Consider the following 55,189-nt stretch of genomic DNA (forward strand, 5'->3'; position numbering starts at 1 on the left):
CCTTATCTGGACCCCAGATCATTCCGGTGTTAACGCTCCGTCAAACACAGGTAATCAGACACCTCCAAAGCTACCGGGAACCATCCTTGTTAACCCGTTACCGGATGGAACTCAGAGCACCAGCACAACAACCCCGGCACCGGATGAGAAAAATTTCGCGGATTATATTCTGATGCTGCCCGTATCAGACATCCCGCCAATTTATATCTATATTCGCAACAATCCGGGACAAGTCACTGGCAAGGGCAAGAAAGTGACAGGCACATGGTTAACCGATGCGGGTCAGGGGAATGGCTCTCCGATTCCATTTCAGATCGCCGATAAACTGCGTGGGCGTACCTTCTCCAGCTTCGACGGCTTCAGGGAAGCATTCTGGCTAGAAGTAAGCAAAGATCCTGAATTGAGCCAACAATTTAAACGAGGTAACTTAGGTAATATTCGAGCAGGAAAAGCACCCGCCCCGAGAGAATCCGAACAAGTTGGCGGCAAGATCAAATATGATATTCATCATATTAGACCGATCAGCGAAGGCGGCGAAGTGTACGACGTTGACAACATGGGCGTTGTAACACCGAAACGCCACATTGAGATCCATCGAGGTGAGTAATTGAAAAGCATAAGTGACTACACAGAAAACGAGTTCCTGGAGTTCGTCCGTAAACTCTTCAACGTTGCGGACACTTCAGAAAGTGAAGATATAAAAAACATACTGGAATTTAAGCGCCTGACCGAGCACCCTGACGGGTCTGACCTTATCTACTACCCCCGAGATGACCGTGAAGATAGTCCTGAAGGGGTGGTTAAAGAGGTTAAAGAATGGCGTAAAGCCAACGGTAAACCCGGCTTTCGTGAAGAATGAATTTGTGGGAGACAGCATTAAATGTTGATTAAAAGCGCCGGGTTTATATCCCGGAGTTTTTGCGTCTGGGTCAGTAATACCGGGGTTTAGAACAAAGTTAGCAATGAATTATTTTTGACTTTTGGGAAGCCCAGGGAGACGAAGCCGATTTTCGGCTGGTGCGTAACATTGCTCATAGGTTGAAAATTCATCAATTATGGAGTCATCAGGGCGGGATTTTACAGCGTATCGCGGGGGATTTATACACTCTTTGCAAGGCGGATGCGCCAGGCCGAGGTTGTAACATTGTAAATAATGTTAATCAGTTAAGAATAATTGATCTCAGGCATTAAACTGTACAAAAAATGACCTTATTCTGAATGTGCAACATGGCTGACAGAGGAGGAAATAGCATGTCCGTTGACAGACTGAAACGCGATCTGCTTAACAAGCTGATCAACGCCCGAATCGACCTGGCCGCCTATCTGCAGCTCAGGAAGGCAAAGGGCTATATGTCAGTCAGCGAAAGCGAACATCTGCGTGATAATCTGTTTGAACTGTGTAATTTCATGCGTGAAAAAGCACCGACCCTGAAGGCGGAATACGATGAATGCGAGCTGATGGCGCTGCGTCGCGCCGCTGAGGTGCTCTCCATTGCAGGGGTGTGTCTGATGAACGGACGCCACGACTGCCCGACTTTTATCGCGGTTAACGCGGAGAAGCTTGAAAACTGCCTGACAACGCTCTCTCTTTGTATCATGTGTCTTAACAAGCACGAGACGCTTGCACAGCACTGAGTTCGGGGGGAGGCAACTCCCCCCATCTGATTAAGCTTTTGTAAAAGTGGTAACGCGCCCGGAGGTAATGGCTAATCTTTATGCCATATGCCGAAAAAGGAGCGCTTTATGCCTCGATCCTCGTTGATTTTCCTGCCTGCATTTTTTATTCCGTTTTCGCTTCTTGCTGCGCCAGAGGCGGTAAAGGTTGAGGTGCTGCAAAACCGACTCGATCACCCCTGGTCGATGGCGTTCCTGCCGGGCAATGACGGTTTACTGGTCACTCTTAAGGGCGGGCAGCTCAAGCGCTGGCAGGCCGGGAAAGGACTTTCCGATCCCATTGTCGGCGTGCCGAAGGTGTGGGCGAACGGCCAGGGAGGACTGCTGGACGTTGTGCTGGCGCCTGATTTTGAAAAGTCGCGCCGCGTCTGGCTGAGCTACGCCGAAGCCGGGCGTGACGGCAAGGCCGGGACGGCGGTGGGCTATGGTCGCCTGAGCGACGATCTTTCCCGCATCGAGGGATTCCAGGTGGTGTTCCGCCAGATGCCGAAACTCTCTACCGGTAACCATTTTGGTGGGCGACTGGTGTTCGACGGCAAAGGGTATCTCTTTATTGGACTCGGCGAGAACAACCAGCGCCCGACGGCGCAGGATCTGGACAAGCTGCAGGGTAAGGTGGTGCGCCTCACCGAAGACGGTAAAGTGCCGCCGGATAACCCCTTTGTGAACACCTCCGGCGCGCGGCCGGAAATTTGGTCCTACGGCATTCGTAACCCGCAGGGGATGGCGATGAACCCGTGGAGCGACACGCTGTGGCTGAACGAGCACGGCCCGCGCGGCGGGGATGAAATCAACATCCCGGAGAAGGGCAAAAATTACGGCTGGCCGCTGGCAACGCACGGCATTAACTACAGCGGGCTGAAAATCCCGGAAGCCAAAGGCGAGCACGTTGAGGGAGCCGAAAAGCCGCTGTTTGTCTGGAAAGTGTCGCCCGCGGTCAGCGGCATGGCGTTCTATAATAGCGACGTGTTCCCGCAGTGGAAAAACAAGCTGTTTATTGGGGCGCTGAAGGAAAAGGACGTTATCGTGCTGAGCGTGGACGGCAATAAAGTGACGGAGGACGGGCGGATCCTGGGCGACCGGGAGCAGCGTATTCGCGACGTGCGGGTGGGGCCGGATGGCTATCTGTATGTCCTGACTGACGAAACGGACGGGCAGCTGTTAAAAGTCAGCCCGTCCGGTGCGTAATCAGGTGACCGGGATCATCACCACGTTACGGTACGCCGGGCGCTCGCTAAGCTGCTTAAGCCAGCGGTCAAGGTTCGGGCGCGGCGTCCATTTCAGACCGAGGTTGGTCAGGTTCCAGACGAACGGCGCTACGGCAATGTCCCCCACGCCGAACGTATCGCCGGAGAACCAGGCGTGCTTCGCCAGCTCATCGTCCATCATCGCAAACAGGTTTTCGCAGGCATCCTGCGCGGCATGAATGGCGGGGTAGTCGCGCTCGGCTTCAGGAGTTCTCACCAGCCCCATCAGGATCACGCGGTGAACGGGAGAGAGCGTCTGATTTGCCCAGTCCATCCACTTCTCACCCTGCGCGCGCAGCGCCGGGTTTTCGACCCACAGGCGGCCAAGACCGTACTGGGCGGCGAGGTAACGCACAATGGTGTTGGACTCCCAAAGCGTTGCGTCTGTTTCGTCATCACGCAGCAGCGGCACCAGGCCGTTCGGGTTCATCGCCAGATAGTCGGCCTCTTTGTTCACGCCGAACGACATGCCAGCCATGATTTGGTTAAACGGTAAATCCAGTTCCTCCAGCGTCCAGAGCACTTTCTTAACGTTGGTCGAATTATTCCTGCCCCACAGCGTAATCATATTTACTCCTGATGAGTGTGAATCCGGTTCGGCTTTTTGCCATGGTGAGATAAACCTAACAATTACGCAACAGAAGACAAAAAAATCGCCTGAATCAAAGCGTAAATGAATGTTATTGCATAAACTTTAATAACTTTACCCTCGTTGGGTTTCTTTAACCGTTTTAGTGCGCTATTACTCATCGCTTCTTGCGACACGGTGATGTGACGTAATTTTTGAATGGACACTCGGGTGGCATTTATGACGCGAAAAATGACTTCTCTGCGCAGCCTGGCGGCAGGCTCTGCGCTTCTTTTCCTGTTTGCACCAACACTCTACGCGGCTGAACAGGCTGCGCCCGAAGCGCCGCCTGTGGACGCGCGCGCCTGGATACTGATGGACTATTCCAGCGGTAAGGTGCTGGCGGAAGGCAATGCGGATGAGAAACTCGATCCGGCCAGCCTGACCAAAATCATGACCAGCTATGTGGTCGGGCAGGCGTTAAAAGCGGGCAAGATCAAGCTGGACGATATGGTCACCATCGGGAAGGATGCCTGGGCGACCGGCAACCCGGCGCTGCGGGGCTCGTCGGTGATGTTCCTGAAGCCAGGCGATCAGGTCTCCGTCTCCGATCTGAACAAAGGGGTAATCATTCAGTCGGGAAATGATGCCTGTATCGCGCTGGCCGACTACGTTGCCGGCAGTCAGGATTCTTTCATTGGTTTGATGAATGGCTATGCGCAAAAGCTCGGCTTAACCAACACCACCTTCAAAACGGTCCACGGCCTGGATGCGCCGGGACAGTTCAGTACCGCGCGCGACATGGCGCTGCTGGGAAAAGCGCTGATCCACGACGTGCCGGATGAATACGCCATCCACAAAGAGAAAGAGTTTACCTTCAACAAAATTCGCCAGCCGAACCGCAACCGCCTGCTGTGGAGCAGCAACGTTAACGTGGACGGAATGAAGACCGGCACCACGGCTGGCGCGGGCTACAACCTGGTGGCCTCCGCGACGCAGGGCGACATGCGCCTGATCTCGGTGGTGCTGGGCACCAAAACCGACCGCATCCGCTTTAACGAGTCAGAAAAACTGCTGACCTGGGGCTTCCGCTTCTATGAAACCGTGACGCCGATTAAACCGGATGCCACGTTCGTCAGCCAGCGCGTCTGGTTTGGTGACAAGAGCGAGGTGAATCTGGGGGCGGGTGAGGCCGGTTCCGTGACCATTCCACGCGGTCAGCTGAAAAACCTGAAAGCAAGCTATACCCTGACCGAACCGCAGCTCACCGCGCCGCTGAAAAAAGGCCAGGTGGTCGGGACGATTGATTTCCAGCTAAACGGCAAGTCGATTGAACAGCGTCCGCTGATTGTGATGGAAGCGGTGGAAGAGGGCGGCTTCTTCAGCCGGATGTGGGATTTCGTGTTGATGAAATTCCATAGCTGGTTTGGCAGCTGGTTTAGTTAAGTTTTATGCCGGGTGGCGCTGCGCTTACCCGGCATAACCTCAATACATCAACTTCACCTGCTGTGCCTTTGCATGGGCCACAATCTCGTCATCGGGGCGGCAATCGCTGACGATAGCGTCAAACTGCGCCAGCTCACCCATTCTTGCCGAACGCACCTTGCCAAACTTGCTGTGATCGACCACCAGCACATGATACTGCGCGGCATTTAACGCCCAGTGCTTGACCGGCAGCTCCTCCAGATTAAAGCAGGTTGCACCCTGGCGCACGTTCACGCCTGCGGCAGAATAAAACGCGATGTCCGGGCATAAATTGCTAAGCGTGTCCTGCAGGTTAAGCGGCTTAAAGATGGCGTTGCTGGCGTGAAACTCGCCGCCGCAGAGGATCACCCGGCACTCGGATTTCTCCTGAAGCGCCAGAAAGGTGTTCAGGGAGTAGCACACGGCGGTAAAGGGAATGCTGCTGTCGATGGCTTCGATAATCCACGGCGTAGTGGTGCCGCAGTCAAAAAACAGCGTCTGGTGCGGCTGAACCAGCGTGGCCGCAAGGCGCGCGGCTTTGCGCTTCTCTTCAACAAGACGCGTCTTCTGGTCGCTGATCAGATAATGGCTGGCGCTGCGCGGCTCAAGGACGATGTACCCGCCCAGCAGTACCACGGGGGCGCTGTCGCTGTTCAGATCGCGACGAATGGTCATCTCTGAGACGCCGAGGAGGTTGGCGGCTTCCTTCAAATGCAGCTTATCGCTGCGCTTCAGCGCCTGCAGCAGCTGAGCAATGCGGTCATCGCGTCGTGTTTCCATAGTTCCTCGGGATAAAAAAGTGAGCCCCCGCAGGGCGGGGGCTCAGTGTAACCTGTCCGGTTGGGATTAGTCACGTATCCAGCCTTTGCGGATCGGGATAGCAAAAATGGCGCGATAGAGCGAAGAGAGCCCGCGGTAGAGCGCCTCACCGAAGAGATTCCACAGGATAGCCGCGCTCACGCAGCCTATCAGCCCCACCAGGAAACCGCCCACCATATCCAGCGGCCAGTGGACGCCAAGATAGACGCGCGACCAGGCGATAGCCACAGCGACTACCATCAGCACCGCCCCCGACCACAGGCGATGCCAGAACAGGAAAGCCAGCGCGAAGGTGAAGATAACCGTACCGTGATCGCTCGGGAAAGAGTCATCCGGCGCGTGGTGCAGGAAGGTGTAGCCAATGCGATCGACAAAAGGACGATCGTGCGGGAATGCGTGGCCGAGAAGATAGCTGACCAGCACGCTTACCCCGAGCGCCATCGCGACTTTGATCACCAGCTGGCGCTGTGCCTTAACCTGGCTGCGCGGCCCCCACAGCCAGAGAATGGCAGCCAGCGCAGGCACGATGCTGATAAGGTCTTTCGCCAGAAAGGTGGCAAAATCAATCATCCACTCTGGCGAGGCCGGGGTGGCGTTGATCAGATAAAACAGCTGATAATTCAGATTCTCTAGCATAGCGTAATCACTCTTTTGCAAACCGGGTGGAAACCAGCCCGTAGACCGCCACCTGGGAAAACCAGACCCACCACCCGGCCCACAGGTTGTGAGAGAAAAAATGTGCCCCGCGCATCACCTGGCCGAAGCCCATCGCCAGACCCATAACCGCGCCAAGGACCACAAAGCTCCAGGCGAGACGCGGACGCTCGCGCCAGAAGGCAAAAAACAGCCCCATCACCATAAAGCCGCTGGAAGAATGGCCACCCGGGAAGCAGCGGCCCGGGCCGCTGTCTGCCGGAACGGCGCTGAACAGGGGGTAAGACACGGCCTTACCGCCATATTCCACCAGATCCCACGGGCAGCTGTGGTGGCTGATGCTTTTCAGCACGCCAACCACCAGCGCGCCAAGCCCCATCAGCAGCGCGGCTGTGACAAGCCTTGCGTTACGTTTGTAAGCGCCGTAAAGCAGCGCCACGGCGCCTAAGCCAATCGCAATGTATTTCGCCAGACGATGGTTCAGCAGATCCAGCAGGTGGTCTTTCTGCAGCGGGAAAGTCTGTGTCGCCGCGTCATACCAGAAGCCGGTGATCCATCTGTCGAGCGCTTCATCGCGCGATAGCCACGTAAACACCACGGCAAGCGCTACTAGCACCAAAAGCTGATAACCATAAAAGCGGGACGGTAAGCGGTAAAGTTGTTTTGTCTTATTAGTCTGTAAGTTAGACAATTCTGAACGGCTGGAAGTGAGTGCCATAATTAGGGATCATTGACGAGTAATCGCGCTATCATAAATCTGTCAACTTAAGGAAACCTTAAACGAAGACGATATGTGCTTTATTTCTGTTTCTCCTCGATAAATCACTATCTCGGATTACGGCATTTCATTAAACTCGTCGCGATTTTGTCATTATAAAGAGATTGCATGTTAAACCGTTCTTCTTCTGGTTCACGTCTGGGTCGTCAGGCGTTGCTTTTCCCTCTGTGTCTGGTGCTCTACGAATTCTCTACCTATATCGGCAACGATATGATCCAGCCCGGTATGCTGGCCGTTGTGGAGCAGTACAACGCGGGAATCGAGTGGGTGCCGACCTCCATGACCGCCTATCTGGCTGGCGGCATGTTTTTGCAGTGGCTGTTAGGCCCGCTGTCGGATCGTATTGGCCGCCGTCCGGTGATGCTGACGGGCGTGGTGTGGTTTATCGTTACCTGCCTCGCCACGCTGCTGGCGCAAAACATTGAACAATTTACCCTGCTGCGTTTCCTGCAGGGGGTGAGCCTGTGCTTTATCGGTGCCGTGGGGTATGCCGCCATCCAGGAGTCGTTTGAGGAGGCGGTGTGTATCAAAATTACCGCGCTGATGGCGAACGTGGCGCTGATCGCCCCCTTACTCGGGCCGCTGGTGGGAGCCGCGTGGGTGCATGTGGCCCCCTGGGAAGGGATGTTTGTGCTTTTTGCCGTTCTCGCCGCCATCGCCTTCTTTGGCCTGCACCGTGCGATGCCGGAAACGGCTACCCGTCTGGGCGAAAAACTCTCGCTGAAAGAGCTGGGCCGGGATTACAAAGCCGTGTTGCAAAATGGCCGCTTTGTGGCGGGGGCGCTGGCGACCGGATTCGTTAGCCTGCCTCTGCTGGCGTGGATCGCGCAGTCACCGGTGATTATCATCAGCGGTGAAAAGCTCAGCAGCTACGAGTACGGCCTGCTGCAGGTGCCGATCTTTGGCGCGTTAATTATCGGTAACCTGGTGCTGGCCCGTCTGACGTCTCGCCGCACCGTGCGTTCACTGATTATCATGGGCGGCTGGCCGATTGCGGCAGGGCTGATTCTGGCTGCGGTAGCGACCGTCGCGTCATCCCACGCCTACCTGTGGATGACGGCGGGGCTGAGCATTTATGCCTTCGGAATTGGCGTGGCGAACGCTGGCCTGGTGCGCCTGACCCTGTTTGCGAGCGAGATGAGTAAAGGCACGGTGTCCGCGGCGATGGGCATGCTGCAGATGCTGATTTTTACCGTCGGTATCGAGGTGAGCAAGCACGCTTACGCGCTGGGCGGCAACGGGTTGTTCAGCCTGTTTAACCTCGCCAACGGCGCGCTGTGGGTTGGCCTGATGGTGGTGTTCCTGAAGGACAAACGCGTCGGAAACGCCCTGCAACCATAATCTTTTTTCCCTCTCCCCATTGGGGAGAGTGCCTGGGTGAGGGGCGAGGCCGCCATACCGCATGCGGTCAATTAAACGGTGCCTCCCCGTTCAACACCTTCTCAATCACGTTTAAAACGCCTTCCTCGTTATTATGCGGTGCTTCAAAGCGCGCCTCCGCTTTAATATGCGGTTTGGCATTTGCCATCGCAAAGCTGAACCCGGACTGACGCAGCATCTCCACGTCGTTGCCGCTGTCACCAAAGACCACCACGTCGCTGTCCTCGATGCCCCAGCGCGTTTGCAGGATCCGCAGGCCATTGGCTTTATGCACGCCGGGGATAATCAGGTCAATGCTGCCGTGACCGGTGGTGACGGGCACCATAATGTCACTGAGCTTTTCATGCAGCAGCGCCTGAATGCGCGGAATTTCGTCATCGGAAACGTTGAGCCCGAACTTGAAGAAGATGTCGTTCAGGCTGTTGAAATCCTGCACCCTTTCGAGACGGTGATAATATTTTGACGCGATATCAATGAAGGCATCGTCATAGGCCTTAAGCGTGTAGGCGCTGCCTTTCCCGCAGGCGATAATCTCAATGCCGGGGACGTCGTTTAGGACGGTGGCCACGGTGCTGAAATGCGCTTTTGTCAGCTCGCCGTTGAACACATCTTCCCCGGCATCGACCACCCAGCCGCCGTTTTCGGCAACAAAGGCAATTTCATGCGCGATCTCCGGGAAGAAGGAGATCAGCTGGTAATACTGGTTGCCGCTGGCGACCACAAAGCGAATGCCTTGCTCCTTCATGCGCGCATACTGCGCCAGAAAGCGCGGGCGGTTATAGGTCTTGGCATCACTCAGGAATGTGCCATCCATGTCGACGGCGATCAGTTTAACGCTCATATCCCTTCTCCATTGACGTTTGTTCCGTTTCCGGCTTTGCCACCGCGCGCGCCACCAGCGCCGCGATAATCACCAACCCTAACACCACCAGCATGGCGCTGCGCAGCCCGTAGTGCTCACCGAGGAAACCGAGCAGCGGTGGCCCGACCAGGAAGGCGAGGTAGCCCGTGGTCGCCACCACGCTGACGCGGGTCGGGGCATCCGGGCCGGTGTCGCTGGCGGCCGAAATAGTCAGCGGGAAGCCGAGCGACGCGCCCAGACCCCAGAGGATCACCGAGACCCCGGCAATCCAGTCCACGTCCACAAAGACGATCATCGCGATACCCAGGCCGCCGAGCAGGGCGCTGGCGCGCACTACCGCCACGCGGCTGTAGCGGTCGATAAACCAGCCGCCGGTGAAGCGCCCTACGGTCATCCCCAGCGTAAACCCGGCGTAAATCAGCGAGCCGGAGGTCGGACTAAAGCCGTGGCCGTCCACCATCAGCAGCGGCAGCCAGTCGTTGGCGGAGCCTTCCGCGAACGCCATCGCCAGCACCACCACGCCAATCAGCATCAGCTGGAAATCGCGGTAGAAGGGCAGCCCTTTTTCCATCGAATGCTGTTCTTCAGCGGAATTCTTGCCGGTACCGTTCGGGATCGCCCGAATGCCGGTCAGGATCGGAATGATGCATACCAGCGCCGCCAGCAGGATATGCAGATTCGCGCTCATGCCAAAGGCCGTCAGCGCCATCCCGACGCCCGCGCCGGCGAGCGTACCGAGGCTATAAAAGCCGTGCATCATGGGCAGCACGGTTTTGTTCATCTCGCGCTCGACCGCCGCCCCTTCAACGTTAATCGCAACCTCTGCCGAGCCGAAGCTGCCGCCAAATACCGTCAGCCCCAGGGCAAACAGCACCGGCGAAGCAAACCACAGCGCCACGCTTAGCACGATCATCCCAATTACCGCGAAGCACATGGTGGTGCGGATCACCGCCCGCGTGCCAAAGCGCTTCACCAGCCACGCGGAGCAGAGGATGCCGCTCATGGAGCCTATCGACAGGCCGAACAGCACGATGCCCATCTCCGCGGTAGAGACGGACAAAATATCGCGAATGGCGGGCGTACGTGTGGCCCAGGAGGCCATCAGCAGACCGGGAATAAAGAAGAACATAAACAATGCCCACATGCGTAGTCGCAGGGCGTTGCGGGAAGAGGTCAGCGTCATTGGGGTAGCACCAGAAGTACAACAGTAGCGACAACACTAGCAAGTTTGTGTACATTTGTACACAAACAGGTGAGGGATTTATGAGCAGACCACCGAACGATCCGCATCGACGTGAAAAAATTCTCCAGGCGACGCTGGATACCATTGCCGAACACGGGATTCACGCCGTTACGCACCGTAAAATCGCCAGCTGCGCGGGCGTGCCGCTGGGGTCGATGACCTACTATTTCGACGGCATGGAGCCGCTGCTGGAGGAGGCCTTCACGTGGTTTACGCGGCAGATGTCACAGCAGTACCGGGATTTCTTCGCGGGCGTCACCGGGCCGGAGATGGCGTGTGAATCCATCACCACCCTGATCCACAGCTCGCAGGTGACCACGCCGCACAACATGGCGCTGATGTATCAGCTTTACGCCTTTATGCACCGAAGCGCGGCGCTCAAAACGGTGATGCAGGACTGGATGAAAATGAGCCAGACCACGCTGGAGCAGTGGTTCGACCCGGTCACCACCCGCGCGCTGGATGCCTTCATCGAAGGGATGACGCTGCACTATGTGACTGACCGAGAGCCATTAAGCCGGGAGGAAATTCGGGCGATGGTGGGGAGAATTGCGGGCGAGGGGAACCCTTAAGCATCACTCGCCCTGCCTGTTTTACCTGCGTTCGATTTTTTTCCCGCTGGCGTCCACGACGGCTTCGCCATCCTCTTTCGTAAACGCGCCTTTCTGCGCGTCCGGCAGGATGTCGAGGACGACTTCAGACGGGCGGCACAGGCGGGTGCCCAGCGGCGTGACCACAATCGGACGGTTAATCAGGATCGGGTGTTGCAGCATAAACTCGATAAGCTGGTCGTCGCTGAAGATATCTTCAGCAAGGCCGAGTTGTTCATAGGGCTCCACGTTTTTGCGCAGCAGATCCCGCACCGAAATCCCCATATCGGCAATAAGGGTGGTCAGCTTATCGCGCGACGGCGGGGTTTCCAGATAGAGGATAATCTCCGGCTCCGTGCCGCTGTTGCGGATCATCTCCAGCGTATTGCGCGAGGTGCCGCAGGCGGGGTTGTGGTAAATGGTGATGTGGCTCATATCAGTGGCTCATTACAGTGTGAAGGAGAGACGTAGCGCCAGCGCGGCGAGCGTCACAAACAGGACCGGCAGCGTCATGATGATGCCCGTCCGGAAATAGTAGCCCCAGGTAATCGTCATGTTTTTCTGCGCCAGCACGTGGAGCCAGAGCAGGGTGGCGAGGCTGCCGATAGGCGTGATTTTCGGCCCCAGATCGCAGCCAATCACGTTGGCGTAAATCATCGCGTCCTTGAGCAATCCCGTCGCCATGCTGCCCTCAATGGAGAGCGCGCCAATCAGCACCGTGGGCATATTGTTCATTATGGATGACAGGAACGCGGTGATGAACCCGGTTCCCAACGTGGTGGCCCACAGCCCGTGTCCGGACAGACTATTCAGCACGCCAGTGAGATAATCCGTCAGCCCGGCATTGCGCAGGCCATACACCACCAGATACATCCCGAGCGAGAAAATAACAATTTGCCAGGGTGCGCCGCGCAGCACTTTTCCGGTGTTTATTGCATGTCCCCGTTTTGCGACAGCGAATAAAATCAGCGCGCCGACGGTGGCGATGGCGCTGACCGGAATGCCGAGAGGTTCAAGCACAAAGAAGCCAACGAGCAGAAGCAGCAGCACGATCCAGCCCGTTCTGAACGTCGGGAGATCGTGAATGGCCCGCGCGGGCTCCTGAAGTTTCGCCAGGTCATATTCCGGTGGAATTTCCTTGCGGAAGAAAAGATGCAGCATCACCAGCGTTGCGACAATCGCGGCGATATCAACGGGGATCATCACCGAGGCGTATTCACTGAACCCCAGCTTAAAGAAGTCTGCCGACACGATGTTGACCAGGTTGGAGACAATCAGCGGCAGGCTGGCGGTATCGGCGATAAAACCTGCCGCCATCACAAACGCCAGCGTGGCCTGCTTGCTGAACCCCAGCGCCAGCAGCATGGCGATGACGATAGGCGTCAGGATCAGCGCCGCGCCGTCATTGGCAAACAGCGCCGCCACGGCCGCACCCAGCAGCACGATATAAGTAAACAGCAATCGCCCACGACCGTTTCCCCAGCGGGCAACGTGCAGCGCCGCCCACTCGAAAAAGCCGGACTCATCCAGCAGCAGGCTGATGATGATGACGGCGATAAACGTTGCCGTGGCGTTCCAGACGATATTCCAGACCACAGGTATATCGTTAATGTGAATTACCCCGCTGGCCAGCGCCAGCACGGCGCCAATGGTCGCGCTCCAGCCGATACTGAGCCCTTTGGGCTGCCAGATGACCAGTACCAGCGTAAACAGAAAAATTGCCCCTGCCAGAAACATTGCTTACTCCGTTATATCTGATTTCATGAATATGTATTGATTAGCATGAGCCCGGGAGTCGGTTTTTCAGCTTCATGCGCGTCTCTTCCCGCAGGCAGTTCCAGCTGGTGTCGATAACGGCTGCCGCCCACGCGGGCATGTTGGGAGAGAGACGGTAATGGATCCATTTGCCCTCGCGACGATCGATAACCAGCCCGGACTCGCGCAGCAAAGCCATATGGCGGGAGACTTTCGGCTGCGGTTCGTTGGTGGCGGAGCAGAGATCGCAGACACACAATTCTCCCGTTTCGCGAAGCAGCATGACGATGGCGAGTCGCGTTTCGTCGGAGAGGATTTTGAAGAGCTGGAGCGGGTGGATCATGGGTGTTCCTGAGGGTAGATTAAATCATATTCGTTTAATCATATATGTTTTGGTGGGAAGAGAGAAGGTCAAATTACAGAAAGGGGAATTTCAGGCAACAAAAAACCCATCAACCTTGAACCAAAACGGCGGGGTTGATGGGCTCCACAAATTGGGGACATCAAAGAAAAGCAGTGGCACTAGTTATGACTGCCCCCTGCTAAAAAAGTTCTGCGCGTTACAAAAATTTTTTCATTACGCGCAAACTTAGGAGTTATCCGAGTCCCGGCCAGATGATGATAATCAGCGTACCCGCCAGCGTCAGCAGTACGTTCGCGATAGCATAGGTGCCTGCATACCCCAGCGCCGGGATGTTGCTGCGCGCGGTATCGCTGATGATTTCCATCGCCGGGGCACAGGTACGCGCCCCCATCATTGCCCCGAACAGCAGGGCGCGGTTCATACGCAGCACGTAGGCGCCGAACAGGAAGCAGATCACCACCGGCACCAGGCTGACGATAAGGCCGGACACCAGCATCTGCCAGCCGACGGCGCCCAGACTGTGGCCGATGCCGCTTCCGGCGCTCAGGCCAACGCCCGCCATAAACACCATCAGACCGAACTCTTTCACCATGTTCAGCGCGCCCTGCGGAATGTAGCCGAAGGTCGGGTGGTTCGCTCGCAGGAAGCCCAGCATGATCCCGGCGAACAGCAGACCGGCGGCGTTACCGATGCCGAAGCTAAAGTTGCTGAACTGGAAGGTGATCATCCCGATCATCAGGCCAACAATGAAGAAGGCGCAGAAGGCCAGCAGGTCGGTGACCTGGCTGTGAATGGAGATAAAGCCGATGCGGTCGGCAACGGTTTTTACGCGTCGCGCGTCGCCGCTGACCTGCAGCACGTCGCCTTTGTTGAGCACGACGTTATCGTCGATGGGCATCTCAATCTGGCTGCGGATCACGCGGTTGAGGAAGCAGCCGTGGTCGGTCAGCTTCAGCTGCGCCAGACGGCGGCCCACGGCGTTGTGGTTTTTCACCACGATCTCTTCGGTGACGATACGCATGTCGAGCAGGTCGCGGTCGAACACCTCTTTGCCGTTACGGAAGCTCGGGTCGAGACGGGCGTGCGCGTCCGGGTAACCCACCAGTGCGATGTCGTCGCCCATCTGCAGCACCGCGTCGCCGTCCGGGTTCGCCAGAATACCGTTGCGGCGGATACGTTCGATGTAGCAGCCCGTCTGGCGGTAAATCCCCAGTTCGCGAAGATTTTTGCCGTCTGCCCATGCCACCAGCTCCGGTCCGACGCGGTAGGCGCGGATAACCGGGAGATAGACTTTACGTTTGGAGTCGGTATCCAGACCGCGCTCGCGGGCGATTTGCTGGGCGCTGGTCTGCAGATCCTGGTGCTGCAGTTTTGGCAGGTAGCGCGCGCCAACGATCAGGCTCACCAGACCAATCAGATAGGTCAGGGCGTAGCCCAGGCTCAGATGGTCGAGGGCGGTAGAGAGCTGCGCGCCCGCCATGCCGGAATGGCGCAGGGTATCACCGGCGCCCACGAGCACGGGGGTTGACGTCATAGAGCCGGCCAGCATACCGGCCGTAAGCCCGATATCCCAGCCAAACAGTTTGCCCAGTCCTAACGCGATCAGCAGCGCGCTGCCGACCATCACCAGCGCCAGCATCAGATAATTTTTGCCGTCGCGGAAGAAAATTGAAAAAAAGTTAGGTCCCGCTTCTACGCCAACGCAAAAAATAAACAGCATAAAACCTAAGTTCAGCGCGTCCGTGTTAATGCTGAAGTGCTGCTGGCCTAATAATAAGGAGACGACTAAAACGCCAATGGAATTACCGAGTTGAACCGAACCCAAGCGCAATTTACCCAGGCAAAGACCCAGCGCCAGTACCACAAATAATAACAGGATGTAATTCCCATTTAACAAGTCTGCGACGTTTATATTCACGGAGGCTAACTTCTTGTTTACCAGTAAGTTGTTGAATGAAAGGACTTTTTGGGCTACTGTTTTCTGGATCAGGGAAAAGCGCTAACGCTCCCTGTTTCCTGCTTTATTCCCTAAAACATTAGCTGGCGTGTAGTTTAATCGCATTAGCTACTGACAGCTACTGATTATCGCATCACCCTGTGCGTACTTTGGCATGGATTGCCGCACTGCTTTATCTGACTGGGCGTCTACCCGACGAATGTGTATTTGATAGAGATAAGTCAGGAGGATAGTTTGAATATGAAACGAAACTGGGCGGGGGTGATCAGCTGTTTTTTGCTGTTCACGGTCGTGTGCATGTCGCTCGCATTTAATGTAAAGGGCGCGTTCAGGGCGTCCGGGCATCCTGAGCTGGGGTTGCTCTTCTTCACGTTGCCGGGGGCTGCCGCCAGTTTTCTCTCCCGTCAAGGGGAGGTGGTGAAGCCGCTGCTGGGCGCCATGCTCGCTGCACCGCTGTGTCTGCTGATGATGCGCCTGATGTATATTTCAACGCGGAGTTTCTGGCAGGAGCTGGCGTGGTTGCTGAGCGGCGTATTCTGGTGCGCGCTTGGCGCGCTGTGCTACCTGTTTGTACGCAGCCTGGTTCAGCACCGACGGCACCGCAAATAAAAACGCCCTCAGGGTGAGGGCGTCTCTTCATTACTGCTCGGCAAACAGGCCCAGATGCTCTTTAGCGTAGGCCTCAAAGTCGGTGCAACCGCCGATGTGTTTCTGATCGAGGAAGATCTGCGGCACGGTTTCAACCGGCTTACCGACGGTTTTTTCCAGGTCGGCTTTGGTGATGCCTTCCGCGTGGATGTCCACATAGCGGAAGTTGAAGTCATCGCGCTCTTCGGTCAGTTTCTCAGCCAGCTCTTTCGCGCGCACACAGTAAGGGCACCCTGGACGACCAAAAATTACTGCAAACATTTCTCTCTCCTCAAAAAACAAGCCTGACGGCGAATGACACGTATAGTGCCCCATAACCCGCCGTCATTAAAGAAGGTTTCGCCTGTCGTTATAATATCTATGAGCTATGTTTCGCCAATTACACCGCGCACATCATTGCCTATACTGGCTGCCATACGTATTAAGCAAGACTAAAGAGAGACAAGATGACGCCAACCATAGACCTGCTCCAGTCCCACCGCTCCATTCGCCACTTTACCGATGAGCCGATTACCGAGGCGCAGCGTAATGCGATTATCGACAGCGCAAGAGCCACCTCCAGCTCCAGCTTTTTGCAGTGCAGTTCGATTATCCGCATTACCGATAAAGCCATGCGTGAACAGCTGGTGACGCTCACCGGCGGGCAGAAGCATGTGGCTCAGGCAGCCGAGTTCTGGGTGTTCTGCGCCGACTTTAACCGCCACCTGCAGATCTGCCCTGAGGCGGAACTTGGGCTGGCCGAACAGCTGCTGCTGGGCGTGGTGGATACCGCGCTGATGGCGCAAAACGCCTTTACGGCCGCGGAGTCGCTGGGGTTAGGCGGTGTCTATATCGGCGGCCTGCGTAACAACATTCAAAGCGTGACCGACCTGCTGAAGCTGCCAAAACACGTGCTGCCGCTGTTTGGCCTGTGCCTCGGCTGGCCGGCGGACAACCCGGATCTCAAGCCGCGCATTCCTGCCGCGATGCTGGTGCATGAAAACCATTACCAGCCGGTCGATCAGGATGTCCTGAATCACTACGACGAAGAGCTGGCGAACTACTACATGACGCGCGGCAGCAATAACCGTCGCGACACCTGGACGGACCATATTCGCCGCACCATCATCAAAGAAAACCGCCCGTTTATTCTTGAGTATCTGCACAAGCAGGGCTGGGCAACGCGATAGTCCATTCCTCCTGTGCCTGCCTGCGTATATGATATGCAGGCTTTTTCCATGTCTTCAGAGAGGTGCAGGGTGAAAATTGCCATATTGTCCCGGGACGGAACGCTCTATTCATGTAAGCGCCTGCGAGAAGCGGCGGCGAAACGCGGGCATCAGGTTGAGATCCTCGACCCGATGTCCTGCTATATGAACATCGACCCCGCCGCCTCGTCGATTCACTACAAAGGCCGCAAGCTGCCGCACTTCGATGCGGTGATCCCCCGCATCGGCTCCCAGATTACCTACTACGGCACCGCCGCGCTGCGCCAGTTCGAGATGCTGGGCAGCTATCCGCTCAACGAATCCGTCGCCATTTCCCGCGCCCGCGATAAGCTGCGCTCCCTGCAGCTCCTCGCCCGACAGGGGATCGATCTCCCCGTCACGGGCATTGCCCATTCACCGGACGACACCAGCGATCTGATCGATATGGTGGGCGGCGCGCCGCTGGTGATCAAGCTGGTGGAAGGCACGCAGGGTATTGGCGTGGTGTTAGCGGAAACGCGTCAGGCGGCGGAGAGCGTGATCGACGCCTTTCGCGGGCTGAATGCGCACATTCTGGTGCAGGAGTACATTGAAGAGGCGAAAGGGCGCGACATTCGCTGTTTCGTGGTGGGGAACGAGGTCGTGGCGGCCATCGAGCGCCAGGCCAAAGAGGGCGACTTCCGCTCTAACCTTCACCGCGGCGGCGTTGCGCGGGTAGCCGATATTAGCGAACGCGAACGGGAAATAGCCGTGAAAGCGGCGCAAACCCTGGGGCTGGACGTAGCGGGCGTGGACCTTCTGCGCGCGACGCGCGGGCCGCTGGTGATGGAGGTGAACGCCTCCCCGGGGCTGGAAGGTGTGGAAAAAACCACAGGGGTCGATATTGCAGGTAAAATGATCTCATGGATCGAGCGTCATGCCACGCCGGGTTACTGTCTGAAAACGGGCGGTTAAATGGATTACCGGGCGCTTTTTGAGTACCCTATGCGAAGTTTTTACTAAAGAGGCTGCACAGCGATGGATTTACAGGTCGTACCTACACTGGATACGTTACGTCAATGGCTTGATGATGCCGGGATCACCTTCTTCGAATGTGATTCCTGCCAGGCGCTGCATCTGCCTCATATGCAGAATTTCGACGGCATTTTCGATGCCAAAATCGATCTGATTAACGACGTGATCCTTTTTTCCGCGCTGGCCGAAGTGAAGCCTTCTGCGCTGCTGGCGCTGGCCTCCGATCTCTCGGCTATCAACGCCAGTTCTTTGACGGTGAAAGCATTTCTCGATATACAGGACGATAATCTGCCAAAACTGGTCGTTTGCCAGTCTTTATTCTCCGGGGCAGGGCTGTCGTTCAAGCAGTTCGCCTGGTTTATGCGCCTGAGCGAAGAGCAAATTTCCATGGTTATGATGGAAGCCAATGCACATCATCTGCTGTATAGCGCGGAAGACGATGCTGAGAATAATGATGCATCTCCCAATTTTCTTCACTAAGCCTGTCTGACTTTTGCGCAGTCGCTGCCATAGCGGCTGCAGAAGGCCATTTTTTCTGCTGCCTTTAACCTTTCTTTAAAGAATTTTTCACCTCCCTCAAGGCCATTTCGGCTTATCACGTAGACTTAACCTGCATAAAAAATTGATAAAAGGCGTTTTTTCGTCTGGGCTATAGCCGGAGACACGGGCTACAGTTATTCTTGCGATGCTTAAAAAAGCGAGCGGATCCTGCCGGGTAAAGAGGTTTCTTTTTATTTTGAGCAGAGCGACAAACTATGCATGATTTTTGCATATATCCAGATTGCACAGTTTAGTTCGTTTGTTAACGAGCTTTCAGAAGGAATAACACTATGATCGCCTTGAATAAAAAATGGTTATCGGGTCTGGTTGCGGGTGCTCTGATGGCCGTCTCTGCCGGCACGCTCGCTGCGGAACAAAAAACGCTGCACGTATACAACTGGTCTGACTATATTGCGCCGGACACGGTCGCGAATTTTGAAAAAGAGACCGGCATTAAAGTGGTCTATGACGTTTTCGATTCCAACGAAGTGTTGGAAGGAAAGCTGATGGCGGGCAGCACCGGGTTTGACCTCGTGGTACCTTCCGCAAGCTTCCTGGAGCGCCAGCTGACGGCAGGCGTCTTCCAGCCGCTGGATAAGAGCAAATTACCGAACTGGAAAAATCTCGATCCGGAAGTGCTGAAGCTGGTGGCTAAGCACGATCCAGACAACAAATACGCGATGCCGTATCTCTGGGCGACCACCGGCATCGGTTTTAACGTCGATAAAGTGAAGGCGGCGCTGGGCCCGGACGTGAAGCTGGACAGCTGGGACGTGGTGCTGAAGCCGGAAAACCTTGAGAAGCTGAAAAGCTGCGGCGTCTCCTTCCTCGATGCGCCGGAAGAGATTTTCGCCACCGTACTGAACTACCTGGGCAAAGACCCGAACAGCAATAAAGCCGATGATTACACCGGCCCGGCGACCGATCTGCTGCTGAAGCTGCGTCCAAACATTCGCTACTTCCACTCGTCACAGTACATCAACGACCTGGCGAACGGCGACATCTGCGTGGCGATCGGCTGGGCAGGGGACGTGTGGCAGGCGGCGAACCGCGCGAAAGAGGCGAAAAACGGCGTGAATGTGTCCTACTTTATTCCGAAAGAGGGGGCGCTGGCCTTCTTTGACGTCTTCGCCATGCCGGCTGATGCGAAAAACAAAGAGGAAGCCTACCAGTTCCTGAATTACCTGATGCGTCCTGAGGTGATCGCCCACATCAGCGACCACGTTTACTACGCCAACGGTAACAAGGCCTCCGTGCCGCTGGTGAGCGAAGAAATCCGCAATAACCCGGCTATCTATCCGCCAGCGGATGTGTTCGCCAAGCTCTTCACCCTGAAAGTTCAGGATCCAAAAATTGACCGCGTGCGTACCCGCGCGTGGACCAAGGTGAAAAGCGGTAAATAACCCTTTGTCACAGGCCGGGCGAGCGAAGCGCCCCCGGCAACAGGCGCACCGTTCTGGTGCGCCTGCACCATGATTTGATCTCTACCGGAGAACACCCCGTGAATGACGCGATCCCCCGCCCGCAGGCGAAAGTCCGTAAAGCGCTGACCCCGCTTCTTGAAATTCGTAACCTCACCAAATCTTTCGATGGCCAGCATGCCGTGGACGACGTCAGCCTGACTATCTATAAAGGCGAAATATTCGCGCTACTGGGCGCATCGGGCTGCGGTAAATCGACCCTGCTGCGTATGCTGGCCGGTTTTGAACAGCCTACCGCCGGGCAAATCATGCTCGATGGTGTGGATCTCTCCAGCGTGCCGCCGTATCAGCGCCCGATTAACATGATGTTCCAGTCCTACGCGCTGTTTCCGCACATGACGGTGGAGCAAAACATCGCCTTTGGCCTGAAGCAGGACAAGCTGCCGAAAGCCGAAATCACCGCGCGCGTGGCCGAAATGCTGAGCCTGGTGCATATGCAGGAGTTCGCGAAGCGTAAGCCGCACCAGCTTTCCGGCGGTCAGCGTCAGCGCGTGGCGCTGGCGAGAAGCCTGGCGAAACGCCCGAAACTGCTGCTGCTCGACGAGCCGATGGGCGCTCTGGACAAAAAGCTGCGCGACCGTATGCAGCTCGAAGTAGTCGATATCCTCGAACGCGTGGGGGTGACCTGCGTGATGGTCACCCATGACCAGGAAGAGGCCATGACCATGGCCGGGCGTATCGCGATCATGAACCGCGGGAAGTTCGTGCAGATTGGCGAGCCGGAAGAGATTTACGAGCATCCGACCACCCGCTACAGCGCGGAGTTCATCGGCTCGGTCAACGTTTTTGAAGGGCTGCTGAAGGATCGTCAGGAGGATGGTCTGGTCATCGAATCACCGGGGCTGCAGCATCCGCTTAAGGTCGATCCTGACAGCTCGGTGGTGGATAACGTGCCGGTCTACGTGGCGCTGCGCCCGGAGAAGATCATGCTCTGTGACGATCCGCCTGCCGATGGCTATAACTTTGCCGTCGGGGAAGTGGTGCACATTGCCTATCTGGGCGATCTCTCCATTTACCACGTGCGTCTGAAAAGCGGACAGATGCTCAGCGCGCAGCTACAGAACGAACATCGCTACCGCAAGGGGCAGCCGACCTGGGGCGACGAAGTGCGCCTGTGCTGGGACGCGGACAGCTGCGTCGTGCTGACGGTATAAGGAGCGATCATGAGCACACTTGAACCTCCAGCCCGCGTCAAAAAACCGGGCGGCTTTGCCCACTGGCTGACGCGCCTTAAGATGAACCACGGCCGCAAGCTGGTAATCGCCATGCCTTACGTGTGGCTGATCCTGCTGTTCCTGCTGCCGTTCCTGATCGTCTTTAAGATCAGCCTGGCGGAGATGGCGCGGGCGATCCCGCCGTATACCGATCTGTGGGAGTGGGCCGACGGGCAGCTGACGCTGACGCTGAATCTGGGCAACTTCCTCCAGCTCACCGAGGATCCGCTCTATTTCGAAGCCTATCTGCAGTCTCTGCAGGTGGCGGCGATCTCGACGCTCTGCTGTCTGGTGATGGGCTACCCGCTGGCGTGGGCCGTGGCGCACAGCAAGCCCTCAACGCGCAACATCCTGCTGCTGCTGGTGATCCTGCCGTCGTGGACCTCGTTTCTGATACGCGTTTACGCGTGGATGGGGATCCTGAAAAACAACGGGGTGCTGAATAATTTTCTGATGTGGCTTGGGGTTATCGATCAGCCGCTGACCATCCTGCACACCAACCTTGCGGTCTATATCGGCATTGTGTATGCCTATCTGCCGTTTATGGTGCTGCCGATTTACACCGCCCTGACGCGCATTGACTACTCGCTGGTGGAAGCCTCGCTCGATCTCGGCGCGCGTCCGCTGAAGACCTTCTTCAGCGTGATTGTCCCGCTGACCAAAGGTGGAATCATTGCCGGGTCGATGCTGGTGTTTATTCCGGCGGTCGGGGAGTTTGTGATCCCGGAACTGCTCGGCGGGCCGGACAGCATCATGATTGGCCGCGTGCTGTGGCAGGAGTTCTTCAATAACCGCGACTGGCCGGTGGCGTCGGCGGTGGCGATTATCATGCTCCTGCTGCTGATCGTCCCGATCATGTGGTTCCATAAGCATCAGCAGAAACAGATGGGAGATCGCGGATGAACAACTTACCGGTAGTACGCTCCCCGTGGCGCATTCTGATCCTCGTTATCGGCTTCACCTTCCTGTATGCGCCGATGCTGATGCTGGTGATCTACTCGTTCAACAGTTCCAAACTGGTGACGGTCTGGGCGGGCTGGTCGACGCGCTGGTACAGCGAGCTGTTCCACGACGACGCAATGATGAGCGCGGTGGGGCTGAGCCTGACCATTGCCGCGCTGGCGGCCACGATGGCCTGCGTTCTGGGCACCATCGCCGCGCTGGTGATGGTGCGCTTCGGGCGTTTTCGCGGCTCAAACGGTTTCGCCTTTATGATCACTGCCCCGCTGGTGATGCCGGACGTCATTACCGGCCTGTCGCTGCTGCTGCTGTTCGTGGCCCTGGCGCACGCCATCGGCTGGCCGGCGGATCGCGGCATGCTCACCATCTGGCTGGCGCACGTCACCTTCTGTACTGCGTATGTGGCGGTGGTGATCTCCTCGCGCCTGCGCGAGCTGGACCGCTCCATTGAAGAGGCGGCGATGGATCTCGGCGCCACGCCGCTAAAGGTCTTTTTCATCATTACCCTGCCGATGATTATGCCGGCGGTGATCTCCGGCTGGCTGCTGGCGTTCACGCTCTCCCTCGACGATCTGGTTATCGCCAGCTTTGTCTCAGGGCCGGGCGCGACGACGCTGCCGATGCTGGTCTTCTCCAGCGTGCGCATGGGGGTGAACCCGGAGATCAACGCCCTGGCCTCTATCATCCTCGGCGTGGTCGGAATTGTCGGATTTATCGCCTGGTATTTGATGGCGCGCGCGGAAAAACAGCGCGTGCGCGATATCCAGCGTGCAAGACGCGGCTGAAGGATTTAAAATTTCCGGTGATGTGCCGCGCATGACGCGGCACTGTTTTTCAGGGAAGTAAAACATTGGGATTAGTAAAAAAATCACGTATTACGCACGCCCGTCCTAACGTTCCTGCGCTGGTTCAGGTGGCGGCGCTCGCCATTATTATGATCCGCTGCCTGGACGTGCTGATGATTTTGAATACGCTGGGGGTGCGCGGCATCGGGGAATTCATTCACCGCAGCGTGCAGACGTGGAATCTGACGCTGGTCTTTTTAAGCAGCCTGGTGCTGGTGTTTATCGAGATCTACTGCGCGTTTTCGCTGGTCAAAGGGCGAAACTGGGCGCGCTGGGTCTATCTGCTCACTCAGGTGACCGCCGCCAGCTATCTGTGGGCCGCCTCGCTGGGCTATGGCTATCCTGAGCTGTTCAGCATTCCGGGCGAGTCGCGACGTGAGATTTTCCATGCGCTGGTCATGCAAAAACTGCCGGATATGCTGGTGCTCTGCCTGCTTTTCGTTCCGGCGTCCAGTCGGCGGTTCTTCCGCCTGCAATAATGTGTATAATCGCAGCCCTCGTTTTCCTTAAGGTTTTCATATGCAGTGCGCACTCTATGACGCCGGACGCTGCCGCTCCTGTCAGTGGATAGAACAGCCGGTTTCTCAACAACTCACCGCCAAAATGGCCGACCTGCAACAGCTGCTGGCAGCACGCGCGGTGGGCGAGTGGTGCGCACCCGTCAGCGGCCCGGAGCAGGGCTTTCGCAACAAAGCCAAAATGGTGGTCAGCGGCAGCGTTGAAAAACCGCTGCTGGGGATGCTGCACCGCGACGGCACGCCGGAAGACTTAACCGACTGCCCGCTCTATCCCGCGTCGTTTGAGCCGGTCTTTGCCGCACTGAAACCGTTTATCGCTCGCGCGGGGTTAACGCCTTACAACGTTGCCCGCAGGCGCGGCGAGCTGAAGTACCTTCTCCTGTCGGAAAGCCAGATCGACGGCGGCATGATGCTGCGCTTCGTGCTGCGCTCGGAAGCCAAGCTGGCGCAGCTGCGCGCGGCGCTGCCGTGGCTGCAGGAACAGCTTCCTCAGTTAAAGGTGATTACCGCAAACATTCAGCCGGTGCATATGGCGATCATGGAAGGGGAGAAAGAGGTTTTCTTCACCGACCAGCACGCGCTGGCAGAGAGCTTCAACGGCGTGCCGCTGTGGATCCGCCCGCAAAGCTTCTTCCAGACCAACCCGACCGTGGCAAGCAGCCTGTACGCCACCGCCCGCGACTGGGTGCGCGCGTTAAACATCCATCATATGTGGGACCTTTTCTGCGGCGTGGGCGGTTTTGGCCTGCACTGCGCCACGCCTGAGATGCAGCTCACCGGCATTGAGATCTCCGCCGAAGCGATTGCCTGCGCAAAGCAGTCCGCCGCCGAGTTGGGGTTAACCAACCTGCACTTCCAGGCGCTGGACTCCACGCAGTTCGCGACCGGGCAAGGCAACGTGCCGGAGCTGGTGCTGGTTAATCCGCCGCGTCGTGGGATTGGCAAATCCCTCTGCGACTATCTGAGCCAGATGGCGCCGGAATACATCGTCTATTCAAGCTGTAACGCACAGACCATGGCGAAAGATATCGCTCAACTGCCGGGCTATCGCATTGAACGCGTGCAGCTTTTCGATATGTTCCCGCATACCGCGCATTATGAAGTCCTGACGTTGCTCGTGAAATCTTAAACAAAATGTGAACTCTGCCCGCCCATAAAATCAGGTAAGCTTACGTCATAAGAGATGAATAAAGGCTTACCCATGAAGCAGATCCTGCTGGTGGAAGACGACCACGATATCGCGGCGCTTCTGCGGCTCAACCTAGAAGACGAAGGCTACGCCATCACCCACGAGCCCGACGGGGGCAACGCCCTGCCGCGCCTTGAAAAACAGCCGTGGGATGCGGTGATCCTCGACCTGATGCTGCCCAACGTTGACGGCCTGGAGATCTGCCGCCGCATCCGCCAGATGACCCGCTACCTGCCGGTGATCATCATCAGCGCCCGCAGCAGCGAAACCGACCGCATCACCGGGCTGGAAACCGGCGCCGATGACTATCTGGCAAAACCCTTTTCAGTGCAGGAACTGATTGCCCGCATCAAAGCGCTGTTCCGCCGCCAGCAGGCGATGGGGCAGGCGCAGGCTGACGGGCAAATTCAGGCCCACGGCCTGACGATCGATCCCCTGGCGCGCAGCGTGCTGCTTCACGGCCAGGTGGTGGATCTCACCCCGCGCGAATTCGAACTGCTGTACTTCTTCGCCCGCCATCCTGGCGAGGTGTTTTCCCGTCTGGCGCTGCTGGAGCAGGTGTGGGGCTATCAGCACGAAGGCTACGAGCACACCGTCAACACCCATATCAACCGCCTGCGCATCAAGATTGAGAAAGACGCCGCCGAGCCGGAGATAATTCGCACCGTCTGGGGCAAGGGCTATAAATTTGCGGAGCCAAACCATGATGCGCCGCTTTAGCCTGAGCCAGCGCCTGACGCTGCTGTTTGTCCTGCTGATGATGCTCTGCGCTACCGTCGCCTGCGCGGTACAGCTCTACAGCAGTATGCAGTACGGCAACGCGATGGTTCAGCGGTTGTCGGGCGGCCTGGCGCAGCAGATCGTCCAGCGGGAACCGATTCTGGACGCGCAGGGCAGGGTTGACCGCACCGCGCTTAAGCCGCTGTTCGACCGGCTGATGACCTTTAACCCGAGCGTTGAACTGTACGTTATCTCGCCGGACGGCGAAATCCTGGCCGATGCCGCACCGCCGGGCCATATTCAGCGGCAAAAAATCGACCTGGCACCGGTTCAGACCTTCCTGAGCGGTACTGCCATACCGGTACTGGGCGACGACCCGCGCAGTCAAAATAAAAAAGTGTTCAGCGCCACGCCGCTGCGGCAGGACGGCGAGCTTAAGGGCTACCTGTACATCATTTTGCAGGGCGAGGAGTCGAACGCGCTGGCGGAAATGGCCTGGCATAAGGCGCTCTGGAGCACGGTGCTCTGGTCATTGCTGTGGGTCGCTCTGTTTGGCCTGCTGGCGGGTCTGCTGGTCTGGTACTGGGTAACGCGTCCGGTTAAGCGCCTGACGGAAGAGGTCACCGGCCTGGAGCAGGACAGCATTAGCGCAATCAGGCTGCTCGCAGCACAGCCGCCGGATGCCGCAGCCAATGACGAAGTGGCGCTCCTGCGCAACAGTTTCATCGAGCTGGCGCGGAAAATTACCCGCCAGTGGGACCAGCTGGCCGACAGCGATCGCCAGCGCCGGGAGTTTATCGCCAACATTTCGCACGATCTTCGCACGCCGCTGACCTCGCTGCTGGGCTATCTTGAAACCCTGTCGCTCAAATCCGCCACCCTGACGCCGCAGGAGCACCAGCAGTATCTCGCCACCGCGCTGCGTCAGGGACAAAAGGTACGACATCTTTCCCAGCAGCTTTTCGAGCTGGCGCGCCTTGAGCACGGCGGCATTAAGCCGCAGCGCGAGCGTTTCGCGATGGGAGAGCTGATTTCCGACGTGGCGCAGAAGTTTGAGCTTACCGCCCGCACGCGCGAGGTGAATCTGCATATTGACGTGCCGGGGCCGCTGCCCCTGATAAACGCTGATGTGTCGATGATCGAGCGCGTGGTGACCAACCTGCTCGATAACGCGATGCGTCATACGCCCACTGGCGGGGAAATTCGTCTGGCGGTCTGGCAGGATAATGAACAGCTTCAGGTCGAAGTGGCAGACTCCGGAACGGGCGTGGATGCCGCGCTGCGCGACGATCTGTTCCAGCGGCCTTCGGCGCTGAATACCCAGGCATCGCGGGAGAACCGCGGCGGGTTAGGGCTGTTAATCGTTAAGCGAATGCTGGAGCTGCACGGCGGCGGGATCAGGCTGATGGAGTCCGTGAGCGGGGCGCGGTTCAGGTTCTTTGTGCCGCTGTGAGAAATTGCCGGGTGGCGCTGCGCTTACCCGGCCTACAGACCACCCGGCAAAAAGAGATTACTGCGGGAACCACTGCTCGCTGATTTTCTGGTACGTGCCGTCTGCTTTAATCGCCTTCAGCGCGCCGTTTAGTTTTTCCAGCAGGGCTTTGTTATCCGGGCGTACCGCGATGCCGAGGCCCGTGCCGAAGTACTGCGGATCGGTCACTTTTTCCGTTGCCGTACCCAGCTGCGGGTTGGTTTTCAGCCATTCGTTCACCACGGCGGTGTCGCCGAAGACGCCGTCAATACGGCCATTTTTCAGGTCGATAATCGCGTTCTGGTAGCTGTCATAGGCCACGGTTTTCACTTCAGGATGTTTGTCCTGCAGGTATTTCTGGTGCGTGGTGCCATTTTCCATCCCGATGCGTTTGCCTTTCAGCTCGTCAAAGGACTTATAAGCCCCTTTCTTCGCAATCACCACCGCCGAGTTGGCGTAGTACGGGTCGGTGAACGCGACCTGCTTGCTGCGCTCCGGCGTGATGTCCATCCCGGAGATCACCGCATCGTATTTCTTGAATTTCAGCGACGGGATCAGGCTGTCGAAGGCATGGTTGGTAAAGGTGCAGTCGGCCTGCATCTGCTTGCACAGGGCTTTCGCCAGGTCGATATCGAAACCGACGATCTGATTGCTGGCATCCAGCGATTCAAACGGCGGATAGGTGGCCGAAACGCCAAAATTGATTTTATCAGCAGCGGATGCGCCAGCGGCGAAGGTGGCGAGTAGTGCGGCCAGAACTAACTTTTTCATTGTAATGCTCCCGTCTGTCTATCTTGTCATTATGCGCCGTGTCTGCGGCATGGATGTACAATGCCAGTTAATGAATTTATATGCAATAAATATGAGTAAATATTGTATATGGTATAAAAAAAAAGCGGATAAGCCATCGGGTTATCCGCTCTGGTAATTACGTTTTATGCACTCGCGTGATTAATTTCTGCGCTCAAACGCTAACGCTTTACGCTCAATCAGTCGCATCATCAGCGTCAGCAGACCGTTCACCACCAGATAGACCACGCCAGCCGCGCCGAACACCATCACGTCATAGGTGCGCCCGTACAGCAGCTGCCCGTGACCCATCACTTCCATCAGGGTGATGGTGTAGGCCAGAGAAGTACTCTTAAACACCAGCACCACTTCGTTGGAGTAAGAGGAGAGCGCGCGCTTGAAGGCGTACGGCAGCAGGATCGCCAGCGTGTCTTTTTTGCTCATGCCCAGCGCCCCGCAGGACTGCCATTGTCCTTCCGGGATGGCACGGATCGCTCCGTAAAACAGCTGGGTGGTATAGGCCGCGCTGTTCAGCGAAAGGGCAATCAGAGCGCAGAGCCACGGCTCAGAGAGCAGGTGCCAGATAACCGGATACGCCTGCAGCGACGGGAACTGGCCCGGACCGTAGTATATCAGGAAGATCTGCACCAGCAGCGGCGTACCGGTAAACAGGGTGATGTAGCCGCGCACGATCCACACCAGCACCGGCGTTTTCAGCGTCAGGATGATGGTGAAGATGAGCGCCAGGATCAGCGCCACAATGATGGACGCCACGGTCAGCGTCAGGCTGGTGTGCAGCCCTTTCATCAGCTCCGGGAAATATTCAAGCATCAGCCTGGTCTCCGTTCAAAGCGCGTCGCACGCAGGTCAATACGCTTGAGGATGTACTGACTGAGCAGCGTGATTACCAGGTAGATAGCCGCCGCCACGATGTACCAGGTAAATGGCTCCTGAGTACGGGTGGCGATGCTTTTGGTTTGCAGCATCAAATCGTTCACGCTGATCAGGCTCACCAGCGCGGTATCTTTCAGCAATACCAGCCACTGGTTGCCCAGGCCCGGCAGGGCGTGGCGCCACATCTGCGGCATCACCAGACGGAAGAAGATCGCTGCTTTCGACATGCCCAGCGCCTGACCGGATTCCCACTGCCCCTGCGGTACCGCTTTCAGCGCACCGCGCAGGGTTTGCGACGCGTACGCGGAGTAGAGCAGGGATAGGGCAATCACGCCGCAGAGGAACGGGCTGACGTCAAAGTTGTCAATCTGCATCTGCACCGGTATCTGCGCAAAGCCGAGATTCATCGTGAAGCCGTCCGACAGCGTGAGCAGCAGCTGTGAGGAGCCGAAATAGATGAACAGGACCACCAGAATTTCCGGTAGCCCACGCAGTACGGTGACCAGCGCGGAGCCCGCCCAGGCGACGGGGAACCATTTTGCTGATTCCCACACCGCAAAGAACATTGCCAGCACCAGGCCGATAACCAGTGCGCAAACGGCAAGGCCGACGGTCATCCCGGCGGCGCTTGCTAAAGGAAAAATTTCATTCATCAGGAATTACTTCTGGAACCATTTTTTGTAGATGGTTTCGTAGGTGCCGTCTTTCTTCACTTTTTCCAGCGCAGCGTTGAATTTCTGCTGCAGCTCGGTGTTGCCCTGACGAACGGCAATCCCCAGACCGGTACCGAAGTAGTCCTTATCGGTCACTTTGTCGCCCACTGGCGCCAGTTTGTCGTTGGCTTTCAGCCACTCGGTCACGACAGCGGTATCACCAAATACCCCGTCGATACGGCCATTCTGCAGATCCAGCTTCGCGTTCTGGTAGCTGTCGTACGGAACGGTGGTGATTTCCGGATGTTTATCCATGATGAACTTCTGGTGCGTGGTGCCGTTCTGCACGCCGACTTTCTTGCCTTTCAGCTGATCGACAGAGGTGAATTTACCTTTCTGACCAATAAACAGGGCGGAGTTGTCGTAGTAAGGGGTGGTGAACAGCACCTGCTTTTCGCGCTCAGGAGTGATGTCCATACCTGCCATGACGGCGTCAATACGGCGGAACTTCAGGCTTGGGATCAGGCTGTCGAACGCCTGATTGCTGAAGGTACAGGTTGCGTCGATCTCTTTACACAGGGCGTTTGCCAGGTCTACGTCGAAGCCAACAATTTTGTTGTTCGCATCAATGGACTCAAACGGAGGGTAGGAGGCTTCCGTGGCGAAACGAATGGTCTGGGCTGCGGTAGCGGAAAGGGTAACGCCAGCAAGCAGCACGGCAAGTAATACTTTTTTCATTATATTTCCCCTGACACAATCAATGAGATAAATAGTTTTTGAAGGCATCGGTTTGCGGGTTCGCGAAGCAGCTCGCGTCACCTTGCTCAACGATATACCCGTTTTCCATGTAGACCACACGGCTGGCGGTTTTACGCGCCACTTCCACTTCGTGGGTAACAATGACCTGCGTAATATTGGTTTCCGCCAGTTCGCGAATGATGCTGACGATCTGGGCGGTGATTTCCGGGTCCAGCGCCGCGGTCGGCTCATCAAACAGCAGTACCGCGGGCTCCATCATCAGCGCGCGGGCAATCGCCACACGCTGCTGCTGACCCCCAGAGAGGTGCAGCGGATAGCGGTCGCTGTAGGGCTTAAGGCGCAGACGCTCCAGCAGCTTTTCAGCACGCGCGATGGCCTGATCTTTGCTTAACCCCAGCACGCGGCACGGGGCTTCAATCAGGTTTTGCAGCACCGTCAGGTGCGGCCAGAGATTGTATTGCTGGAAGACCATGCCGACGTTTTGACGCAGTTCGCGTATAGCTTTATCTGACGGGGTTTTCGCGAAATCAAAATGGTTACCGGCGATAGCCAGCGTACCGGAACGGGGCATTTCAAGCAGATTAAGGACGCGCAGAAGGGAGCTTTTGCCTGCACCGCTTGGGCCAAGTAAAACCAGCGTTTCGCCTTCCGGGCAGTTCAGCGTGATGTCAAACAGCGCCTGGTGTGCGCCGTAGAAGCAGTTAATGCCGTTTAGTTTAATACTCATCGGGGCAGTCTTTACTCATCCAGGCAATCTATAGCAATTGAGGCCGCAGATAGTACCGTTGACAGAATAGTTATGCAATATTTCTGCGTTAAAAGTTAAATATAACCCGCATTTCCTCTTAAACATAGCACAAAATAGCGAACGGCAAGGTCGGCGAGTATAAATGTCGGCATTCCGCGTGAAATGCCGGACATTTTACGGGGGTAACATTTTTATCACTAATGATCTAGCGGTTCTCAATCGACTGGCGCAGCGTGCCGGCCGGGGCATGAACGCTGCCGCCGATATAGCGCACATCGTCCACCGCCCAGCACTGGCCTTCACGGATCATCAGCACTTCGTCCTGCCAGGTTTGGGTTCCCTGGGTCAGCTTCACGCGCAGCGGAATGTTCCGCGCATCGGTGTTCGGGATGGTTGACGCGCTGGCCACCTCGGCGCTGTCCGGCAGCGTAGTGCGGCTGGAGAACGGATCGGATTTCAGCAGGGCGTTATGCTGCGGATCGCGAGTGGCATCGTTGAGCAGTTTTGCAAGATTATCGCTCAGGTACGGGCGCAGGGCGGTGAGATCATTTCCGCGATGCTGAATGCGGTAATCATAGAACTGTTGCGCCACGGTATCCGGGCCGCCGTCTATGCAGGGGCCGCTGCGGGTACCGATATCCTTAAAGGCTGGCGTGACCGTGGTAGTACAGGCGCTGAGCACCAGCGCGCAGGGCACTAAAAGTGTTAAAGCAGAGTAGCGCATGTTGATTTCCTTATTTATTAACTATCCTTTCAATCATAGCGTAACGAACCGATAATGCTGTTGCTAACGCATTGAACGCTAAAGAAGGAGAGAAAGTATGCAGTTTTCAACAACGCCAACCCTGGAAGGACAGACCATTACCGAGTATTGCGGCGTGGTCACCGGCGAAGCGATTCTGGGCGCGAACATTTTCCGGGATTTCTTTGCCGGGATTCGTGACATCGTCGGTGGACGCTCCGGCGCGTACGAAAAAGAGCTGCGTAAAGCGCGCGAAATTGCGTTTAAGGAGCTGGGCGAGCAGGCCAAAGCGCTGGGCGCGGATGCCGTTGTAGGAATCGATATTGATTATGAAACCGTCGGCAAAGATTCGAGCATGCTGATGGTGAGCGTAAGCGGCACGGCGGTGAAAACCCGTCGATGAAGCGCTCGCTTTCAACGCTCCTGCTGGCGATGTTGCTGGCAGGATGCGCCCAGGAAAAAGGCATTGTTGATAAAGGTGCCTACGAGCTGGATACCCGCCATCAGGCGCAGGCGGCCTACCCGCGCATAAAGGTGCTGGTGATCCACTACACCGCCGACGACTTCGACACCTCGCTGGCCACGCTGACGGACAAAAACGTCAGCTCGCATTATCTCATCCCTGCGAAGCCGCCGACGCCGGACGGGAAGCCGCGCATCTGGCAGCTGGTGCCGGAGAGCGAACTGGCCTGGCATGCGGGCATCAGCTTCTGGCGCGGCACCAACCGGATCAACGACACGTCTGTCGGCATTGAGCTGGAGAACCGCGGCTGGCAGAAGCGCGACGGTGTGAAAGTTTTCGCCCCGTTTGAGCCCGCGCAAATCGCGGCGCTTATCCCGCTGGCGAAAGACATTATCGCCCGGTACGACATTAAACCGCAGAACGTGGTGGCGCATGCTGATATCGCGCCCCAGCGTAAGGACGATCCCGGCCCGCTGTTTCCCTGGCAGGCGCTGGCGAAGCAGGGGATTGGGGCCTGGCCCGATGCCGGGCGCGTGAACTTCTATATCAATGGTCGTCCGCGCTATCAGGAGGTAGATCGTGCAGCCCTGCTCGATCTGCTGATGCGCTATGGCTATGAGGTGCCGGACAACGCCACGGATCAGCAGCAGCAACGCGTTATCACCGCCTTTCAGATGCACTATCGCCCGCAGGTATGGAACGGCGTCGCGGATGTGGAAACGATGGCCATTGCAGAAGCCCTTTTAGAGAAATACGGGCAGGGGTAAACCTTCGGTTTGCGCCCGAATGCGCGTTTTCCCCTTATTTGTGCTTGAGATTAATCTTAAGTACAAACTCAATTCATTTTTAGTAAATTGACTTAAAATTATCCGGATTTAAGATAGACACATAGCTTGCTAAGTAAATCAAAAAATATTGCTGGCGGCAGGCGTTCTTATTTTCTCCTTGAGCCTTTCATCAGGAAAAGATTGTTGGTTTTCGGTTTTAATGCCGCGGCCATGCTATGTCTAATAAATCTAATCTTAAATGGGTATAACAATGTTAAGCATTTACGGTAAAAAATTACGTCCACAACCTGAAATGGAAGCCATTATTTCTGCCACGGAAGGTTTTGAAGAGAAAACCTTAAAGAAATGGCAGAAAATTTCCACTGCTGACTCTCAGTATATTCATATTATCGTCAGCGGCGAAGTCGAATTCCGTCGTGAATCAGACGAACTCTGCATGTTTACCGTCACCGGACAGTGCGTGTTTGGCCTGTCCGCTATTTTCTATCAGTCAGCCCATATGTACGGCCTGGTCCGCGCAAACACCGTGGTACGCAGCATCAAAAAAGAGGCCTTCGCGCAGCTTATGACCGAGAAAAATCTGTGGCCTGAATTGACCAAAGTGCTCTCCTGGTACATCTGCCTGCTGAGCAAACGCGATGATGTTCTGGTCGCCCGTAGCGCCTATTCTGTGGTCCGCGAATTCCTCTACGAAATTAATGAGCTGATTGTTCACCAGCAGCGCGATATTAATATCTATGACTATATTCAGGAATATACCAACCTGGCCCGCAGTACCATTATTAAAATCCTCTCCGACCTGAAAAAAGGTCAATATATTGTGGTAGAGAAAGGTCGTCTGCTTAACCTCACCACGCTCCCTGAAAAATATTAACTACTCCAGCCGGTCTCCTTTTTTACTCAAAGGAGACTGGACGTTATCGTTATGCAACAAACTGCTTTGCGATTGATCCTGCGTTTCGTCAACCGGCGGCGCGGGAATTTTGCCTTGAGAATAATCCTGCTCTTGTTCTTTCAACGCCTGCTTAAACAATTCGGCTAACGAAGCATCCTCACTTCCCGACGACGCGGTGGCGTTTTCGTGCGCCTCGGTTCCCGGCAGGGTATCACGCGAGGTATCGTGCCCGGCATCCTGCGGCACGGTGCTGTCAGGGGCCTGCTGCCAGTCAGCATCATCGGTGCTTATCGGCAGATCCTGCATGGGCGGCATCTCTTCCCGTACCGGCGCCGGTTTAGGATGCGGATGCGGGAACGGTTTACTCACGTACACATAATGCATATCGGAAAGCTGCGTTTCCGGTTTAGCGACGCTCGCTTTTACCGGTTCAGGGGTCGGGTGGCGCAAATTCCAGTAAATATGCGCGTACAGCCCTGCCATGACCAGGGCGCACAAACCCAATACCCATAAAAAGGTATGACCACAAATTTTTCTCAGGCTGGGGAGGCGGTACGAAAACCAGACCGCCTCTCCGGTGGTGTAGCTGCGCTGAGCCGCAAGACAGATGGTAGACATTAGGAATGCTTCTCCTGCGTGTTGGCGTCCGGTGTGGCATGCGTGGCCTGAATCAGCACGCTCGGCGTGGTATGGGTTTCACGCATTAACTGCATCAGCGTATCTTCCCCTGGAATACCATCCACATGCAGATGCATTTTTTGCTGGAACTCGCGGGTGCGTTTCATCATCTCAGCCGTCCAGGTCTGAGCATGGGTTTCAGGCTGGCCAAGAGCCAGACTCAGCGCCTGATCCAGCCAGCCCATGTCTTTCGCATCGCTGGCGGCGCTGATGGCATCTTTGCCTTCCGGCGTCAGGCGATGCAGCTGGGTAAAGTTACCGGTGGCATGCTGGTTAAACCAGCTGCGGCTCACCTGCCAGGTGCGGTTATTCATCAGCAGATCCATCGAGTCATCGCCTACGCGGGCGACAACAGCGTAGTTAAGATGGTTACCGGTTTTGAGTTCACTGACCCACGGATAACCCTCCTGTGCCAACGCATCCGGTGACGCGTTGCCCTGTTTACACATCAGATTGACCTTCCCGGCGTTCTGACACAGCGCATCATCCGCGGAGGCGTCATACCCCCACATCAGGTACAGCTGGTGCATCGCATCCGGCTGATTAACCACTTCATTGTCGATAACCGGCACGACAGGCGCGTCGGCTTTTGACTTCTGCTGTTTCCAGCTCGCCGGAACGGGAAGCTGAATCGGCAGTTTTGCATTGATTGAGGCGGTTAAATACCATCCGCAGGCGGCGAACAGAACCGAGGCGAACAATCCCACGGTCGCCAGGCGCTTACCGTGTTTTTTCGCCGGGAGGATCTCTCCTGCCGCCAGGCGTAAATGACGCGGGCTGACCTGCGCTGCACGTTCGGTCCAGGCCGCGAGCATTGACAGGTGCGCCAGTTCATTCAGTTTGCTGATGTTGCCTTTGGTCAGCGCGTGCATCTTGCGCACGCGCGCCGGGGTTAGCGGCGAATTCTCGCACCCGTGTTCTTCACACTGCGCCTGCACATAGCTGAGAAATTCCCGGCAGGTCAGGGGACGCAATGTATGACGGGTATGGGCATATTCGCGAAGTTCAGATGGGGGTAAGAGGGCGGCTTCCTGCTCCGCGCTGCCCATCAGCACGATGGACAGACGGAACTCCAGCTCCTGAGCACGCGTAAGCAACATCCCCAGCACCTCACGGCAGGTCTCCTTCATCGCTTCCGCGTGACGGATGACCAGGGTTTTGCTGCGGTTTTTTCCGCCCTGCCACTGATGCAGCACGGCATCCACCGCCTGAATGCGGCTCTTGCTCTCTTTCGTTCCCGGGTTGAGCTTGTACAGCAGGCTACTGGCACTCAGCTTAGGAAACGCGTTGATGGCAATGGCGCCAGGAAGGCTGGCCTTCAGCGCATCGCTGAAGTGGCCCAGCAGCGGTGCGTCGTTGCAAAAGAGCCCGATAATTCCCGCCACCTGGCTTTTCTCTTTCAGCAGGTTGAATACGTCCTGATGATAAGGCACCAGAAAATCGCCGGAGAAACCCGTGATTGTTCTGAATGGCGGTTGTTTAAATTTAAAGTGGCTCTGATACATAACGACTTACCGTCTCTGATTAGGAATAGCAACAGGACGAGAAAGTAAAGCAACGCCACAGGGTGGTCAATTTGCGCACAGGGTAAAAATATCCAGTTGCAATGACCTAACATCCCGATTTTATTTGGTCAATAGTTTTTTTTATTAAAGTTAATGGCGAAGTCGATGGTCGTATTTACGGCAGTTAATTACTATTTTTCACACATATTGGCGCAGCCCGACGCTGCTTATTTCCGCTTTGCTAAAGGCCAGATGAAAAATGAGGTTCTCATTTCTGTCACGGTGGATAACGCCTTGTATTATGTTTGTGCTGTTAATTTTTTGCGGCCAGCAAGGCTATCTGACGTTTAAAGATTATAAAAAAGTTACGAATAAGTTGGCTAAATCTGATGAACAGCCGCTGAAAAATCGTCGTGAAGAAAAGACATTTACTCTGTTCACGGCTGCGGTGCGTCAGGATAACTTACCGGCTGCCGCGAAAGCCCCGCTGGCAGCGGAAATTGAAGGAATTGTCAGCAGTGACGATGCCTGGCTCTCCTTTGCGGTGATTAAAACCCCGGCAGGCCAGCGCAGCTATCGCGAAGGCGAGCCGCTGACCGGTTTTAACGATGCCTTTATTCAGGAAATTAACAAAGACAATGTGGTGGTTAATTACGAAGGTGCTACGCAGGTACTGGCGTTAAATAAGCCTGACTATTTTAAGGGCGGCGTTGACAGCGGCCCGGTAACCAAATCGACGAAAGATGCAGGCGCGGAAAGCGTGCATCTGGATGATTATCTGGTGTTAAAACCGGTAATCGAAAAAGGCCAACTGGAAGGCTACAACATCAATCCAAGGAATGCCTCAGCGTTCTTCAGCCATTCCGGGCTGGAAAAGGGCGACGTGGCTGTGAAAGTCAACTCTGTCGATATGACCGATGAAGCAAAGGCAAAAAGTATTATTGCCAACTGGTCGAAAATGAAAGAAGCGGAGGTCGTCGTCAGACGTCACGCTCACCTTGAAAATATTCGGGTTAATGTTCTAAACAATTAACAAGTGTACAGACATGAAGAAATTTCCTTGGGCGTGCGTGGCGCTGACCGCATTGTCGTTATATTCCAGTTCGCTGCTTGCAGCCAACTTTAGCGCGAGCTTTAAAAATACCGATATCCGCGAGTTTATCGATACGGTAGGCCGCAATCTTAACAAAACCATTCTCGTCGACCCGTCCGTTCAGGGTACGGTGTCGGTGAGAACCTATAACGTGCTGACGGAAGATGAGTATTACCAGTTCTTCCTGAGCGTGCTGGACCTGTACGGTCTGTCGGTGATCCCGATGGACAACGGCATGGTCAAAGTGGTGCGCTCAAGCGTAGCCCGCACCGCCGGGGCCCCGCTGGCCGACAGCAAAAATCCGGGCAAAGGCGATGAGATCATCACCCGCGTCGTGCGCATGGAAAACGTGCCGGTGCGTGAGCTGGCCCCGCTGCTGCGCCAGCTGAACGATGCCACCGGTATCGGTAACGTGGTGCATTTTGAGCCGTCGAACGTCCTGCTGTTAACCGGGAAAGCCTCGGTGGTGAACCGCCTGGTGGATCTGGTGCAGCGCGTCGACAGAGACGGCATTCAGCGTCGCGAAATCGTACCGCTGCGCTTTGCGTCCGCCAAAGAGCTCTCCGACATGTTGAACAACCTCAACAACGAAGAGCAGAAGGGGCAGAACGCGCCGCAGCTCGCCACCAAGGTGGTAGCGGATGACGAGACCAACAGCCTGGTGATCAGCGGTTCGGAAGATGCGCGCATGCGCACCCGTTCCCTGATCCATCAGCTGGATCGCGAGCAGAACAACGAGGGGAATACCCGCGTCTTCTACCTCAAATACGCCAGCGCCACCAAAGTGGTTCCGGTGCTGACCGGTATTGGCGAGCAGCTGAAAGACAAGGCGGGTGCGCCGAAGTCGAAAACCGCCACGTCGGCCAGCGATCTGAATATTAGCGCCGACGAGTCAACGAACTCGCTGGTGATCACCGCGCAGCCTAACGTGATGAACTCCCTGGAGAAGGTGATCGACAAGCTCGACATTCGCCGTCCGCAGGTACTGGTGGAAGCGATCATTGCTGAAGTGCAGGACGGTAACGGCCTGGATCTCGGCGTGCAGTGGACCAGCAAGCACGGCGGCGTGCAGTTCGGCTCAACCGGCCTGCCTATCAGCCAGATTAAAAACGGCACCATGAAGGGGGCAAGCTTCACTGGCCTGGCGACCGGTTTCTTCAACGGCGACTTCGGCGCCCTGATGACCGCGCTCTCCACCGACGGTAAAAACGACATTCTCTCCACGCCGAGCGTGGTCACGCTGGATAACAAAGAAGCGTCGTTTAACGTGGGCCAGGACGTGCCGGTCCTTGCCGGTTCGCAGACCACCAGCGGCGACAACGTCTTTAACTCCGTTGAGCGTAAGACCGTCGGTACCAAGCTGAAAATTGTGCCGCAGATTAACGACGGTGACATGATCCACCTGAAGATTGAGCAGGAAGTTTCCAGCGTTGACAACAGCGCGACGGAAGACGCCAGCCTCGGCCCAACCTTCAACACTCGCACCATCAATAACGAAGTGATGGTCCACAGTGGCCAGACGGTGGTGCTCGGCGGCCTGATGGAAAACGTCACCAAGCAGTCGGTTTCCAAAGTGCCGCTGCTCGGCGATATCCCGCTGGTGGGCCAGCTGTTCCGCTACACCTCGCAGGACACGTCGAAACGCAACCTGATGGTGTTTATCCATACCACCGTCCTGCGTGACGACGACAACTACAGCGCCGCGTCGAAAGAGAAATATGACCAGATCCGCGTTCGCCAGATGCAGCGCGTGGAGGAGAAAAAGCTCGGCATTATTGAGCCAGCGGATAACGCCATTCTGCCCGCGTTTCCGTCTGCCGACACTAAGACGGCCACCCATGCCGCACCGGTGAAAACCAGCGCGACACGCAATCCGTTTAAAGAGTAAGGCGGAGGGGCAACGTGGACGAACTGAGTAAAACACTGTGTAGCAGCAGCTACGCAAAAGATAACGGCGTTTTATTTTATAACAATGACGTCTATATCCGTGATGACACCCCGGCATTTGCACTGCTGGAAGTGCGCCGGGTGCTGGGACGCGCGTTCGTCCCGGTCACCCTCACGCCGGAAGCGTTTGACGAGATGCTGGCCAAAATCTGGCAGCAGAGCAGCGGCGTCTCGCAGCAGCTGGTGGACGATATGGACGCCGATATCGACCTGATGGCGTTAACCGAGGAGATCCCGGATAACGAAGATCTGCTCGATAACGACGAAAACTCGCCGGTAATCCGCCTGATCAACGCCATTCTCGGCGAGGCGGTGAAGGACGGCGCGTCGGATATTCATATCGAAACCTTCGAGCGCACGCTGAGCATTCGCTTCCGCGTTGACGGCGTGCTGCGCCCGGTGCTGCAGCCGGCGCGCAAGCTCGCGCCGCTGCTGGTATCGCGCATCAAGGTCATGTCAAAACTCGACATCGCCGAGAAGCGCCTGCCGCAGGATGGCCGTATCTCCCTGCGCATTGGCCGCAAGGCGATCGACGTGCGCGTCTCGACCATTCCGTCCCAGTACGGCGAGCGCGTGGTGATGCGTCTGCTCGATAAAAGCAATCTTAAGCCTGACATCAACAAGCTGGGCCTGATTGATGAAGAGCTGGAGAAGCTGAAAGGGCTGATTGACCGCCCGCACGGCATTATCCTGGTCACCGGGCCGACAGGCTCCGGTAAAAGTACCACCCTGTACGCCATTCTTTCGGCGCTGAACGGTCACGAACGCAACATTCTGACCGTAGAAGACCCGATTGAATACGAGCTGGAAGGGGTGGGACAGACGCAGGTTAACCCGCGCGTGGACATGACCTTTGCCCGAGGGCTGCGCGCCATTCTGCGTCAGGACCCGGACGTGGTGATGATCGGGGAAATTCGTGACGGTGAGACCGCGCAAATTGCGGTGCAGGCGTCGCTTACCGGTCACCTGGTCATGTCTACGCTGCACACCAACAGCGCCGCAGGGGCGATAACCCGCCTGCGGGATATGGGGCTGGAGTCCTTTTTAATCGGTTCATCGTTGCTCGGTGTCATTGCCCAGCGTCTGGTGCGTCGGCTGTGTACGCACTGCCGGACCACCAGTCCGCTGGATGCCAATGAAAAAGCGCTGTTCAGCTTTATGGACGCGCCGCCAAAAGCAATCTACCGCGCGGTGGGCTGTGAACACTGCCGCCAGAGCGGCTATCAGGGCCGGGCCGGTATTCATGAGTTCCTGGTGGTGGACAGCACCATGCGCCGCGCCATTCATGAAGATAAGGACGAAATGTCCATCGAGACGCAGCTCTTTAAGCAGGCTTACAGCCTGCGTGAAAACGGGCTGCTGAAGGTGATTAGCGGCGTGACCTCGCTGGAAGAGGTGATGCGCGTCACCGCCGAGCGTGGGGGGGATGCGTAATGGCCTTCTACGCCTGGACCGCAACGGACGGCGCGGGGAAAACCCAGCGCGGCACGCTGCAGGCCGAGGGGCAAAAGCAGGTTCGCCAGTGGCTTCGCGAGCAAAAGCTGATGCCCGTCAGCATCAACGAAACCCGCGAGGCGGCGGCGTCCGGTAAAGCGAAAACCGGCGCAAAGCTCTCCACGCCGGTGCTGTCGATGTTTACCCGCCAGCTTTCGACGCTGGTCAACGCCGCGCTGCCGCTGGAAAGCGCCCTGAAGGCTATCTCGAAGCAGACGGAGGACAAAAAGCTGGCGGCGATGGTGGTGGAGATCCGCGAGAAAGTAGTGGAAGGCCACACGCTGTTCGACGCGTTTAGCCAGTTCCCGCGCACCTTCGACAAGCTCTACTGCACCCTGGTGATGGCCGGCGAAAAAACCGGCCACCTGGGCGACGTGCTGGAGAAGCTGGCGGAGTACAACGAGCAGCGCCAGAAGATGAAAAGCAAGCTGACGCAGGCGATGGTCTACCCGATTACCCTGACCGTGGTCGCCATCGCGGTCATCAGCATTCTGCTGGTGGCGGTGGTGCCGCAGGTGATCGAGCAGTTCACCCACATGAAGCAGCAGCTGCCGATCACCACCCGCACGCTGATTGCGGTGAGTGATTTTCTGCAGGCGTACGGGATCTACATCGTGGGGATCCTCGGCGGCGGGTTTGTCGGCTTTAAGACCTGGCTGAGAAACGCCAAAAACCGTTTTCGCTGGCACAGCTGGCTGGTGAACGGATCGCCGATCAAAAAGCTGGTGTGCGCCATCAACAGCGCCCGCTACATCCGTACCCTGAGCATTCTTCAGGCCAGCAGCGTGCCGCTGCTGGAGGGGATGTATATCGCGATGGACGGTATCGAAAACCTCTATGCCCGGCAGGTGCTGGAGCAGGCGGCGGATACCGTGCGCCAGGGGGCATCGCTCTATGCCGCGCTGGAACAGGCGAAATTATTCCCGCCAACCATGCTGTATATGATTGCCTCCGGCGAAGAGAGCGGGGAATTAGGCAATTTAATGGACCGCGCGGCGGAAAACCAGGAATCGGCATTGCAGCATCGAATTACATTAACGCTGTCGGTATTTGAACCGGCGCTGGTGGTATCCATGGCGACGATTGTTTTATTCATCGTGCTGTCAATATTACAACCGCTTCTGCAACTTAATAATATGGTAGGTTAAATCATGGCTTTAAAACGTAAAAACCTGGCGCGTCAGGCGGGTTTCACCTTGCTCGAATTAATGGTGGTCATTGTTATTCTCGGCGTACTGGCGAGCATGGTGGTGCCAAACTTAATGGGCAATAAAGAAAAAGCAGATACGCAAAAAGCAACCAGCGATATTGTCGCGCTCGAAGGTTCGCTGGATATGTATAAGCTGGATAACCACCGCTACCCGACAACCGAGCAGGGCTTACAGGCGCTGGTAACCAAGCCTGAAATCGCGCCAATCCCGAACGGCTACCGTGCTGATGGCTATATCCGTCGCCTGCCGCAGGACCCGTGGGGCGGAGATTATATTCTGGTTAGCCCGGGCGAACACGGCGCGGTCGACGTATTCTCCGCCGGTCCGGACGGTGAAGCCAATACCGCCGATGATATTACGAACTGGTCTCTGGATAAGAAAGAGAAATAATGAATAAACAACGCGGCTTTACGTTGCTGGAAATTATTCTGGCGCTGGTGATATTTGCCAGCTGCGCCATGATGGTGGTGTCAACCATACCCTCACGCAGCGGTGCGGATATATTTGGCCAGCAATTAAAAGCCCTCGTTGATTATGGTTCAGACCGTGCGGTGATGGACGGAAATATCGTCGGGCTGGTCATCACGACGGATAATTATCAGCTGGTGACGCTCGATGATAAAAACGGCGAACGTCACTGGGTGCCGTTATCCGCCGGGCGTATTACCACCAAAGGCGATTTCCCGGAAGAGATGCACGTTTCGCTCTCGCCCCAGCGCCTTGCCGCCACGGTAAGCGCCGATCCGCAGGTGCTCTTTTTACCGGACGGCGAAATCAGCCGCTTCACGCTGACGCTGCAAAGCTATGACAAACAGCACCATTTCCGCGTGGTGTCGCAAGGCGCTGCGCCTGTATCGGTAGAGAACGATGGCTAACGGCAAAAAGCAAAAGGGGATGACGCTGCTGGAGGTGATGGTCGCGCTGGTGATCTTCTCCACCGCCGCGCTGGCGCTGATGAACTCCGTCTCCCTGAACGTGCGTTTCACTCACGGCCTGGCCGACACGCTGCAGGCCAGCTGGGTGGCGGAAAATCAGCTGGCGGAAGCGCAGCTCACGAAAACCGACTTCCCGGACGCCGAGGCGCAGGGGACGGAAATCATGGGCGGGCGCAGCTGGAACTGGCGCAAGCAGCGGGTGAAAACCGCCGACAACGGCTGGGCGAACGCCATTCGCGTCTACGCGGAAGGGGACGACAGCCAGCCGGTTATCGCTTTGCAGATCGTTCCGCCGGGAGAGAGCAAGTGAAAAAAACGCGACGCCAGCGCGGGTTTACCCTGCTGGAGATCATGATTGCCCTGACCATTTTCGCGGTGATCAGCACCCTGGCCTGGCAAATTCTGGACGGCGCAATGCGCACCAGTTCGGCAACCGACGCCAGCGCCGCGAAGCTCAATCAGCTGCAGCGGGCCTGGAATCTGATGGAGCGCGATTTCTACCAGCTGCAGGCGCGCGCCCCGCGTAACGAGCCGGATCTGTTTCGTCAGGTGGATGATGCGCTTGAGCTGACCACGCTGAATGGCGTGAGCGGAACGATCCAGCTGGAGCGTGTGCGCTGGCGCCTGGAAGAGGGGCATCTGTATCGCGACGTCTGGCCGGTGATTGATGGCCCGGTGGACGCGAAGCCCGATGAAGTGCCGATTGTCAGTGAGGTGAAATCGCTGCAGTGGCGTTTTTACCGTCAGGGCTGGCAGAAAAGCTGGAGCGACCCGGCGCATCTGCCGGACGGCGTGGAGCTGACGCTGACCATGGAAAACGGCGATACCTGGCGCTGGGTCTTTACGACCCCGGGCGATATGCCTGAAGCGGCGGCACCAGCGCCCGCCGCTGCGCCAGAGACCGCGCCTGCGCCGTTGCCGGCACCGGAAGCAAAATCATGAGTGCATTACGTAAACAGAAAGGGGTAGCGCTGCTGGTGGTGCTGATCCTGCTGGTCATGATGTCGGCGCTGGCCGCCAAAATTAGCCAGCAGTTCTGTCGCAATCTGCAGAAAACCCATTATCAGGTCAGCCAGCAGCAGTTGCGCTGGGCGATGCAGGCGCAGGAGAAGGTGGTGAAAGATCGCCTGCAGACCGACGCCACCGGTGAAAACAAGGCTCTGAACCTTGACGGCGACTGGCACCAGCCGCTGGAGACGCGGGGCGAAGATTACACGGTGGTCAGCCAGGTGGAAGACGCGCAGGACTGCTTTAACGTCAATAACCTGCTGGCCGCAGAGAAAATACCACAGGGGCAAAACGCGCCCGCCGTGCCGGAAAAACCGCGCAACGAGCAGATTGTTGAACAGATCCTGACGGAAAGTGGCATCAGCCACACTACGGCAGAAGAGGTGTATCAACAGCTGGTGGACTATCTCGATGGCGACGCGACGACGGTCAAAGACGGTGCAGAGAGCGATGCCTGGGCGGGCGTCGTGCCCGCCCGACAGCCCGCGAACCAGATGATGCGCACCATTGCTGAGATCAAACAGCTGCCCGCGTTCCCGGTAGCGGCATATCCGAAGGTGAGCAAGCTGCTCTGCGCGCTGCCGGACTCTGCCAGCAAGGTGGATGTGAACACCCTGAAACCGGAACAGGCCGCCTTACTGGCCGCCCTGTTCCCCGGAAAATTAACGGAAGATGATGCCGTTCGCCTGATTGATTCGCGTCCAGAAACCGGCTGGGAAAATATGGAAACCTTCAGCAAAGCGCTGGAGCAGACCTTCCCGCAGTTGAAAGACGATCTCCCGCAGGTGGCTGAGCTTCTCTCCATCAGCAGCCGGTATTTCCGCGTGAACTATACCGGCAATACCGATGAATTAACGCTTCGCGTGGTTAGCCAGCTTCAGGTCAATAACGAGGCCGGTGAGATCGTGACGTGGCAACGTCGTTACCGAATGATTGAATAAGAAAAGTAGATCGCTATGAAACAGGTACTTTTTGTTCGTCCCGATAACCGCGAGGGCGGGAAAATAATGGGGTGTGTCTCCGGCAGCCAGCAGGTTGAGACGCTGGAGAGCCTGGACGCGCTGGCGGACCACCCACTGGCGGCCCGTGTTTGTTTGCTGCTGCCCGCCAGCAGCATGATCTTCCGCCATTTTACGCTGCCGAAGAAAGTCGCCTCTCAGGCGACGGCATTCTCCTGGATGGCGGAAGAGACGCTGATTGGCGAGGTGGATAATCTCCACTGGACGGTGCTGAACAAAAAAGGCGCTGAGGTTGATGCGGTGGCGATAGACGCCGATCTGCTGCGCGGGTGGTTAAGCCGCTGTCAGGAGGCGGGGTTAAAAGTGATCCAGGTGCTGCCGGATGCCTGGCTACTGCCCGTGACGGCTGGCGGAAGTACTCTTGTCGCTCAGGACGACGGCTACTGGCTACGTTTATCACCGCATGTTGCCAGCGAAATGGAAGCGAGCCTGCTGCCGCTTCTGATTCAGAAGGCCGGAGAGGGGGAGGTGTGCTGTTACGGCGAAGCGCCTGCTGGTGTGGACGTCGACATTGCCCAGCCCTGGCAGCATCCGCTGGTGCTGATCCAGCCGCAGTGGCAGGCCTGTCGCGTGAATCTGCTTCACGGTGAATTCAGTCTTAAGGCCGGTAACGGGCGTGGCGCGAAAAGCATGAAAGCCGCAGTGGCGATTGCGGGCCTGCTGTCCGTTGGCCTGCTGCTGGGGCCGCGCGTTGCGATGGCCTGGATGCTGGTGCAGCAGGAAAACCAGATACAGGAGGAGATCCTCCAGGTGTATAAGCACCATTTCCCCAGCATGCGTCACCAGACCAATATCAAATATCACTTTGGTCAGAACGTCAAAAAACAGAGTAAGGGGATCTTCCTTCAGCTGGACGAGCTGGCGGCCGCCCGGCAGTCAGTGCCTGCGATGGAAATCGATCTGCTGGAATACGATGCGCAGCAAAACACGCTGACGCTGAGCGTCAGCGCGCAAAACCAGCCCGCGTTGCAGGCGTTTGTTAACCAGACCCGTGAGAATTTCGATTTTACCTTACAGCCTGTTTCAACCACCGAACCCTATACCGCCATGATCGCAGGGAAACATAAATGAAAGAGCGAATCGCGCAGCTGAAATCACGCTACCAGAACTACAGCGCCCGGGAGAAAGTTATTTTAAAACTCTGCATCGTTGCCCTGCTTGGGGCTGCAGTGTATTACGCAGGAGTCATCCCTTTGGATAATATGATTCAAAATAGTAAATCGACGCTTAAAAGACAAAAAGAGACGCTTAACTGGATGCGCAATGAAATTGATAAAAATCATCTTCAGGTTCAGTTAGTCAAAACGGATAATCCTCGCACGGTGGTCGAGAAAAGCGCTAATGAAATTAACCTGTCGCTGACGGACGTCCGCCAGGAGGGACAAACTTTATCGTTCGTGGTTAATCGGGTAAATGTTTATGAATTAAAAAACTGGCTGCGCGAAATTAATCAAACCTCCGGCGTCAGATTGCAAAAAATAAACCTTACGCCGGTTGACCATCTCAGCGATGTAAAAGCGCAGGTGCAGCTCACCTGGGCAAAAAACGCATGAATACCTTCTCGCTGATCCGGGAGGCCTGCCCGGTTAGTTTTCCGATAATGAGTGCGATCCTGGGCGGGATTATGGGCAGTTTTCTTGGCGTTGTTGCCGAGCGCCTGCCGGGGATCGTGATGGATGAAGAGGGAAGCGGCAATCTGCTCTTTCCTGCCTCGCACTGTCCGGTGTGCCAGCACACGCTTGCTGCATGGGAAAATATCCCCCTGGTCAGCTGGCTGTTATTACGGGGACGCTGCCACCAGTGCGGCACGACCATCCCGCTGCGGTTATTTTTGATCGAATTTTTCTCGGCGCTGTTTTTTGGCGTTACGGCCTGGTGCATGCCGGACGTTCAGGGGTTGTTTTCGCTGTGGTTACTCGCGCTGTTTTTACTGCCACTGGCGATGATCGACTGGCAGCATCAGCTTCTCCCGGACTGCCTGACCCAGCCGCTGTTGTGGGCAGGTCTCTTACTCCATGTATTTGACCACAGATTGCCGTTGCAGGACGCACTGTTCGGTGCGGTAGCGGGCTATCTGTCGCTCTGGCTGCTCTACTGGGCCTTTCGCCTGCTGACCGGGCGGGAAGGGCTGGGCTACGGCGATTTTAAGCTGCTGGCGGCCTTAGGTGCCTGGTGCGGCTGGCAGGCGCTGCCTTCAATTGAACTTGCCGCAGCGTTGAGCGGTATCGCGGGCTATTTCGCGTTAAATAATTTAAATAAAAATAACCTCACTATTTCTTTCGGACCCTATCTGTCATTTGCTGGAATAGTCGTGTTTATTGGACAGCAGTTTGCTTTCATATTTTAAATATACAGGTCAAGTTTTTTTATAAGTTTTTTTGACGGTGGAAGAGAAGGATGTCTCTTTGCGCTCAGTGTATCGTAAAAGATATAAGCTACACGGAATTTGGGCTTGTATCTTTTTATGGAGGAATACAACGCAGCAAAACGTTTTTTGTCACGGTTTTCAGGTTGGTTAAATACGCATTACGCAAATAGACTCCATGCTCTCAAGGAAGACATGGATTATTACGTTACGAATAAATTTATCAGGAAATAAAAAATGAAATTTATGAAGCCTAAATATCTGGCGCTTTTTGTTGCAGCCGCAACAAGCTCAGTATTTGCAGCGGCGCCGGGTACACCGTCAATTACATCAGGCAATGATAAGTTTGCGCTGGTAGAGGTGGATCAGGCGGCACAGGACTACAACAACCTCATCAAAGTGCATAAAGATGGCGTTGACGTGAAGGTGGAGTGGAACGTCTGGAGCGGCGATGCCCCAACGTCTGCAAAAGTTTTGCTGGACGGCAAGACCGTCTGGACCGGTGCGGGTAGTGCCGCAGGCTCTGCGACCTTTAAAGTGAAGAAAGGCGGACGCTATCAGGAGCAGGTTGAGCTGTGTAACGACAGCGGCTGCACCAAGAGCGCCAGCAAGCTGATCATCGTGGCGGACACCGACGGTAGCCACCTGCTTCCTCTGAACACCCCGCTGCTGGAAAACAACAAAGCGTTCGCGCAGCACACCGATAAAGTGGTTGGCGCTTACTTCCCTGAGTGGGGCGTGTACGACCGTAACTTCTCGGCAGACAAAATTCCTGTCGCGAACATTAACCACCTGCTGTACGGCTTCATTCCAATCTGTGGCGGCGACGGCATTAACGACAGCGCCAAATCCTCCGGCGCGCTGGAGTCTCTGAAACGCGCCTGTCAGGGCCGCCAGGACTACACCGTGGCGATCCACGACCCGTGGGCTGCGCTGCAAAAACCTCAGCAGGGCGTAAGCAACTGGGACGACCCGTACAAAGGCAACTACGGCCAGCTGATGGCGATGAAAAAAGCCCATCCTGATCTGAAAATCCTGCCATCCGTAGGCGGCTGGACTCTGTCTGACCCGTTCTATCAGATGGATAACAAAGTGCTGCGCGACCGCTTCGTTGCGTCCGTTAAAGACTTCCTGACCACCTGGAAAGTGTTCGACGGTGTGGATATCGACTGGGAATTCCCGGGCGGCGGCGGTGAGAACGCCAAGCTGGGTAACCCGCAGACCGACAAAGCGACTTACACCGCGCTGATGCATGACCTGCGTCAGATGCTGAACGAGCTGTCTGCGGAAACTGGCCGTACCTACGAGCTGACCACGGCAATCGGTGCAGGTAAAGATAAGATCGAAGACGTGGACTACAACACCGCGCAGCAGTACATCGACCATATCTTCCTGATGAGCTACGACTTCTACGGTGCGTGGAGTAATACCGATTTGGGTCACCAGACCGCGCTGTACGGTGCGTCCTGGAAACCAGATACCAACTACACCACCGATAACGCAGTGAAAGAGATGCTGGCGCAGGGCGTTCAGCCTGGCAAGATCGTCGTCGGTGCGGGCATGTATGGCCGCGGCTGGACCGGCGTTCACGGTTACACGGGTGACAATCCATTCACCGGTACCGCGACGGGTCCAATCAAAGGGACATGGGAAAACGGTATTGTTGACTACCGTCAGATTGTAAACCAGATGCTGGGCAAACCAGGCTGGGAATACAAATACGACGAAGCAGCAGAAGCGCCGTACGTGTTCAACAAATCCACCGGTGAGCTGGTGACATACGATAACGCCCGTTCCGTCAATGCGAAAGGCAAATACGTGCTGAGCAAAAACCTGGGTGGTTTGTTCGCATGGTCTATCGAATCCGATAACGGCGATATCCTGAATGCCATGAACGAAAGCCTGCTGGGCGGCAGCTCTACGCCTGTTGAGCCGGTTGTAACCAACCATGCGCCGGTCGCTTCTGCAACCGACATGACGGTAACGGGCCCGGCGACTGTCATGCTCGATGGCTCAGCCTCCAGCGACCAGGACGGCGATGCGCTGACCTATAAATGGACGCAGGTTTCCGGCGCCACCGTGACCCTGGCGAACAGCACCAAAGCGAAAGCCAGCTTCAGCGTACCGGCCGTGACCAGCGATCAGAACCTGGTGTTCCGCCTGACCGTGACCGACGCGAAAGGGTTGAGCAACGCTATCGACGTACAGGTAGTGAACAAAGCGCCTAAGGCCAACCAGGCTCCGGTGATCAATGCTATGGAATCCGTTACCGTTGAATCCGGTGAAGCGATTTCTCTGCATGCACAAGCCTCCGATCCTGATGGCGATGCGCTGACCTACAGCTGGAGCGTACCGGCTGATATGAACGCAACGGGTACCGATACTGCTAACGTTCGCATCACTGCGCCAGAGGTGAACAATACCTCTTCTTACACGCTGAGCGTTGTTGTGACGGATGGTAAAACCAGCGTGCAGTCTAACGTGCAGGTAACTGTGAATCCAAAACCGGCTGACGTAACGCCACCGGCTGATGAGGTGACCCCTCCGGCTGACGATGTGACCCCTCCGGCTGATGATGTGACTCCGCCATCTGACGAAGGTTCTGCAACCGGTAGCTGCGACGCGCCTGTCGATGCTAACGCCAGCAAATATGCTGCGTGGGATGCCAGCAAAATCTACAACAATGGCGATACCGTAAGCTTCGACCATCTGGTGTGGAAAGCGAAGTACTGGACGCAGGGCAACCAGCCTGGCTTCGGTGTGGATGCATGGGAACTGGTGAGCAACGTGAAGATGAACTGGCGTTCTGACCTGGTCTATAACGGCGGTGATACCACCACTTACCAGGGCAGCGTTTACCGTGCCAAATGGTGGACCCGTGGTGATAACCCGGCTAACAGCGATGTATGGGTAAAAGAAGGCGCAGCAACAGACTGCAAATAATCTAGCCCAATAAATGCTCCCCCCTTATTGGGGGGAGCAATTCAAACTTCATTTTACAGGATGTTGGCCAGGAGAAATAACCGAAAATGTCAGCAGGTAAAAATGAAAAAGTTCATCTTGTTATTATTGATAATAAGCCACGGCGCACTGGCAAACTGTTGGAATAACGCCGCGCACTATTATCATGTCGATCCTTATTTGCTGTACGCCATCGCTAACGTTGAATCGGGGATGAACCCGTATGCGGTTGGGCAAAACCACGATGGCACTCGCGATGTGGGATTAATGCAAATAAACAGCTCGCACTTTACGGAGCTTGAGAGCAAAGGCATTGATGAATATCAGTTGATGGCCGAACCCTGTACCTCAATTATGGTGGGAGCGTCAATTCTCTCAAACATGATTAAGGTCTACGGCTATAACTGGGAAGCGGTGGGAGCTTATAACGCCGGGTTGAAAAAAGAGAATTATCCGCAGCGTATGATGTATGCCCACAAAGTCTGGAAAAAATATCAGGAATTGAAATTAGCAGCGCGTTATTAACGTTTTTTATTTTTGAAGAATTCCTTTTGGTGTTCTTCGAAAAGTGAAAACAGCTGTCTGTGGTTTATTTATTAATGGATTAATACATAAACCGGGATTCTTTTTTTAATCTTAACGAAACAGGAATATTGAAATGAACAAAAGGACGTTACTGAGTGTACTTGTTGCTGGTGCTTGCGTTGCACCTTTTATGGCGCAGGCTGCCTCTTTGCAGGCGACCACCGGCGAGCCGTACACCATGAAAGCCAGCGATCTGGCGAAGAAAGAGCAGGAGCTCACTAACTTCCCGCTGATGACCTCCGTTAAAGAGACGATTCAGACCCTTGATAACGCGCAGGTCGAAATGATTGAGCCAGGCCGTGCGGCGAACCCGGACAACGTTAAGCGCGTGGAAGGGATCGTGAAGGCCAGCGACTGGGATTATCTCTTCCCGCTGCGCGCTCAGGCCTATACCTACAGCAACTTCCTGAAAGCCGTAGGTAAATTCCCGGCGCTGTGTAAGACCTATAACGACGGTCGCGACAGCGATGCGATTTGCCGCAAAGAGCTGGCCACCATGTTTGCCCACTTTGCCCAGGAAACCGGCGGCCACGAAAGCTGGCGTCCGGAAGCCGAGTGGCGTCAGGCGCTGGTCCACGTGCGTGAAATGGGCTGGAGCGAAGGGCAGAAGGGCGGCTATAACGGCGAATGTGACCCGAAAGTATGGCAGGGCCAGACCTGGCCGTGCGGTAAGGATAAAGACGGCGACTTCCTGAGCTACTTCGGTCGCGGCGCGAAGCAGCTGTCCTACAACTACAACTACGGTCCGTTCTCCGAAGCAATGTACGGCGACGTGCGTACCCTGCTGGATAAACCTGAGCTGGTGGCGGATACCTGGCTGAACCTGGCGAGCGCGATCTTCTTCTTCGCCTACCCGCAGCCGCCAAAACCAAGCATGCTGCAGGTTATCGACGGCACGTGGCAGCCGAACGATCATGATAAAGCCAACGGTCTGGTCCCTGGCTTCGGCGTGACCACCCAGATCATCAACGGCGGCGTAGAGTGCGGCGGCCCGACTGAAATTGCTCAGTCTCAAAACCGTATTAAGTACTACAAAGAGTTCGCGAACTACCTGAAAGTGCCTGTTCCGGCCAATGAAGTGCTGGGCTGCGCCAACATGAAGCAGTTCGACGAATACGGTGCCGGCGCCCTGAAGATCTACTGGGAGCAGGACTGGGGATGGAGCGCGGATACGCCAGACGGTAAGACCTACTCGTGCCAGCTGGTGGGCTACCAGACGCCGTTCAGCGCGTTCAAAGACGGCGACTATACCAAGTGCGTGCAGAAGTTCTATAACGTCAATATCGTGAACGATGACGGCTCTGCCGTAACGCCGGACGAAACCCCGGTAACGCCAGCGCCAACGCCTTCAGAAGATGAAACGCCGGCACCAGCTCCAGCGCCAACGCCGGATGAAACCCCGGCTGAACCTGTTGCGGTGAACCACGCGCCGGTTGCGCAGATTGCGGGTCCAATCGGTGCCGTTGAAGCGGGCGCACAGGTTTCTCTGAGCGCGGAAGGCTCTACCGACGCGGACGGCAACAAGCTGACCTACACCTGGCATTCTCAGGATGGCCAGACTGTGACCGGCGAAGATAAAGCGGTGGTGACCTTCAAGGCGCCTGAGTCCGCAACGGCGCAGCAGATTGAAATCAGCCTGACCGTCAGCGATGGCGAGCTGAGCAATACCACCACTTACCTGCTGAACGTGAAAGCGAAAGCGGCAACGCCATCAGGTGACGAAGGTGCTTACCAGGCGTGGAGCGCGAACAGCAAGTACAACGCAGGTGATATCGTGAACAACCACGGTAAACTGTTCCAGTGCAAACCGTTCCCGTACAGCGGCTGGTGTAACAACTCCCCGGCATACTATGAACCAGGCGCAGGTCTGGCATGGGCTGATGCCTGGACGGCTCTGTAAAAGCAAACGGCAACCGAAAGGTTGCCGTTTTAGTATTTGCACTTTCCCCTCTCCCCGGAGGCGCGAGGGGATGTAGGCCCGGTAAGGCGAAGCCGCCACCGGGCAAAAAGGCTAGCGGTGCAACTTCCCGTGATCCCGTAACCACGCCGCCGTGCGCACAATGCCTTCATCCAGCGTCACAATCGGCTTATACCCCAGCTCAGTCTCCGCGCGCGTGATATCCAGCGTAAAATCAAAGTTAAGCTTCGATACGCCGTAGTGCGTCAGCGCGGGCTCTTTGGCGGATTTACTGCCAAAACGCTCCATGCTGCGGGCGATCATGTCCAGCATCGGGTAGGGCACGGAACGGATACGGCAGTCGATCTGCAGTTCATCAATCAGCCGCTGCACAATGCTGCGCAACGTGCACGGTTCACCGTTGGTGATGTTATAGGCGCGACCGGAGATAAGCTTATCGCAGTCCGGTTGGCTTGCCAGCCACATGGCGTGGACGGCATTTTCGTAATAGGTCATGTCCACCAGCGCATCGCCGCCGCGCGGCAGCAGCACGCTGCCGTAGTGGTGCATCATCTGCGCCAGACGCGGAATAAACACTTTGTCGTGCGGTCCGAAGAGGCTCTGCGGGCGCAGGACGGTAAAACGGGTATGCGGGTTTGACTGCGCCAGCAGATCGATCACCTCTTCGCTGGCCGCCTTGCTGCGGGCAAACTCGCAGGCAAAGCGAGCAGGGCGGAAATCTTCCTGCACGTCGCGATGGTGGTGATAATCAAAATAGAGCGACGGGGAGGATATATGGATAAAGTTACGCACGCCCCAGGCGACGGCCCATTCGCCCAGACGACGCGTGGCGCGCACGTTGGCGAGATCGAAGGCTTCCTGGGTTCCCCACGGGGAGGTAAAACTGGAGCAGTGCCACAGCGTGTCGATACCGGCGAGCATCACCTTCGCCTGCGAGGAGACCAGCTCCGTCAGGTCGGCATGGACGAACTCCGCGCCCATTTTTTGCAGCAGTTTCCCCATCGCTTCGTTGCGACCGGTGGCCCTGACGCTGATGCCCTTGTTGCGCAGAAATTCGACCGCATTTCGGCCTAAGCCGCTGGTCGCCCCGGTAACCAGTACCTTCATATCAATCCACTGTGTTGAAAAGAATTTCGTGCGCATTCTTTCGTGAATTACGATGTGTTGCAATGGGAAAGGTGAAAGAAAGAGGGTTTTATTAACTTATTTTCGTCTTTTGTTCTGCCAGTTGCGCAATGCGTTTTGCCATTCCCCGGAAGATAAACAGATGGGCGGGGATCATAAACAGCCAGTAGAACAGACCCGGCATCCCGTGTGGGTGCCACCAGGCGCGAACGTCCAGTTCCCGATGGTCGCCTTTGTCCTTGAGCGTAAAGCAGAGCCGCCCCAGCCCCGGCGCCTTCATGCCGAACAGTAGCGCCAGCTGTTTTTCCGGCTCGACGACGATCACCTTCCAGCTGTCGACCGCATCGCCTGGCGCAAGATACGGATGCGCCGGGCGGCCTTTCGCCAGCCGGTGACCGACCAGCAGATCCATCGCACCGCGCGTCTGCCAGAGGATATTGCCGAAGAAATACCGCTCTTTGCCGCCGATCTGGTTCACCACCTCCCACAGCGCGTGAAGGCTGGCAGAGGTTTTTACCGTGCAGCCCGCCTGCTTCGGGTAATAGCCGTACTCGGGGCGCCAGCGGGCAAAGGCCTGCGCGTCGTAGCCCCAGTCGCTGGAGTTCACCAGCTTCTCTTCTTCTTTCAGCGTATGGCGCACCGCGTCGTCAAAGCGGATCAGGTCCTGGGGAATTAAGGCGCGCAGCGCGCGATCGTCCGCCAGCAGATCGTGTTTTAGCCCTTGGATCAGTGCTTTGGCAGTCGTCGGGGGAACCGAGGTGATCACATTCAAAAACCACACCGATATCCAGCGGGTCGGGAAGGGAATGGGGATCAGCCAGCGGCGGCGTCCGCTGACGCGCATGAAATGTTCGAACTGCTCCTGATAGCTCAGCACTTCCGGGCCTGCCGCCTCCAGCACGCGGTGTTGCTCTGCCGGGTGATCCAGCAGGGCCACCAGATAGTGGAGCAAATTCTCCAGCGCAATCGGCGTGGTGCGCGAGCGCACCCAGCGCGGCGGGGTCAGCACCGGCAGGTTGTAGACCATATCGCGCATTACTTCGAAGGCGGCGGAACCCGCGCCGACGATGATCCCGGCGCGCAGTTCGGTGACGGGAATATTCGCCCCGCGCAGCGTGTCTGCCGTCAGTTGGCGGGCGCGCAGATGGTCGGACTGCTCGTGTTCGGGTGCCTGGAGCGAGCTTAAAAAAATCACCTGCTTAACCGGGGTTTGCAGCAGGGCATCGCGGACGTTCATCGCCACCTGACGCTCGTGGGCGATAAAATCCCCGCCTTCGCCCATGCTGTGGACCAGGTAGTAAAGCGTGTCGACCCCTTCCAGCAGCGCGGGGAGTTCCTTCGGCCAGTTGAGATCGACGTTGTGACAGGTCACGCCAGGCAAACCAAGCTTTTGCAGGCGCTCGGTATTGCGTGCCGCTGCCCGCACCTGATACCCCTGCTGGCTTAATGCAGTAGTGAGGTGCTGACCGATA

58 protein-coding genes and 1 pseudogene (1 of these 59 cut by a window edge) are annotated in these 55,189 nt (G+C 56.4%); 37 read left to right on the forward strand and 22 right to left on the reverse strand.

What is annotated here, in order from left to right; translation table 11 throughout:
• Both IM291_RS00005 and IM291_RS00010 read left to right on the forward strand, forming a co-directional pair.
• On the forward strand, nt 1-607 hold a 607-nt coding region (locus tag IM291_RS00005), incomplete at its 5' end, for an S-type pyocin domain-containing protein (protein WP_192985870.1).
• Nucleotides 608-859: a bacteriocin immunity protein gene (locus IM291_RS00010; protein WP_136343032.1), complete on the forward strand. Its 252-nt coding sequence runs from the start codon at nt 608-610 to the stop codon at nt 857-859.
• Between the two features lie 95 nt (nt 860-954).
• Here the strand turns inward: IM291_RS00010 and IM291_RS22060 are convergent.
• Nucleotides 955-1,035: pseudogene (locus IM291_RS22060) on the reverse strand (hypothetical protein); the annotation flags it as partial.
• Between the two features lie 216 nt (nt 1,036-1,251).
• Here IM291_RS22060 and bssR point away from each other — a divergent pair.
• Nucleotides 1,252-1,635, forward strand: coding sequence for a biofilm formation regulator BssR (gene bssR, locus IM291_RS00015; protein WP_048960862.1), 384 nt, complete (start codon nt 1,252-1,254; stop codon nt 1,633-1,635).
• Between the two features lie 108 nt (nt 1,636-1,743).
• Nucleotides 1,744-2,862, forward strand: coding sequence for a PQQ-dependent sugar dehydrogenase (locus tag IM291_RS00020; protein WP_028012483.1), 1,119 nt, complete (start codon nt 1,744-1,746; stop codon nt 2,860-2,862).
• Here IM291_RS00020 and IM291_RS00025 read toward each other — a convergent pair whose 3' ends face one another.
• Nucleotides 2,863-3,489 (reverse strand): glutathione S-transferase family protein, encoded by a 627-nt coding sequence (locus IM291_RS00025; protein ID WP_192985871.1) that lies wholly within the window; start codon nt 3,487-3,489, stop codon nt 2,863-2,865.
• 240 nt (nt 3,490-3,729) lie between these two features.
• Here IM291_RS00025 and dacC point away from each other — a divergent pair, with 240 nt between their 5' ends.
• Nucleotides 3,730-4,935 carry a serine-type D-Ala-D-Ala carboxypeptidase gene (gene dacC / locus IM291_RS00030; protein WP_032644979.1) on the forward strand — a complete coding sequence of 402 codons (1,206 nt, stop codon included), beginning with the start codon at nt 3,730-3,732 and terminating at the stop codon, nt 4,933-4,935.
• A gap of 39 nt (nt 4,936-4,974) precedes the next feature.
• On the opposite strand, the gene deoR is transcribed toward dacC, so the two are convergent.
• The 3 genes from deoR to IM291_RS00045 form a co-directional block, all read right to left on the reverse strand.
• On the reverse strand, nt 4,975-5,733 hold the full coding sequence (deoR, locus tag IM291_RS00035) for a DNA-binding transcriptional repressor DeoR (protein ID WP_192985872.1): 759 nt from the start codon (nt 5,731-5,733) through the stop codon (nt 4,975-4,977).
• Nucleotides 5,734-5,799: 66 nt separating this feature from the next.
• Nucleotides 5,800-6,408: an undecaprenyl-diphosphate phosphatase gene (gene ybjG, locus IM291_RS00040; RefSeq protein WP_028012487.1), complete on the reverse strand. Its 609-nt coding sequence runs from the start codon at nt 6,406-6,408 to the stop codon at nt 5,800-5,802.
• A 7-nt stretch (nt 6,409-6,415) separates the two neighbouring features.
• Nucleotides 6,416-7,144 carry a phosphatase PAP2 family protein gene (locus IM291_RS00045; protein ID WP_192970824.1) on the reverse strand — a complete coding sequence of 243 codons (729 nt, stop codon included), beginning with the start codon at nt 7,142-7,144 and terminating at the stop codon, nt 6,416-6,418.
• A 168-nt stretch (nt 7,145-7,312) separates the two neighbouring features.
• Between IM291_RS00045 and IM291_RS00050 the strand changes: the two genes are divergently transcribed.
• Entirely contained in the window at nt 7,313-8,545 is a 1,233-nt protein-coding gene (locus tag IM291_RS00050) for an MFS transporter (RefSeq protein WP_047362755.1), read from the forward strand.
• A 67-nt stretch (nt 8,546-8,612) separates the two neighbouring features.
• Here IM291_RS00050 and IM291_RS00055 read toward each other — a convergent pair whose 3' ends face one another.
• Both IM291_RS00055 and IM291_RS00060 read right to left on the reverse strand, forming a co-directional pair.
• Nucleotides 8,613-9,425, reverse strand: coding sequence for a Cof-type HAD-IIB family hydrolase (locus IM291_RS00055; RefSeq protein ID WP_192985873.1), 813 nt, complete (start codon nt 9,423-9,425; stop codon nt 8,613-8,615).
• Nucleotides 9,415-10,629 (reverse strand): MFS transporter, encoded by a 1,215-nt coding sequence (locus IM291_RS00060; RefSeq protein ID WP_192985874.1) that lies wholly within the window; start codon nt 10,627-10,629, stop codon nt 9,415-9,417. The genes IM291_RS00055 and IM291_RS00060 overlap by 11 nt, the downstream gene beginning before the upstream one ends.
• Before the next feature lie 80 nt (nt 10,630-10,709).
• Here IM291_RS00060 and IM291_RS00065 point away from each other — a divergent pair, with 80 nt between their 5' ends.
• Nucleotides 10,710-11,261, forward strand: coding sequence for a TetR/AcrR family transcriptional regulator (locus IM291_RS00065; protein WP_047368174.1), 552 nt, complete (start codon nt 10,710-10,712; stop codon nt 11,259-11,261).
• Between the two features lie 21 nt (nt 11,262-11,282).
• Here IM291_RS00065 and arsC read toward each other — a convergent pair whose 3' ends face one another.
• The 4 genes from arsC to IM291_RS00085 all read right to left on the reverse strand — a co-directional run bounded on the left by arsC (nt 11,283) and on the right by IM291_RS00085 (nt 15,316).
• Complete coding sequence (gene arsC, locus IM291_RS00070) at nt 11,283-11,714, reverse strand: glutaredoxin-dependent arsenate reductase (RefSeq protein WP_048999341.1); 432 nt, start codon at nt 11,712-11,714, stop codon at nt 11,283-11,285.
• A 12-nt stretch (nt 11,715-11,726) separates the two neighbouring features.
• Nucleotides 11,727-13,016, reverse strand: coding sequence for an arsenic transporter (locus IM291_RS00075; protein WP_192985875.1), 1,290 nt, complete (start codon nt 13,014-13,016; stop codon nt 11,727-11,729).
• Nucleotides 13,017-13,056: 40 nt separating this feature from the next.
• Nucleotides 13,057-13,377: a metalloregulator ArsR/SmtB family transcription factor gene (locus tag IM291_RS00080; RefSeq protein ID WP_126300401.1), complete on the reverse strand. Its 321-nt coding sequence runs from the start codon at nt 13,375-13,377 to the stop codon at nt 13,057-13,059.
• A gap of 253 nt (nt 13,378-13,630) precedes the next feature.
• A complete protein-coding gene (locus IM291_RS00085; RefSeq protein WP_014169303.1) occupies nt 13,631-15,316 on the reverse strand; it encodes an aspartate:alanine antiporter in 1,686 nt (561 codons plus the stop codon).
• 279 nt (nt 15,317-15,595) lie between these two features.
• Between IM291_RS00085 and IM291_RS00090 the strand changes: the two genes are divergently transcribed.
• A complete protein-coding gene (locus IM291_RS00090) occupies nt 15,596-15,964 on the forward strand; it encodes an inner membrane protein YbjM (RefSeq protein WP_080339193.1) in 369 nt (122 codons plus the stop codon).
• Nucleotides 15,965-15,994: 30 nt separating this feature from the next.
• On the opposite strand, the gene IM291_RS00095 is transcribed toward IM291_RS00090, so the two are convergent.
• A complete protein-coding gene (locus IM291_RS00095; RefSeq protein WP_028012502.1) occupies nt 15,995-16,264 on the reverse strand; it encodes a GrxA family glutaredoxin in 270 nt (89 codons plus the stop codon).
• Between the two features lie 185 nt (nt 16,265-16,449).
• Here IM291_RS00095 and nfsA point away from each other — a divergent pair, with 185 nt between their 5' ends.
• From nfsA to IM291_RS00150, 11 genes are all read left to right on the forward strand, one after another.
• Nucleotides 16,450-17,172 (forward strand): nitroreductase NfsA, encoded by a 723-nt coding sequence (gene nfsA, locus IM291_RS00100; RefSeq protein ID WP_048960877.1) that lies wholly within the window; start codon nt 16,450-16,452, stop codon nt 17,170-17,172.
• Nucleotides 17,173-17,241: 69 nt separating this feature from the next.
• Nucleotides 17,242-18,144, forward strand: a complete 903-nt coding sequence (gene rimK, locus IM291_RS00105; RefSeq protein ID WP_028012504.1) for a 30S ribosomal protein S6--L-glutamate ligase — start codon at nt 17,242-17,244, stop codon at nt 18,142-18,144.
• Nucleotides 18,145-18,207: 63 nt separating this feature from the next.
• Complete coding sequence (locus tag IM291_RS00110; protein ID WP_003858385.1) at nt 18,208-18,684, forward strand: YbjN domain-containing protein; 477 nt, start codon at nt 18,208-18,210, stop codon at nt 18,682-18,684.
• A gap of 350 nt (nt 18,685-19,034) precedes the next feature.
• Nucleotides 19,035-20,147 (forward strand): spermidine/putrescine ABC transporter substrate-binding protein PotF, encoded by a 1,113-nt coding sequence (gene potF / locus IM291_RS00115; protein WP_192970830.1) that lies wholly within the window; start codon nt 19,035-19,037, stop codon nt 20,145-20,147.
• 98 nt (nt 20,148-20,245) lie between these two features.
• Nucleotides 20,246-21,379: a putrescine ABC transporter ATP-binding subunit PotG gene (potG, locus tag IM291_RS00120; RefSeq protein WP_045630953.1), complete on the forward strand. Its 1,134-nt coding sequence runs from the start codon at nt 20,246-20,248 to the stop codon at nt 21,377-21,379.
• Nucleotides 21,380-21,388: 9 nt separating this feature from the next.
• Nucleotides 21,389-22,342, forward strand: coding sequence for a putrescine ABC transporter permease PotH (potH, locus tag IM291_RS00125; protein ID WP_041910674.1), 954 nt, complete (start codon nt 21,389-21,391; stop codon nt 22,340-22,342).
• Complete coding sequence (gene potI, locus IM291_RS00130) at nt 22,339-23,184, forward strand: putrescine ABC transporter permease PotI (protein ID WP_028012508.1); 846 nt, start codon at nt 22,339-22,341, stop codon at nt 23,182-23,184. The genes potH and potI overlap by 4 nt, the downstream gene beginning before the upstream one ends.
• Before the next feature lie 65 nt (nt 23,185-23,249).
• Entirely contained in the window at nt 23,250-23,723 is a 474-nt protein-coding gene (locus IM291_RS00135) for a YbjO family protein (RefSeq protein ID WP_028012509.1), read from the forward strand.
• Nucleotides 23,724-23,763: 40 nt separating this feature from the next.
• Nucleotides 23,764-24,891 (forward strand): 23S rRNA (uracil(747)-C(5))-methyltransferase RlmC, encoded by a 1,128-nt coding sequence (gene rlmC, locus IM291_RS00140; protein WP_192985876.1) that lies wholly within the window; start codon nt 23,764-23,766, stop codon nt 24,889-24,891.
• Between the two features lie 72 nt (nt 24,892-24,963).
• The gene (locus IM291_RS00145) at nt 24,964-25,671 is read left to right on the forward strand and encodes a response regulator transcription factor (protein WP_192985877.1); all 708 of its coding nucleotides are present in this window, start codon (nt 24,964-24,966) and stop codon (nt 25,669-25,671) included.
• Nucleotides 25,655-27,124: an ATP-binding protein gene (locus IM291_RS00150; protein ID WP_192985878.1), complete on the forward strand. Its 1,470-nt coding sequence runs from the start codon at nt 25,655-25,657 to the stop codon at nt 27,122-27,124. The genes IM291_RS00145 and IM291_RS00150 overlap by 17 nt, the downstream gene beginning before the upstream one ends.
• Before the next feature lie 57 nt (nt 27,125-27,181).
• Here IM291_RS00150 and artJ read toward each other — a convergent pair whose 3' ends face one another.
• The 6 genes from artJ to IM291_RS00180 form a co-directional block, all read right to left on the reverse strand.
• Nucleotides 27,182-27,913 carry an arginine ABC transporter substrate-binding protein ArtJ gene (artJ, locus tag IM291_RS00155; RefSeq protein ID WP_015571008.1) on the reverse strand — a complete coding sequence of 244 codons (732 nt, stop codon included), beginning with the start codon at nt 27,911-27,913 and terminating at the stop codon, nt 27,182-27,184.
• A 180-nt stretch (nt 27,914-28,093) separates the two neighbouring features.
• Nucleotides 28,094-28,762 carry an arginine ABC transporter permease ArtM gene (artM, locus tag IM291_RS00160; RefSeq protein ID WP_028012513.1) on the reverse strand — a complete coding sequence of 223 codons (669 nt, stop codon included), beginning with the start codon at nt 28,760-28,762 and terminating at the stop codon, nt 28,094-28,096.
• Nucleotides 28,762-29,478 carry an arginine ABC transporter permease ArtQ gene (gene artQ / locus IM291_RS00165; RefSeq protein ID WP_192985879.1) on the reverse strand — a complete coding sequence of 239 codons (717 nt, stop codon included), beginning with the start codon at nt 29,476-29,478 and terminating at the stop codon, nt 28,762-28,764. The genes artM and artQ overlap by 1 nt, the downstream gene beginning before the upstream one ends.
• 6 nt (nt 29,479-29,484) lie before the next feature.
• Nucleotides 29,485-30,216 (reverse strand): arginine ABC transporter substrate-binding protein ArtI, encoded by a 732-nt coding sequence (artI, locus tag IM291_RS00170; protein ID WP_008500032.1) that lies wholly within the window; start codon nt 30,214-30,216, stop codon nt 29,485-29,487.
• Between the two features lie 19 nt (nt 30,217-30,235).
• Nucleotides 30,236-30,964: an arginine ABC transporter ATP-binding protein ArtP gene (gene artP / locus IM291_RS00175; protein WP_008500030.1), complete on the reverse strand. Its 729-nt coding sequence runs from the start codon at nt 30,962-30,964 to the stop codon at nt 30,236-30,238.
• 226 nt (nt 30,965-31,190) lie between these two features.
• Entirely contained in the window at nt 31,191-31,709 is a 519-nt protein-coding gene (locus tag IM291_RS00180) for a lipoprotein (RefSeq protein WP_028012515.1), read from the reverse strand.
• A gap of 97 nt (nt 31,710-31,806) precedes the next feature.
• Here IM291_RS00180 and IM291_RS00185 point away from each other — a divergent pair, with 97 nt between their 5' ends.
• The 3 genes from IM291_RS00185 (at nt 31,807) to IM291_RS00195 (ending at nt 33,852) form a co-directional block, all read left to right on the forward strand.
• Nucleotides 31,807-32,130 carry a heavy metal-binding domain-containing protein gene (locus IM291_RS00185; protein ID WP_028012516.1) on the forward strand — a complete coding sequence of 108 codons (324 nt, stop codon included), beginning with the start codon at nt 31,807-31,809 and terminating at the stop codon, nt 32,128-32,130.
• Nucleotides 32,127-32,957, forward strand: a complete 831-nt coding sequence (locus tag IM291_RS00190; RefSeq protein WP_045630959.1) for an N-acetylmuramoyl-L-alanine amidase — start codon at nt 32,127-32,129, stop codon at nt 32,955-32,957. Before IM291_RS00185 ends, IM291_RS00190 begins: the two co-directional genes overlap by 4 nt.
• A 271-nt stretch (nt 32,958-33,228) precedes the next feature.
• Complete coding sequence (locus IM291_RS00195; RefSeq protein ID WP_028012518.1) at nt 33,229-33,852, forward strand: helix-turn-helix domain-containing protein; 624 nt, start codon at nt 33,229-33,231, stop codon at nt 33,850-33,852.
• Here the strand turns inward: IM291_RS00195 and IM291_RS00200 are convergent, their stop codons facing one another.
• A complete protein-coding gene (locus tag IM291_RS00200) occupies nt 33,853-34,491 on the reverse strand; it encodes a hypothetical protein (RefSeq protein WP_192970836.1) in 639 nt (212 codons plus the stop codon).
• Nucleotides 34,491-36,056: an ExeA family protein gene (locus tag IM291_RS00205; protein WP_192985880.1), complete on the reverse strand. Its 1,566-nt coding sequence runs from the start codon at nt 36,054-36,056 to the stop codon at nt 34,491-34,493. The genes IM291_RS00200 and IM291_RS00205 overlap by 1 nt, the downstream gene beginning before the upstream one ends.
• Before the next feature lie 301 nt (nt 36,057-36,357).
• On the opposite strand from IM291_RS00205, the gene gspC reads away from it, so the two are divergent.
• The 15 genes from gspC (at nt 36,358) to IM291_RS00280 (ending at nt 52,574) form a co-directional block, all read left to right on the forward strand.
• On the forward strand, nt 36,358-37,089 hold the full coding sequence (gspC, locus tag IM291_RS00210) for a type II secretion system protein GspC (protein ID WP_041910664.1): 732 nt from the start codon (nt 36,358-36,360) through the stop codon (nt 37,087-37,089).
• 13 nt (nt 37,090-37,102) lie between these two features.
• The gene (gspD, locus tag IM291_RS00215; protein WP_192985881.1) at nt 37,103-39,037 is read left to right on the forward strand and encodes a type II secretion system secretin GspD; all 1,935 of its coding nucleotides are present in this window, start codon (nt 37,103-37,105) and stop codon (nt 39,035-39,037) included.
• 14 nt (nt 39,038-39,051) lie between these two features.
• Entirely contained in the window at nt 39,052-40,530 is a 1,479-nt protein-coding gene (gene gspE / locus IM291_RS00220) for a type II secretion system ATPase GspE (protein WP_006809432.1), read from the forward strand.
• Nucleotides 40,530-41,738: a type II secretion system inner membrane protein GspF gene (gene gspF / locus IM291_RS00225; RefSeq protein ID WP_045261802.1), complete on the forward strand. Its 1,209-nt coding sequence runs from the start codon at nt 40,530-40,532 to the stop codon at nt 41,736-41,738. Before gspE ends, gspF begins: the two co-directional genes overlap by 1 nt.
• A 3-nt stretch (nt 41,739-41,741) precedes the next feature.
• Nucleotides 41,742-42,191, forward strand: a complete 450-nt coding sequence (gene gspG / locus IM291_RS00230) for a type II secretion system major pseudopilin GspG (RefSeq protein ID WP_028012525.1) — start codon at nt 41,742-41,744, stop codon at nt 42,189-42,191.
• Nucleotides 42,191-42,676, forward strand: coding sequence for a type II secretion system minor pseudopilin GspH (gspH, locus tag IM291_RS00235; RefSeq protein WP_062936067.1), 486 nt, complete (start codon nt 42,191-42,193; stop codon nt 42,674-42,676). Before gspG ends, gspH begins: the two co-directional genes overlap by 1 nt.
• Entirely contained in the window at nt 42,669-43,046 is a 378-nt protein-coding gene (gene gspI, locus IM291_RS00240) for a type II secretion system minor pseudopilin GspI (RefSeq protein WP_028012527.1), read from the forward strand. Before gspH ends, gspI begins: the two co-directional genes overlap by 8 nt.
• Nucleotides 43,043-43,678 carry a type II secretion system minor pseudopilin GspJ gene (gene gspJ / locus IM291_RS00245; protein WP_048999352.1) on the forward strand — a complete coding sequence of 212 codons (636 nt, stop codon included), beginning with the start codon at nt 43,043-43,045 and terminating at the stop codon, nt 43,676-43,678. Before gspI ends, gspJ begins: the two co-directional genes overlap by 4 nt.
• Nucleotides 43,675-44,685, forward strand: coding sequence for a type II secretion system minor pseudopilin GspK (gspK, locus tag IM291_RS00250; RefSeq protein WP_048959674.1), 1,011 nt, complete (start codon nt 43,675-43,677; stop codon nt 44,683-44,685). Before gspJ ends, gspK begins: the two co-directional genes overlap by 4 nt.
• Before the next feature lie 15 nt (nt 44,686-44,700).
• Nucleotides 44,701-45,834 (forward strand): type II secretion system protein GspL, encoded by a 1,134-nt coding sequence (gene gspL / locus IM291_RS00255; protein WP_192985882.1) that lies wholly within the window; start codon nt 44,701-44,703, stop codon nt 45,832-45,834.
• A complete protein-coding gene (gene gspM, locus IM291_RS00260) occupies nt 45,831-46,316 on the forward strand; it encodes a type II secretion system protein GspM (protein WP_045261799.1) in 486 nt (161 codons plus the stop codon). The genes gspL and gspM overlap by 4 nt, the downstream gene beginning before the upstream one ends.
• Nucleotides 46,313-47,110 carry an A24 family peptidase gene (locus IM291_RS00265; RefSeq protein WP_192985883.1) on the forward strand — a complete coding sequence of 266 codons (798 nt, stop codon included), beginning with the start codon at nt 46,313-46,315 and terminating at the stop codon, nt 47,108-47,110. The genes gspM and IM291_RS00265 overlap by 4 nt, the downstream gene beginning before the upstream one ends.
• A 255-nt stretch (nt 47,111-47,365) precedes the next feature.
• Nucleotides 47,366-50,071 carry a glycosyl hydrolase family 18 protein gene (locus tag IM291_RS00270; RefSeq protein ID WP_192985884.1) on the forward strand — a complete coding sequence of 902 codons (2,706 nt, stop codon included), beginning with the start codon at nt 47,366-47,368 and terminating at the stop codon, nt 50,069-50,071.
• Between the two features lie 102 nt (nt 50,072-50,173).
• Entirely contained in the window at nt 50,174-50,614 is a 441-nt protein-coding gene (gene iagB / locus IM291_RS00275; RefSeq protein ID WP_155026717.1) for a type III secretion system invasion protein IagB, read from the forward strand.
• A 133-nt stretch (nt 50,615-50,747) separates the two neighbouring features.
• Nucleotides 50,748-52,574 carry a chitinase gene (locus tag IM291_RS00280; RefSeq protein WP_048959680.1) on the forward strand — a complete coding sequence of 609 codons (1,827 nt, stop codon included), beginning with the start codon at nt 50,748-50,750 and terminating at the stop codon, nt 52,572-52,574.
• Between the two features lie 111 nt (nt 52,575-52,685).
• Here the strand turns inward: IM291_RS00280 and IM291_RS00285 are convergent, their stop codons facing one another.
• Complete coding sequence (locus IM291_RS00285; RefSeq protein ID WP_028012536.1) at nt 52,686-53,699, reverse strand: NAD(P)-dependent oxidoreductase; 1,014 nt, start codon at nt 53,697-53,699, stop codon at nt 52,686-52,688.
• 91 nt (nt 53,700-53,790) lie between these two features.
• On the reverse strand, nt 53,791-55,189 hold the 3' portion of the coding sequence (locus IM291_RS00290) for an SDR family oxidoreductase (protein ID WP_192985885.1). Its footprint extends 38 nt past the window's final position; 1,399 of the gene's 1,437 nt are visible here — the last part of the coding sequence; its start codon lies beyond the right edge, outside the window — the gene reads right to left on this strand; its stop codon occupies nt 53,791-53,793.

The sequence above is a fragment of the Enterobacter cloacae complex sp. P27C genome (assembly GCF_014895705.1).
Taxonomy (GTDB): Bacteria; Pseudomonadota; Gammaproteobacteria; order Enterobacterales; family Enterobacteriaceae; genus Enterobacter; species Enterobacter bugandensis.

What these genes read in the sequence shown, in the direction of transcription:
- gspH (WP_062936067.1), top strand. Translation starts at nt 42,191, where the DNA reads ATGAATAAACAACGCGGCTTTACGTTGCTGGAAATTATTCTGGCGCTG.
- rlmC (WP_192985876.1), top strand. Translation starts at nt 23,764, where the DNA reads ATGCAGTGCGCACTCTATGACGCCGGACGCTGCCGCTCCTGTCAGTGG.
- nfsA (WP_048960877.1), top strand. Translation starts at nt 16,450, where the DNA reads ATGACGCCAACCATAGACCTGCTCCAGTCCCACCGCTCCATTCGCCAC.
- artI (WP_008500032.1), bottom strand. Translation starts at nt 30,216, where the DNA reads ATGAAAAAAGTATTACTTGCCGTGCTGCTTGCTGGCGTTACCCTTTCC.
- IM291_RS00180 (WP_028012515.1), bottom strand. Translation starts at nt 31,709, where the DNA reads ATGCGCTACTCTGCTTTAACACTTTTAGTGCCCTGCGCGCTGGTGCTC.
- bssR (WP_048960862.1), top strand. Translation starts at nt 1,252, where the DNA reads ATGTCCGTTGACAGACTGAAACGCGATCTGCTTAACAAGCTGATCAAC.
- IM291_RS00025 (WP_192985871.1), bottom strand. Translation starts at nt 3,489, where the DNA reads ATGATTACGCTGTGGGGCAGGAATAATTCGACCAACGTTAAGAAAGTG.
- IM291_RS00050 (WP_047362755.1), top strand. Translation starts at nt 7,313, where the DNA reads ATGTTAAACCGTTCTTCTTCTGGTTCACGTCTGGGTCGTCAGGCGTTG.
- IM291_RS00020 (WP_028012483.1), top strand. Translation starts at nt 1,744, where the DNA reads ATGCCTCGATCCTCGTTGATTTTCCTGCCTGCATTTTTTATTCCGTTT.
- ybjG (WP_028012487.1), bottom strand. Translation starts at nt 6,408, where the DNA reads ATGCTAGAGAATCTGAATTATCAGCTGTTTTATCTGATCAACGCCACC.
- potH (WP_041910674.1), top strand. Translation starts at nt 21,389, where the DNA reads ATGAGCACACTTGAACCTCCAGCCCGCGTCAAAAAACCGGGCGGCTTT.
- artQ (WP_192985879.1), bottom strand. Translation starts at nt 29,478, where the DNA reads ATGAATGAAATTTTTCCTTTAGCAAGCGCCGCCGGGATGACCGTCGGC.
- IM291_RS00285 (WP_028012536.1), bottom strand. Translation starts at nt 53,699, where the DNA reads ATGAAGGTACTGGTTACCGGGGCGACCAGCGGCTTAGGCCGAAATGCG.
- deoR (WP_192985872.1), bottom strand. Translation starts at nt 5,733, where the DNA reads ATGGAAACACGACGCGATGACCGCATTGCTCAGCTGCTGCAGGCGCTG.
- IM291_RS00060 (WP_192985874.1), bottom strand. Translation starts at nt 10,629, where the DNA reads ATGACGCTGACCTCTTCCCGCAACGCCCTGCGACTACGCATGTGGGCA.
- IM291_RS00205 (WP_192985880.1), bottom strand. Translation starts at nt 36,056, where the DNA reads ATGTATCAGAGCCACTTTAAATTTAAACAACCGCCATTCAGAACAATC.
- IM291_RS00185 (WP_028012516.1), top strand. Translation starts at nt 31,807, where the DNA reads ATGCAGTTTTCAACAACGCCAACCCTGGAAGGACAGACCATTACCGAG.
- IM291_RS00200 (WP_192970836.1), bottom strand. Translation starts at nt 34,491, where the DNA reads ATGTCTACCATCTGTCTTGCGGCTCAGCGCAGCTACACCACCGGAGAG.
- IM291_RS00265 (WP_192985883.1), top strand. Translation starts at nt 46,313, where the DNA reads ATGAATACCTTCTCGCTGATCCGGGAGGCCTGCCCGGTTAGTTTTCCG.
- IM291_RS00080 (WP_126300401.1), bottom strand. Translation starts at nt 13,377, where the DNA reads ATGATCCACCCGCTCCAGCTCTTCAAAATCCTCTCCGACGAAACGCGA.
- gspM (WP_045261799.1), top strand. Translation starts at nt 45,831, where the DNA reads ATGAAAGAGCGAATCGCGCAGCTGAAATCACGCTACCAGAACTACAGC.
- artM (WP_028012513.1), bottom strand. Translation starts at nt 28,762, where the DNA reads ATGCTTGAATATTTCCCGGAGCTGATGAAAGGGCTGCACACCAGCCTG.
- IM291_RS00095 (WP_028012502.1), bottom strand. Translation starts at nt 16,264, where the DNA reads ATGTTTGCAGTAATTTTTGGTCGTCCAGGGTGCCCTTACTGTGTGCGC.
- gspL (WP_192985882.1), top strand. Translation starts at nt 44,701, where the DNA reads ATGAAACAGGTACTTTTTGTTCGTCCCGATAACCGCGAGGGCGGGAAA.
- IM291_RS00055 (WP_192985873.1), bottom strand. Translation starts at nt 9,425, where the DNA reads ATGAGCGTTAAACTGATCGCCGTCGACATGGATGGCACATTCCTGAGT.
- IM291_RS00145 (WP_192985877.1), top strand. Translation starts at nt 24,964, where the DNA reads ATGAAGCAGATCCTGCTGGTGGAAGACGACCACGATATCGCGGCGCTT.
- IM291_RS00045 (WP_192970824.1), bottom strand. Translation starts at nt 7,144, where the DNA reads ATGGCACTCACTTCCAGCCGTTCAGAATTGTCTAACTTACAGACTAAT.
- IM291_RS00190 (WP_045630959.1), top strand. Translation starts at nt 32,127, where the DNA reads ATGAAGCGCTCGCTTTCAACGCTCCTGCTGGCGATGTTGCTGGCAGGA.
- IM291_RS00195 (WP_028012518.1), top strand. Translation starts at nt 33,229, where the DNA reads ATGTTAAGCATTTACGGTAAAAAATTACGTCCACAACCTGAAATGGAA.
- IM291_RS00150 (WP_192985878.1), top strand. Translation starts at nt 25,655, where the DNA reads ATGATGCGCCGCTTTAGCCTGAGCCAGCGCCTGACGCTGCTGTTTGTC.
- iagB (WP_155026717.1), top strand. Translation starts at nt 50,174, where the DNA reads ATGAAAAAGTTCATCTTGTTATTATTGATAATAAGCCACGGCGCACTG.
- artP (WP_008500030.1), bottom strand. Translation starts at nt 30,964, where the DNA reads ATGAGTATTAAACTAAACGGCATTAACTGCTTCTACGGCGCACACCAG.
- artJ (WP_015571008.1), bottom strand. Translation starts at nt 27,913, where the DNA reads ATGAAAAAGTTAGTTCTGGCCGCACTACTCGCCACCTTCGCCGCTGGC.
- potI (WP_028012508.1), top strand. Translation starts at nt 22,339, where the DNA reads ATGAACAACTTACCGGTAGTACGCTCCCCGTGGCGCATTCTGATCCTC.
- IM291_RS00075 (WP_192985875.1), bottom strand. Translation starts at nt 13,016, where the DNA reads ATGTTTCTGGCAGGGGCAATTTTTCTGTTTACGCTGGTACTGGTCATC.
- gspD (WP_192985881.1), top strand. Translation starts at nt 37,103, where the DNA reads ATGAAGAAATTTCCTTGGGCGTGCGTGGCGCTGACCGCATTGTCGTTA.
- arsC (WP_048999341.1), bottom strand. Translation starts at nt 11,714, where the DNA reads ATGAGCCACATCACCATTTACCACAACCCCGCCTGCGGCACCTCGCGC.
- potF (WP_192970830.1), top strand. Translation starts at nt 19,035, where the DNA reads ATGATCGCCTTGAATAAAAAATGGTTATCGGGTCTGGTTGCGGGTGCT.
- IM291_RS00280 (WP_048959680.1), top strand. Translation starts at nt 50,748, where the DNA reads ATGAACAAAAGGACGTTACTGAGTGTACTTGTTGCTGGTGCTTGCGTT.
- gspC (WP_041910664.1), top strand. Translation starts at nt 36,358, where the DNA reads ATGTTTGTGCTGTTAATTTTTTGCGGCCAGCAAGGCTATCTGACGTTT.
- dacC (WP_032644979.1), top strand. Translation starts at nt 3,730, where the DNA reads ATGACGCGAAAAATGACTTCTCTGCGCAGCCTGGCGGCAGGCTCTGCG.
- IM291_RS00065 (WP_047368174.1), top strand. Translation starts at nt 10,710, where the DNA reads ATGAGCAGACCACCGAACGATCCGCATCGACGTGAAAAAATTCTCCAG.
- IM291_RS00270 (WP_192985884.1), top strand. Translation starts at nt 47,366, where the DNA reads ATGAAATTTATGAAGCCTAAATATCTGGCGCTTTTTGTTGCAGCCGCA.
- IM291_RS00110 (WP_003858385.1), top strand. Translation starts at nt 18,208, where the DNA reads ATGGATTTACAGGTCGTACCTACACTGGATACGTTACGTCAATGGCTT.
- gspG (WP_028012525.1), top strand. Translation starts at nt 41,742, where the DNA reads ATGGCTTTAAAACGTAAAAACCTGGCGCGTCAGGCGGGTTTCACCTTG.
- gspF (WP_045261802.1), top strand. Translation starts at nt 40,530, where the DNA reads ATGGCCTTCTACGCCTGGACCGCAACGGACGGCGCGGGGAAAACCCAG.
- gspK (WP_048959674.1), top strand. Translation starts at nt 43,675, where the DNA reads ATGAGTGCATTACGTAAACAGAAAGGGGTAGCGCTGCTGGTGGTGCTG.
- IM291_RS00090 (WP_080339193.1), top strand. Translation starts at nt 15,596, where the DNA reads ATGAAACGAAACTGGGCGGGGGTGATCAGCTGTTTTTTGCTGTTCACG.
- gspI (WP_028012527.1), top strand. Translation starts at nt 42,669, where the DNA reads ATGGCTAACGGCAAAAAGCAAAAGGGGATGACGCTGCTGGAGGTGATG.